Source organism: Leifsonia sp. P73 (assembly GCF_051059105.1).
GTDB lineage: Bacteria > Actinomycetota > Actinomycetes > Actinomycetales > Microbacteriaceae > Leifsonia.
Map to the genome: position 1 here is coordinate 1,292,708 of NZ_CP194931.1, position 55,157 is coordinate 1,347,864.

The 55,157-nt window shown below is 68.2% G+C and carries 55 protein-coding genes, 1 tRNA gene and 2 pseudogenes (2 of these 58 running past the window's edge); 22 read left to right on the forward strand and 36 right to left on the reverse strand.

All coding sequences use genetic code 11. From position 1 onward, the window contains the following. The 3 genes in view from ACQ86L_RS06545 to ACQ86L_RS06555 are tightly spaced (at most 4 nt apart) and all read right to left on the reverse strand, a layout consistent with a single transcriptional unit that may run on beyond the window. On the reverse strand, positions 1 to 1,357 hold the 5' portion of the coding sequence (locus tag ACQ86L_RS06545; protein WP_434318178.1) for a helicase-related protein. The gene continues 1,811 nt to the left of window position 1, outside the view; only the first 1,357 of its 3,168 coding nucleotides appear in the window; it begins with the start codon at positions 1,355 to 1,357; its stop codon lies beyond the left edge, outside the window. 4 nt (positions 1,358 to 1,361) lie between these two features. Continuing rightward, positions 1,362 to 2,870, reverse strand: a complete 1,509-nt coding sequence (locus ACQ86L_RS06550; protein ID WP_434318179.1) for an NERD domain-containing protein — start codon at positions 2,868 to 2,870, stop codon at positions 1,362 to 1,364. After that, positions 2,867 to 7,639 (reverse strand): sacsin N-terminal ATP-binding-like domain-containing protein, encoded by a 4,773-nt coding sequence (locus ACQ86L_RS06555; RefSeq protein ID WP_434318180.1) that lies wholly within the window; start codon positions 7,637 to 7,639, stop codon positions 2,867 to 2,869. The genes ACQ86L_RS06550 and ACQ86L_RS06555 overlap by 4 nt, the downstream gene beginning before the upstream one ends. Before the next feature lie 74 nt (positions 7,640 to 7,713). On the opposite strand from ACQ86L_RS06555, the gene ACQ86L_RS06560 reads away from it, so the two are divergent. Further along, positions 7,714 to 8,142 (forward strand): very short patch repair endonuclease, encoded by a 429-nt coding sequence (locus tag ACQ86L_RS06560; protein ID WP_434318181.1) that lies wholly within the window; start codon positions 7,714 to 7,716, stop codon positions 8,140 to 8,142. 554 nt (positions 8,143 to 8,696) lie between these two features. On the opposite strand, the gene ACQ86L_RS06565 is transcribed toward ACQ86L_RS06560, so the two are convergent. From ACQ86L_RS06565 to ACQ86L_RS06575, 3 genes and pseudogenes are all read right to left on the reverse strand, one after another. Then, positions 8,697 to 11,021, reverse strand: coding sequence for a class I SAM-dependent DNA methyltransferase (locus tag ACQ86L_RS06565; RefSeq protein ID WP_434318853.1), 2,325 nt, complete (start codon positions 11,019 to 11,021; stop codon positions 8,697 to 8,699). Further along, a pseudogene (locus ACQ86L_RS06570) lies at positions 11,004 to 11,348 on the reverse strand (type IIL restriction-modification enzyme MmeI); the annotation flags it as partial. The pseudogene ACQ86L_RS06570 and the gene ACQ86L_RS06565, both read right to left, overlap by 18 nt. After that, positions 11,318 to 11,512 carry a type IIL restriction-modification enzyme MmeI gene (locus ACQ86L_RS06575; protein ID WP_434318182.1) on the reverse strand — a complete coding sequence of 65 codons (195 nt, stop codon included), beginning with the start codon at positions 11,510 to 11,512 and terminating at the stop codon, positions 11,318 to 11,320. The gene ACQ86L_RS06575 and the pseudogene ACQ86L_RS06570, both read right to left, overlap by 31 nt. 791 nt (positions 11,513 to 12,303) lie before the next feature. Between ACQ86L_RS06575 and ACQ86L_RS06580 the strand changes: the two genes are divergently transcribed. After that, positions 12,304 to 12,576: a hypothetical protein gene (locus tag ACQ86L_RS06580; protein ID WP_434318183.1), complete on the forward strand. Its 273-nt coding sequence runs from the start codon at positions 12,304 to 12,306 to the stop codon at positions 12,574 to 12,576. A gap of 99 nt (positions 12,577 to 12,675) precedes the next feature. Here ACQ86L_RS06580 and ACQ86L_RS06585 read toward each other — a convergent pair whose 3' ends face one another. From ACQ86L_RS06585 to ACQ86L_RS06595, 3 genes are all read right to left on the reverse strand, one after another. Next, complete coding sequence (locus tag ACQ86L_RS06585; RefSeq protein ID WP_434318184.1) at positions 12,676 to 13,374, reverse strand: hypothetical protein; 699 nt, start codon at positions 13,372 to 13,374, stop codon at positions 12,676 to 12,678. A 152-nt stretch (positions 13,375 to 13,526) separates the two neighbouring features. After that, complete coding sequence (locus tag ACQ86L_RS06590) at positions 13,527 to 14,447, reverse strand: Ltp family lipoprotein (protein ID WP_434318185.1); 921 nt, start codon at positions 14,445 to 14,447, stop codon at positions 13,527 to 13,529. A gap of 508 nt (positions 14,448 to 14,955) precedes the next feature. After that, positions 14,956 to 15,609 (reverse strand): DUF4190 domain-containing protein, encoded by a 654-nt coding sequence (locus ACQ86L_RS06595; RefSeq protein WP_434318186.1) that lies wholly within the window; start codon positions 15,607 to 15,609, stop codon positions 14,956 to 14,958. Between the two features lie 44 nt (positions 15,610 to 15,653). Here ACQ86L_RS06595 and ACQ86L_RS06600 point away from each other — a divergent pair, with 44 nt between their 5' ends. Then, on the forward strand, positions 15,654 to 17,087 hold the full coding sequence (locus ACQ86L_RS06600; RefSeq protein ID WP_434318187.1) for a sensor histidine kinase: 1,434 nt from the start codon (positions 15,654 to 15,656) through the stop codon (positions 17,085 to 17,087). 9 nt (positions 17,088 to 17,096) lie between these two features. Beyond that, positions 17,097 to 17,765 (forward strand): response regulator, encoded by a 669-nt coding sequence (locus ACQ86L_RS06605; protein WP_434318188.1) that lies wholly within the window; start codon positions 17,097 to 17,099, stop codon positions 17,763 to 17,765. Between the two features lie 97 nt (positions 17,766 to 17,862). Here the strand turns inward: ACQ86L_RS06605 and ACQ86L_RS06610 are convergent, their stop codons facing one another. The 6 genes from ACQ86L_RS06610 to ACQ86L_RS06635 all read right to left on the reverse strand — a co-directional run bounded on the left by ACQ86L_RS06610 (position 17,863) and on the right by ACQ86L_RS06635 (position 22,203). Next, positions 17,863 to 18,117, reverse strand: a complete 255-nt coding sequence (locus tag ACQ86L_RS06610) for a hypothetical protein (RefSeq protein WP_434318189.1) — start codon at positions 18,115 to 18,117, stop codon at positions 17,863 to 17,865. After that, the gene (locus ACQ86L_RS06615; RefSeq protein ID WP_434318190.1) at positions 18,105 to 19,058 is read right to left on the reverse strand and encodes an NAD(P)-binding domain-containing protein; all 954 of its coding nucleotides are present in this window, start codon (positions 19,056 to 19,058) and stop codon (positions 18,105 to 18,107) included. Before ACQ86L_RS06615 ends, ACQ86L_RS06610 begins: the two co-directional genes overlap by 13 nt. Before the next feature lie 314 nt (positions 19,059 to 19,372). Continuing rightward, positions 19,373 to 19,444, reverse strand: a tRNA-Arg gene (locus ACQ86L_RS06620). A 39-nt stretch (positions 19,445 to 19,483) separates the two neighbouring features. After that, a complete protein-coding gene (locus tag ACQ86L_RS06625; RefSeq protein ID WP_434318191.1) occupies positions 19,484 to 19,981 on the reverse strand; it encodes an HNH endonuclease in 498 nt (165 codons plus the stop codon). Between the two features lie 380 nt (positions 19,982 to 20,361). Further along, on the reverse strand, positions 20,362 to 21,150 hold the full coding sequence (locus ACQ86L_RS06630; protein ID WP_434318192.1) for a C40 family peptidase: 789 nt from the start codon (positions 21,148 to 21,150) through the stop codon (positions 20,362 to 20,364). Positions 21,151 to 21,513: 363 nt separating this feature from the next. Further along, entirely contained in the window at positions 21,514 to 22,203 is a 690-nt protein-coding gene (locus ACQ86L_RS06635) for a metal-dependent transcriptional regulator (RefSeq protein ID WP_345834280.1), read from the reverse strand. A 136-nt stretch (positions 22,204 to 22,339) separates the two neighbouring features. Between ACQ86L_RS06635 and serC the strand changes: the two genes are divergently transcribed. Beyond that, positions 22,340 to 23,455, forward strand: a complete 1,116-nt coding sequence (gene serC / locus ACQ86L_RS06640) for a phosphoserine transaminase (RefSeq protein WP_434318193.1) — start codon at positions 22,340 to 22,342, stop codon at positions 23,453 to 23,455. A gap of 38 nt (positions 23,456 to 23,493) precedes the next feature. After that, positions 23,494 to 23,739, forward strand: a complete 246-nt coding sequence (locus ACQ86L_RS06645; protein ID WP_434318194.1) for a DUF2530 domain-containing protein — start codon at positions 23,494 to 23,496, stop codon at positions 23,737 to 23,739. Here ACQ86L_RS06645 and ACQ86L_RS06650 read toward each other — a convergent pair. Then, the gene (locus ACQ86L_RS06650) at positions 23,683 to 24,582 is read right to left on the reverse strand and encodes a DUF3027 domain-containing protein (protein ID WP_434318195.1); all 900 of its coding nucleotides are present in this window, start codon (positions 24,580 to 24,582) and stop codon (positions 23,683 to 23,685) included. The genes ACQ86L_RS06645 and ACQ86L_RS06650 overlap by 57 nt on opposite strands. Next, complete coding sequence (locus tag ACQ86L_RS06655) at positions 24,575 to 24,955, reverse strand: cold-shock protein (RefSeq protein WP_185276707.1); 381 nt, start codon at positions 24,953 to 24,955, stop codon at positions 24,575 to 24,577. Before ACQ86L_RS06655 ends, ACQ86L_RS06650 begins: the two co-directional genes overlap by 8 nt. A gap of 56 nt (positions 24,956 to 25,011) precedes the next feature. On the opposite strand from ACQ86L_RS06655, the gene ACQ86L_RS06660 reads away from it, so the two are divergent. From ACQ86L_RS06660 to ACQ86L_RS06675, 4 genes are read left to right on the forward strand one after another with little or no spacing between them, the layout of a single operon-like run. Then, a complete protein-coding gene (locus ACQ86L_RS06660) occupies positions 25,012 to 25,299 on the forward strand; it encodes a hypothetical protein (protein ID WP_434318196.1) in 288 nt (95 codons plus the stop codon). Positions 25,300 to 25,321: 22 nt separating this feature from the next. Then, the gene (locus ACQ86L_RS06665; RefSeq protein ID WP_434318197.1) at positions 25,322 to 25,543 is read left to right on the forward strand and encodes a hypothetical protein; all 222 of its coding nucleotides are present in this window, start codon (positions 25,322 to 25,324) and stop codon (positions 25,541 to 25,543) included. Next, complete coding sequence (locus ACQ86L_RS06670; protein ID WP_434318198.1) at positions 25,516 to 27,183, forward strand: helicase-associated domain-containing protein; 1,668 nt, start codon at positions 25,516 to 25,518, stop codon at positions 27,181 to 27,183. The genes ACQ86L_RS06665 and ACQ86L_RS06670 overlap by 28 nt, the downstream gene beginning before the upstream one ends. A 6-nt stretch (positions 27,184 to 27,189) precedes the next feature. Then, on the forward strand, positions 27,190 to 28,833 hold the full coding sequence (locus tag ACQ86L_RS06675; RefSeq protein WP_434318199.1) for a DNA repair helicase XPB: 1,644 nt from the start codon (positions 27,190 to 27,192) through the stop codon (positions 28,831 to 28,833). 81 nt (positions 28,834 to 28,914) lie between these two features. Here ACQ86L_RS06675 and ACQ86L_RS06680 read toward each other — a convergent pair whose 3' ends face one another. The 4 genes from ACQ86L_RS06680 to ACQ86L_RS06695 are packed head-to-tail and all read right to left on the reverse strand — an operon-like array spanning position 28,915 to position 32,662. After that, positions 28,915 to 29,787 carry an aminoglycoside phosphotransferase family protein gene (locus ACQ86L_RS06680; RefSeq protein ID WP_434318200.1) on the reverse strand — a complete coding sequence of 291 codons (873 nt, stop codon included), beginning with the start codon at positions 29,785 to 29,787 and terminating at the stop codon, positions 28,915 to 28,917. After that, a complete protein-coding gene (locus ACQ86L_RS06685; RefSeq protein WP_434318201.1) occupies positions 29,784 to 30,539 on the reverse strand; it encodes a pyrimidine reductase family protein in 756 nt (251 codons plus the stop codon). The genes ACQ86L_RS06680 and ACQ86L_RS06685 overlap by 4 nt, the downstream gene beginning before the upstream one ends. Next, complete coding sequence (gene folP / locus ACQ86L_RS06690; RefSeq protein WP_434318854.1) at positions 30,532 to 31,428, reverse strand: dihydropteroate synthase; 897 nt, start codon at positions 31,426 to 31,428, stop codon at positions 30,532 to 30,534. The genes ACQ86L_RS06685 and folP overlap by 8 nt, the downstream gene beginning before the upstream one ends. Before the next feature lie 13 nt (positions 31,429 to 31,441). Continuing rightward, a complete protein-coding gene (locus ACQ86L_RS06695; protein WP_434318202.1) occupies positions 31,442 to 32,662 on the reverse strand; it encodes an NAD(P)/FAD-dependent oxidoreductase in 1,221 nt (406 codons plus the stop codon). A 122-nt stretch (positions 32,663 to 32,784) separates the two neighbouring features. Between ACQ86L_RS06695 and ACQ86L_RS06700 the strand changes: the two genes are divergently transcribed. Both ACQ86L_RS06700 and ACQ86L_RS06705 read left to right on the forward strand, forming a co-directional pair. Next, positions 32,785 to 33,477: a response regulator transcription factor gene (locus tag ACQ86L_RS06700; RefSeq protein ID WP_179605211.1), complete on the forward strand. Its 693-nt coding sequence runs from the start codon at positions 32,785 to 32,787 to the stop codon at positions 33,475 to 33,477. 50 nt (positions 33,478 to 33,527) lie between these two features. Next, a complete protein-coding gene (locus ACQ86L_RS06705; protein WP_434318203.1) occupies positions 33,528 to 35,234 on the forward strand; it encodes an ATP-binding protein in 1,707 nt (568 codons plus the stop codon). A gap of 48 nt (positions 35,235 to 35,282) precedes the next feature. On the opposite strand, the gene ACQ86L_RS06710 is transcribed toward ACQ86L_RS06705, so the two are convergent. From ACQ86L_RS06710 to ACQ86L_RS06740, 7 genes are all read right to left on the reverse strand, one after another. Then, positions 35,283 to 36,380 (reverse strand): hypothetical protein, encoded by a 1,098-nt coding sequence (locus ACQ86L_RS06710; RefSeq protein WP_434318204.1) that lies wholly within the window; start codon positions 36,378 to 36,380, stop codon positions 35,283 to 35,285. Between the two features lie 78 nt (positions 36,381 to 36,458). Next, a complete protein-coding gene (locus ACQ86L_RS06715) occupies positions 36,459 to 37,568 on the reverse strand; it encodes a hypothetical protein (protein ID WP_434318205.1) in 1,110 nt (369 codons plus the stop codon). A gap of 133 nt (positions 37,569 to 37,701) precedes the next feature. Next, positions 37,702 to 38,775: a hypothetical protein gene (locus tag ACQ86L_RS06720; protein ID WP_434318206.1), complete on the reverse strand. Its 1,074-nt coding sequence runs from the start codon at positions 38,773 to 38,775 to the stop codon at positions 37,702 to 37,704. 181 nt (positions 38,776 to 38,956) lie between these two features. Continuing rightward, complete coding sequence (gene groL, locus ACQ86L_RS06725; protein WP_434318207.1) at positions 38,957 to 40,576, reverse strand: chaperonin GroEL; 1,620 nt, start codon at positions 40,574 to 40,576, stop codon at positions 38,957 to 38,959. Positions 40,577 to 40,771: 195 nt separating this feature from the next. Beyond that, the gene (locus tag ACQ86L_RS06730; RefSeq protein ID WP_055914585.1) at positions 40,772 to 40,975 is read right to left on the reverse strand and encodes a cold-shock protein; all 204 of its coding nucleotides are present in this window, start codon (positions 40,973 to 40,975) and stop codon (positions 40,772 to 40,774) included. Positions 40,976 to 41,156: 181 nt separating this feature from the next. After that, entirely contained in the window at positions 41,157 to 41,705 is a 549-nt protein-coding gene (locus ACQ86L_RS06735; protein WP_434318208.1) for a LytR C-terminal domain-containing protein, read from the reverse strand. A gap of 22 nt (positions 41,706 to 41,727) precedes the next feature. After that, positions 41,728 to 42,027: a DUF3263 domain-containing protein gene (locus ACQ86L_RS06740; RefSeq protein WP_179605206.1), complete on the reverse strand. Its 300-nt coding sequence runs from the start codon at positions 42,025 to 42,027 to the stop codon at positions 41,728 to 41,730. A gap of 170 nt (positions 42,028 to 42,197) precedes the next feature. On the opposite strand from ACQ86L_RS06740, the gene msrB reads away from it, so the two are divergent. Both msrB and ACQ86L_RS06750 read left to right on the forward strand, forming a co-directional pair. Then, positions 42,198 to 42,629: a peptide-methionine (R)-S-oxide reductase MsrB gene (gene msrB / locus ACQ86L_RS06745; RefSeq protein WP_434318209.1), complete on the forward strand. Its 432-nt coding sequence runs from the start codon at positions 42,198 to 42,200 to the stop codon at positions 42,627 to 42,629. After that, positions 42,629 to 43,180: a nitroreductase family protein gene (locus tag ACQ86L_RS06750; protein WP_434318210.1), complete on the forward strand. Its 552-nt coding sequence runs from the start codon at positions 42,629 to 42,631 to the stop codon at positions 43,178 to 43,180. The genes msrB and ACQ86L_RS06750 overlap by 1 nt, the downstream gene beginning before the upstream one ends. Positions 43,181 to 43,234: 54 nt before the next feature. Here the strand turns inward: ACQ86L_RS06750 and ACQ86L_RS06755 are convergent, their stop codons facing one another. The 6 genes from ACQ86L_RS06755 to pdhA are packed head-to-tail and all read right to left on the reverse strand — an operon-like array spanning position 43,235 to position 47,931. Then, positions 43,235 to 44,185, reverse strand: a complete 951-nt coding sequence (locus ACQ86L_RS06755; protein ID WP_434318211.1) for a DMT family transporter — start codon at positions 44,183 to 44,185, stop codon at positions 43,235 to 43,237. 30 nt (positions 44,186 to 44,215) lie between these two features. Then, positions 44,216 to 44,386, reverse strand: a complete 171-nt coding sequence (locus ACQ86L_RS06760) for a hypothetical protein (RefSeq protein WP_434318212.1) — start codon at positions 44,384 to 44,386, stop codon at positions 44,216 to 44,218. Then, a complete protein-coding gene (locus tag ACQ86L_RS06765) occupies positions 44,383 to 44,823 on the reverse strand; it encodes a 2-oxo acid dehydrogenase subunit E2 (protein WP_434318213.1) in 441 nt (146 codons plus the stop codon). Before ACQ86L_RS06765 ends, ACQ86L_RS06760 begins: the two co-directional genes overlap by 4 nt. Continuing rightward, positions 44,820 to 45,737: a biotin/lipoyl-containing protein gene (locus ACQ86L_RS06770; protein WP_434318214.1), complete on the reverse strand. Its 918-nt coding sequence runs from the start codon at positions 45,735 to 45,737 to the stop codon at positions 44,820 to 44,822. Before ACQ86L_RS06770 ends, ACQ86L_RS06765 begins: the two co-directional genes overlap by 4 nt. After that, entirely contained in the window at positions 45,734 to 46,819 is a 1,086-nt protein-coding gene (locus tag ACQ86L_RS06775; protein ID WP_434318215.1) for an alpha-ketoacid dehydrogenase subunit beta, read from the reverse strand. Before ACQ86L_RS06775 ends, ACQ86L_RS06770 begins: the two co-directional genes overlap by 4 nt. Beyond that, positions 46,816 to 47,931 (reverse strand): pyruvate dehydrogenase (acetyl-transferring) E1 component subunit alpha, encoded by a 1,116-nt coding sequence (pdhA, locus tag ACQ86L_RS06780; protein WP_434318216.1) that lies wholly within the window; start codon positions 47,929 to 47,931, stop codon positions 46,816 to 46,818. Before pdhA ends, ACQ86L_RS06775 begins: the two co-directional genes overlap by 4 nt. A 127-nt stretch (positions 47,932 to 48,058) precedes the next feature. Between pdhA and ACQ86L_RS06785 the strand changes: the two genes are divergently transcribed. From ACQ86L_RS06785 to ACQ86L_RS06795, 3 genes are all read left to right on the forward strand, one after another. Beyond that, positions 48,059 to 48,487, forward strand: a complete 429-nt coding sequence (locus tag ACQ86L_RS06785) for an Lrp/AsnC family transcriptional regulator (RefSeq protein WP_434318217.1) — start codon at positions 48,059 to 48,061, stop codon at positions 48,485 to 48,487. A gap of 105 nt (positions 48,488 to 48,592) precedes the next feature. Then, the gene (locus ACQ86L_RS06790; protein ID WP_434318218.1) at positions 48,593 to 48,988 is read left to right on the forward strand and encodes a hypothetical protein; all 396 of its coding nucleotides are present in this window, start codon (positions 48,593 to 48,595) and stop codon (positions 48,986 to 48,988) included. Continuing rightward, positions 48,985 to 49,224 carry a hypothetical protein gene (locus ACQ86L_RS06795; protein ID WP_434318219.1) on the forward strand — a complete coding sequence of 80 codons (240 nt, stop codon included), beginning with the start codon at positions 48,985 to 48,987 and terminating at the stop codon, positions 49,222 to 49,224. Before ACQ86L_RS06790 ends, ACQ86L_RS06795 begins: the two co-directional genes overlap by 4 nt. A gap of 318 nt (positions 49,225 to 49,542) precedes the next feature. Here ACQ86L_RS06795 and ACQ86L_RS06800 read toward each other — a convergent pair whose 3' ends face one another. After that, entirely contained in the window at positions 49,543 to 50,343 is an 801-nt protein-coding gene (locus ACQ86L_RS06800; protein WP_434318220.1) for a hypothetical protein, read from the reverse strand. Positions 50,344 to 50,447: 104 nt separating this feature from the next. Here ACQ86L_RS06800 and ACQ86L_RS06805 point away from each other — a divergent pair, with 104 nt between their 5' ends. The 4 genes and pseudogenes from ACQ86L_RS06805 to ACQ86L_RS06820 all read left to right on the forward strand — a co-directional run bounded on the left by ACQ86L_RS06805 (position 50,448) and on the right by ACQ86L_RS06820 (position 54,537). After that, positions 50,448 to 51,641: a low temperature requirement protein A gene (locus tag ACQ86L_RS06805; RefSeq protein WP_434318221.1), complete on the forward strand. Its 1,194-nt coding sequence runs from the start codon at positions 50,448 to 50,450 to the stop codon at positions 51,639 to 51,641. A gap of 40 nt (positions 51,642 to 51,681) precedes the next feature. Continuing rightward, entirely contained in the window at positions 51,682 to 52,878 is a 1,197-nt protein-coding gene (locus ACQ86L_RS06810; RefSeq protein WP_434318222.1) for a thiolase family protein, read from the forward strand. Further along, positions 52,878 to 53,621: an enoyl-CoA hydratase/isomerase family protein gene (locus tag ACQ86L_RS06815; protein ID WP_434318223.1), complete on the forward strand. Its 744-nt coding sequence runs from the start codon at positions 52,878 to 52,880 to the stop codon at positions 53,619 to 53,621. Before ACQ86L_RS06810 ends, ACQ86L_RS06815 begins: the two co-directional genes overlap by 1 nt. Then, positions 53,618 to 54,537: pseudogene (locus ACQ86L_RS06820) on the forward strand (3-hydroxyacyl-CoA dehydrogenase family protein). The gene ACQ86L_RS06815 and the pseudogene ACQ86L_RS06820 overlap by 4 nt, the downstream one beginning before the upstream one ends. Here ACQ86L_RS06820 and ACQ86L_RS06825 read toward each other — a convergent pair. After that, positions 54,509 to 54,913, reverse strand: coding sequence for a PaaI family thioesterase (locus ACQ86L_RS06825; RefSeq protein ID WP_345834250.1), 405 nt, complete (start codon positions 54,911 to 54,913; stop codon positions 54,509 to 54,511). The pseudogene ACQ86L_RS06820 and the gene ACQ86L_RS06825 sit on opposite strands and share 29 nt — an antisense overlap. Before the next feature lie 66 nt (positions 54,914 to 54,979). Here ACQ86L_RS06825 and paaZ point away from each other — a divergent pair, with 66 nt between their 5' ends. Beyond that, positions 54,980 to 55,157, forward strand: the start of a protein-coding gene (gene paaZ, locus ACQ86L_RS06830; RefSeq protein ID WP_434318224.1) for a phenylacetic acid degradation bifunctional protein PaaZ. It continues 1,874 nt past the right edge of the window; 178 of the gene's 2,052 nt are visible here — the first part of the coding sequence; the start codon lies at positions 54,980 to 54,982; its stop codon lies off the right edge, out of view.

The following is a 55,157-nucleotide window of genomic DNA, read 5'->3' on the forward strand; positions in this document are numbered from 1 at the left end:
ATCGGGTTATTACGGCAGTACCGGCGCCTTCCGCGCCATACATAAGGCGGCGAAGGAAGATCTGGATGGCCGCCAAGCCAAGGTATGCCTCGGTTTTGCCTCCACCTGTCGGAAACCAGATGAGGTCGACAAGTTCACGCTCGTCGTCGTTCTCGTCGATGGTTGAGGCGAGAGACACAAGCAGAAAACCGAGCTGAAATGGACGCCAAGCCGGCTGCGAAGAGTCACCTCGCGCCAAAGCTGCTTGACGCATCTGCATTCGCATCGAGGACATTGCGAGAGCGAATGCGGTACGCAGCTGGCCCCCTGCGGATGAGAACAAGAGGTCGACGCCGCGTCTCATCCTCTTTTCGGCCTTAGCGGACCTCCGAGCGACATTCCTTGCGTCATCTCCGAGAAGTTCCGACTTGTCGATTTCGCCTTTGACCCAGACACCGAAGCAATCGACGAAAGCGTTGAGCGATGCGGCGACGTCACCCGGATCGCTATCGACTCTTTCAAGGAACGACAGATCAAGAGCTTTGGCTGCGTCAGGGGTGAGAGATTTGCGGCCGGTCTGCTCGATCGCAGGAACCACGAATGCAGGAACGGGATCGAGAAAGACTCGTGTGCATCGGCCGGAGGCGTCAACGTCCCAGTCGGCAGCCATTCCATGGCCCACCGCGAACACTTTACGATCGCGGTAGCGGAGTCGCAGCTCTCGAGACTCCTCGTCGACATCGATCGCTTTACGAACGTCATACTCGAGGATGCTGCTATCGCCAGTTCTAACTGCAAGCGAAACTTGGAAGAGCATGAGCGGTATATCGGCACGATCATCGCCGGTTGACCTGCTCAACAAACGCGTGTGAACGGTTACTAGCCACCGATCCCCGTACGTGCGCCATCTGGATCCGAGTTGCACGTGGACGCCATCAAGGTCGACGACCCTGGGCGGTCCCATGCGCGTAAGAGCAATTCCGTCGAAGCTGCGTCCGTATCGCTGCCACCGGGCGGGCCCGTCGTCGAGCACCTGCGCGTACGTAGCTGCCGAGAAGTCGCACATCACGGAATCCGCGTCCGTGATAAACGAGATGGCCGCAGAGGACGGCCGCCAGTCTTCGGCCAGGGGGACTGACGCGGCCTGTTCCTCGACATCGCCTTCTTCGACGTCCGCGTCGACGAATTCGTGCGGGTCCTCCTCGCCGGCGGTCGCACTTCCGGCGACTGGGGTGGCATCGAGCGCAGGGAAAAGCATTCCAACGGCGTACTGAAGCGATGGTCGATTCGTCAGGACTTCGTTCTCGCCCTGCTCGGGTCCTACGTATGCTCGTCGGAGCTGTTCGAGGGCAATCGCCTGCGCTTGGGTGAGTGTCATTACGTCATCCTCGAGCTCGGACTAGCGCTTGGAGCCGTTTCTTATCGGCATGGGTTGCCACAATGTGCAGGGTGACCCGTGCTCGAGTCACTGCTACATAGAACGCCGCTATGGCAGCATCGTCGAAGATCGGGGGAAGATCACAGACAATCACATGGTCGGCTTCAAGTCCCTTTGCGATCCTCGGACTCACGACTCGGATGCCGTGATCCACCGAGTCAGCGTCAGGATTGCCCGCAACCGGGATGATCCAAATCGACGAAGCTGGCGTACCTGTCGCCTTCATTTCCTGTGCAAGCTTGTTCGCCTCGACGACGCCGTCGGCAGCTTCAACCCAATGCCACTGGATTCGTTCGCCGTTCACGATCCCGGGATCGCCAACGTCGGCGCCGAGATACTCCTGCACGACGTGCACGATGGCTTTTGTATTCCTTACGTTTGTATTAAGGCTGTAATCCATCGCCTCGCTACTCACGAGCTCAAGCACCTCCGGATCGAATCGGCCGTCGACCTGAGCCTGGTTATTGTGGTCCAGGAACATTCGCCAGCGTCCGCCGGCGATACCGCCCGACAAGGCCTGATCGAGACGATCCATCGCGTCGGCGGACATGAGATCCTGCGCCTCGTCAACGAGGAGGACGTCATACTTCTCCGCAACATCCAGCTCGTCGAACGACTTGACCGCGACCTTGCTGCCAGAGACTCGCGACTCGAACAACGACCGAAGGCCGGGTGAGCGGAAGGTAATGAGAACGGATCGCCCCTCTTCTGCTTCTTGTTTCGCTGCCTCCGCGAGAACAAGCGACTTTCCCGTGCCCGCGCCACCCCTCACCAAGATCCGCTGATTGCGGGATAGCCCCGAAAGCACCCGTGCTTGCCCGAACGTGGCCAGGTTCTGTTCATCGATGATGGCCCCTCGCTGCGCGTCGATCACGGGCAGCAATGCGAATTCGCCGAAGAGGGCATCGCGGACTTTCGCCAAGGGCTCGACCCTGGCGCCCGGCGGGGGCGGTCGCAAGTCAGCTTTGGCCGCGTCAAACCCGGTCGCAAGGCCGTCCCTGTTCATGGACTCTTTGGCCAACCATTGACTCCCCTTCCACTCAATCGATTCCGGCGGATGTTCGATATCGGGCGTGATGACCATCGCACCAAGGCGAACCCATCCCGCGTTCATCGAGCGCAGAATTTCCCGTAAGGCGTACGCGGCGGACAGAGCCTGGTCCATCGGGGACTCGCGGAGTGGGTGCCAGTCTCCGTGCCGATCGGACGAGTACCACCTGCCCTCGTACTTCTTGACTCCTCCTCCCTTCGCCTCGATGACGAGAACCACGCCCTTCCAAAGGATGACGAAATCAGCCTCGGACTGCTGCTTGGTCGGATGGGCACGGAGCTTCTTCGACCAGAATGCGACACAATCTGGTGCTGGAATCGCGCTAAGGATTCGGGCGATCTTCCGCTCTGCGTCGCTTTGAGCCGAGCGTTCGATGTCGGCAAGAGTGGGGCTGAGAATCACTGACGCTGCTCCTGCCACAGTTCCTCATAGCCGCGGAAGCCCAGCAGGCTGTTGATGTCCGAGCTTCCGAAGTTGTCTGCCATGTCGACGATGAGGCACTCCTCCTTGCCGCCGTTACGAGGACCCCGAAGTCCCCGACCCGCCATCTGGATGTACGCGTTAGGGCTGAAGGTCGGCCGGGCGATGTAGAGAGCTGTAACGCCGGGAGCGTCGAACCCCTGTGTGAGAAGGTCACAGTTCGCCAGGACTTGGATTTCACCGCGTTTGAACCCGTCGATCAGCTCACGGCGCTCCTGCCTCCCGGTCAAACCACTGACTGAGGCGGCAGGGACGTCTCGAAGTCGTAGGGTCGCGGCAAGCACTTGGGCTGAAAGAACGTTTGGTGTGAAAACCAGCACGGAGCGTCCGTACTCAGAGTCAAGTTTCAAGATGCTGTCGACTAGGACAGCCATTCGATCGTGGTCGCCTGCGACACGGTCGAGCACGGTCCCGCTGATTCGCTTCTGGCTTTTCGCCTCGTGTGCTTCTGCGTCGCTGAGTTTGACGTGTGCTCCGTCGAGGACCTGGTGTCGTACACGGGCGAGCACACCGAGGTCGACCAGTTCCGCGTAAGGGTCGTCCCCGAACGCCTGCAGCGGGTTGTTTCCGAACCGGGCGGCTAGCTGCCGGGTAGCCTCGATGGAGGTCCCTTTGAAAGGGGTTGCCGATAGCCCGACCAACGGTCTTGCCCAGTTGCGGCCATCTACTCCCAGCCATTGGAATATCCGGGTATAGCTCGTAGAGCCGCCAGCAACATGGCCCTCGTCGACGAACACTGCGGCTGGCTTTGCAAGCCAGTCATAGTCGGCATGGTTTGCCCGGTCCAGGATCGACCGAATCTTCGCGTCGGTGGCGACGACGACACTGAAATCGGTGTCAGGCTGGTGGACTTCGTTCGTGTCCCAGAGACGACCGATCGTTAGGGGACGTTGGTCGAGAAGCCCGCGCCAGACTTCGCTGAACGTTTGAACCGCCTGCTCACACAACTCCTGCGATTGTGCGATCCAGAGCACAGTTCCGTGCATCTGTCCGCTGATGAAAAGCTCGAGGATCGTCTGAGTTGCAACTCGTGTCTTGCCGGCTCCCGTCGGCAGGACGACCATCGCCTTGCCATGTCGGTCGCCTTGGTCGACAGTGACGAGGGTCCGACTCAGTCTTTCCTTGATGTCCTGCTGGTAGTCGTGCAGGTCCGGGAGGATCGTGGCGCCGGGAACCAGAAATTCGGCTTCTTGGTGCTGAGTGCGCCGTCCAGCGAACTCGGCGCCGAAGCCCATCTTCCGAAGCCATGAGATCGTGGCTGCTCCTCCCGCCCACCGATCGGGCACGTCGGGAAAGCCCTCACGGCGGAAGAGGTCGGCAAGCTCACGGAGCGAGTCTCTGCCGTATACCGACAGGAAGAGTTCAGCTACTGGGGTTCGATCCGTCACAAGGTTCTGCGCTTCAAGCCCCTGCCAAAGACCTTTGGGTAGCTTGTCGCGTAGATCATCATCCCCGAAGTAGACCTCAACGGTGTCGGCATCGGTGCTGGCCGATAGCGCTTCCTGCCGGAGAAGTTCGAGCCGGTGGTCCAGACCGACCTGGAGCACCCGCTCAATGTCGGCGTTCGAGAGCCCCAGTTCGAAAGCTTCACTGACTAGCGCAACCGTGCGGTGCGCGTCGAGTTCGACCTGCACGGACAGATGGCTTCCATCGCGGTACCAGTCCAACGACTGCGCCTCGACGCCGTCAGCGGTCGTAACCCATTTGGCGATCGAGACTGCGCGAGAGAACATCGCTCCTGTGAGGTCTTCGCGTGACGGCACCTGTCGCAGTCCGGGATAAACATCCAGGAGACGTTCGGGCTCTTGCTCGCCTTCGAGCCGAGTTGAGAAGGCGAAGCTGTCTTCGAACCTAAGACAGCCGAGATCATCGACGAGCTTTGATGCCTGCTGCTCTGTCGCGCGTAAGAAAGGACGCTGGTGCTGGACCAGGTACTCCTGCTGGTCGTCCAGCGTTGCAACATACACGCTCTTTGGCGGACGCGATTCAACGACGCGTCCAACTCGACAAGGGATACGCGGCGGGTGAGAGCCTGCGTACGCGATCTCGGAGGCTCGAGTGATGAAGCCCGCCAGCAACTCATCGTTGATGTTGGCAGGCAGGATGTCCACAGCCAGGGCGTCGCGGAGGACCTCCGCAGGGACCAGCCCTAATTCGTCCGGCAGCCGAAGGGCGTCGACGACGCTCCTCGGTCCATCGAAAAGGGGCAAGAGCTCGCGGTACTGGACCATCGACGGCGCTACCAGATCACCGATCGAGCGATACCCTCGACTGCTTCTGAGTATCCCGGCGCGGTCGGCCGCCCATCGGACTGGCGATGTAACCCGATAGGTCATTCCGGTCGCGCTGTCTTCACAATCCCACAGCGCGTCGCCGAACTCGAGGAGTCCTCGCGTCCACACTTCCCGAAGCTGATCGCTCGCACCAGCGTCCTTCAAGAGCAGCAGCACCGAGAACGGCCCCGGCGAGCTCCCCCGACTGGGATACAGAGTCACGCGTTCGATCGGACGATCACCCGGGGTCAGCGCCCGGTTGAGGTGCCCGATAACCCAATTCTCATATTCGTTCGCGGCGAACTCATCCTCGAAGTCGAACTCGCCGCGCGGAGCGTCAACGACCCCTAGCTTGTGGGCAATGCCCGGTATGCAACGTGCGCGGTCCAGGAGCAGGTTCCCACTCGCTCCGGACAGCTCCCCGTCTAGATCGACCACTTGTTGGGGGAACTGCCAGCCGCCATCACGCGTCGGCACGAGAATGGCTGCCGATGGATTGGCCCGAATCACGTCAAGAGCGTCGCGATAACTGACACTCAGTGCGGCGTCCCAGAACTTCTCCTGAAGCTCGGGGCCAGAAGACGGGCTGAGTCGGCTCAACCGAGCAGTAAGGATGGCGACCGGATCCAAATCGCGAAAACCCGCGCCTTTGAGGATCGACTCCATTTCGGGATAGGTGAGGAACTCAGCGCTGACGAAGACGGCTCCTTCGATCTCGACGTCTTCGGCCTGTTTCAGAAAGACGAACTTCTTTTCTGCGAGCGAACGTAAGCCATCGGTTGTCGGTATGACGAGAGCTTTGTCGGCATCGGGCATGCCTTGATTCGCAAGGACGACTTTCAAAGCATTGGCCGCCGACTCTATATCGGGGCCTTCTGCCCATTGCCGAAGCCACGACAGAATGCCCCTCTTCGGGACGGACTCGAGGGCCCGCTTCACATCGCGACCTTCTTCGTCGAAACGCAAAGGGTCCACTGCAACGGCGAACAACTGCCGAAGACGGGCTACCCGCTGCGACGAGCTGTAACAACGCCAGTGCGGGACGTCCTTCTCCGTGTTCGGTGACGCGATCCAGGCCTGATGCGCGACTTCCGGGATCTTCCATTCACACAAGAAGTCGAGCGGCCGGAGGCTGCTCAGGTGGCACAGACGCCCGCGGCCGTCGGGAACAAGCTCTGCCTCCACCGCAAGCGGCGGTACAAGGGCGCAAAGCACTTCGTCTCCGAAGAACGTAGCCTCACGGCCTCGGGCAGGCAGATAGTCAAGTAGCACTGCCGGGTCTTCTTGCGTGCTGACCCTAGGCAATAGCTCCACAAACATTGTGGCTAGCGTCCCTAGAATCTCGCGGTTGTATCCGTTGCGAAGGAGAGTGGTTCGATCGTCGTTCACGCTCCAAGGCGCGTTGAAGAACCCGGTTGCTGATGTTCGATCCTGGAGGGGGAAGTAGCTCCAGAATTGGCCGACCTGGGTGCCTTGGTCGCCGGACTCTGTGTTCGCGCGTCGGGGTTTCAACGGTACCGCTACGGTCACCTTGATCTCGTCGCGAGAGACTGCTTCCCCTACCTCGCGGCGGGAAGCCGGACTCGGGGAGTGCATGCGCTCAGAAACGAACCACTCATCGCCGGTCCCGTCCGGCCGTTCGATCTTGAAGCGACCCTGACCGAGATCGCGAGAAGTGTGGCTTGTGACGAAGCCGCCCTCGCCCAGGACACTCAGACGGACTTCGCGAACCGCGCTGACGAAGAGAAGAAACTCTGAGGAGAAGGTCTCCATCTCTGTGCGGAGCCGTTGCGTATTATCCACGCCCGGAAGTCGCACGATCGTGGTCGCCCAGGCGGCGAGTTCCGCAAGGATGGGGTCCTCGGCGATCGCCTTCGGTGCATCCATCAAGGTCGCCGTCCGCAATGCGGGAAGACGACGCGTGACTGCTCCCACATCCTTGAGTGCTTCCTGGGCCACAGCCGAGTTGAACTCGAACGAAACCGACCGACTGAGTACCTGCGGTGAATCCGTGAGCGCCAGGACAGACTTGAAACCAAGCCCGAATCTTCCGATCTCGTCGCCGCGCTTACCGCTGAGGTGGGCGTGAGTTATCGCGATGATTCCATTCTTTGAGAATGGCCTGCCCGAATTCGCGCAGTAAAGCGTTCTCGACCGCGGATCGAGAACGATCTCCACGCGGCCGATGTCCTCGGATGAACCTGCGGTGCCGCCAGCCATCGCGTCGGCGGCGTTCTGCACCAGCTCGAGAAGAGTCCGGTTTGCATATCCACCGGTTCGAATCGATTCTTCGTGATTGGCATGCTCAATCACCAAGGTAGGCTTCGCCCGATAGGCAGAGAGCGCACTCGCGAACTGCTCTTCAATCTCCCCCACTAGCGCCTGATCGGCCACCCAGTTCGCTGTTGCTTCGAGCACGCGTTACTCCCCCAAATCTCGTTGATTCACAATATCGATACGTCCCGCCCGTGCCCGCGAGGTAACCTCTCCCCATGTCGTGGGCCAGCAGTGATGGGTCGCGCCGCTCCATGCGCGCAAACCGCGGACGAGACACCCGACCGGAACTGGCTGTTCGTCGTTTGCTCCATGCCGCCGGCTTCAGATATCGCGTCGATTTCGCACCACTCGGTGGACGCCGCCGAGCCGACATCGTTTTTACCAAATACCGAGTAGCCGTCTTTATTGACGGCTGCTTCTGGCATGGCTGCCCCCAGCACGCCACGCTCCCCAAGAGGAATAGCGACTACTGGTTGCCCAAGCTTGAGCGAAACATCGCTCGAGATATCGAGACGAATAAAGCGCTTGCTGACGCAGGCTGGCGCGTCCTCCGATTCTGGGAACACGAATCGCCCGAGCAGGTAGCGCGTTCGATCGTCGGCGCGGTCAAAACGGGAGCGGTGGGCCCCCGCCCGCTCCCATAAGTAGCGGCCTGATTGGTGTTGGCGTGGTCTTACGCCCGATCTGCTGCTCCCCGCACGAGCACTCGCCGAGAAGTCCAGACGAGGAGTGAGCATCTCCTCAGAGTAGGAACACTTGCGATTCGCAAACATCCCCCCGAATGTGGGAATGCCCAAACGATGGACACGTGTTAAGGCGAACCGATTACGGAAAACTGCGACCACCCTTTGTGCCCCGTTGGGGAGGGCCCAAAATCCGCGGAATTCTGCGCCTTTTGACCTCATTGAGATGAATACGATCTCATAGGATCTCACCCGATTGTGGCAAATTATGGGCCAAAACGACATCCTCTGGACGCCTGAACTGCGTAACGTCTTCAGCAATTCGTGACAGTTCTGCCCAACGACATCTGTAGCGACTCGGGTCGCAGAGGCACCGCCCCAATCGTCGAAGGTGTCGAAGCACGGGCGCCGGGAATTGTCAGGGGTTAGCTGTCCGCCTGTTCAATCTCGGCTCGCGCTTCCACGTACCTCGACCATCCGGCCGTAGCCGTACGGCCAGATCCCCGGGAACACACTCAGTCAGCGATGGGGATGAAATCGTCGCCCATGAGTTGTCCACGTCGAACGTTCTGTCTTCCGCACTCGAGCTCACTGACCGCCTTATGGAGCCCGAGTAGATGCCTAAAGCGGTCCTCCAGTCCCTCAAATGGCTCTACTCGATACAGCTTCTCCACGAACTCGTCGACGGCCGCATGAGCTTTGCGCAGCGCGAGCGGCATGAGCACAGGGTCGTAGAGGTTGGCCATGGGCTCGAGCGGATGGAGTTTTCGAGCGTCGAGGATCTTTGATCCGAGCTCAGTGAGCTTTTGCTGGGCTTTCTCATCGATCGGCGGGAACACGAAATTGTTGTAAACAACATCCTTTGAGTAACGGAAGTCGCTCTTGATCCGACCGCCAACGACGCTCAGCCAGTCCATGTGCATACGTGACGTCAAAACTGCAAACTGCCAAATTGCTGCTTTAGGAACGACGAGGCATGCATTCGTGGCAATGGTGCCAGCATCGAAAAAGCCCATTGGGACGTATTCGCGCCGTGCAGAGCTGTGCGCAGGGATCAATAAGAACGCTTCGGTGGGATGCTGCGTGATTTGCGCGAAAAGATGCGGTACATCTGCAAGGTTTGGCCGGGCGGACCTCAGCCGCACGTCCTTAACTTTCCGGACCCGATCGAGAACAAGGGGCATCGCCTTGAGCTCGGATGGTGAAGTCTTTTCAAGCCAGAGGCAATACCGCGCGCCGTTGTTCAAGAACTCCCGGGACCCTAAGCACGGATAGATCCACTTCTCCGACTGAGGTTCCCGACTAATCAGATCGTGCATTTCTGGTTCACTCAACAGGAGATGACCTTCGTCAGCTGGCATATTGCCCCAGGCGATCTCCGCCTGACCAGATATCTGACGGTCGCGAGTTGCTACGACGTACTCGTCGCCCTCGATTAGGTATGGACTAATTGCATCAACGAGCTCCAAGACGGGTTCGCCACTCACCTCGGGGTAGTCGAAGAGTTGCTTCTGGCTCCGTTCACGACGTCCGAAGCCGACGATTACGCAGTGCACATGAGCCTCACCTGAAGCGCCGTTAGTCCAACGGAAGGTTCGGTGCGCGAAATTTATGTGATTTCCATGAGCGTAGAACGTCGGCCAAACGATCCCGGGCTGCTCCCCCTGAGCCACGGAATTGGTGGATACGAGCGCGACCTCTATCGCGGGATTATGATCCAGAAACCGATCAGCAAGGATGTACCACGCCGAAACGTAGTCCAGGAATCCAACGTTCTTGAAGCCCTTGGCAACTGCTTTGAGCTCAGCCTTCTGATTCTTGTCCATGGTTCGCGAGCCGTTGAAAGGCGGGTTTCCCATGATGAAGTCGATATTCTGCGGGTCAAACATCTCAGCCCACGCTGTCGTTAGAGCATTTGACCAATGAATATCCCCTCCCTCCGAAAGAGGAAGTCGCGTGTAGTGCGTGCCAAGTTGTGCACTCGCCTCGAGGTTCATCTGATGATCGGTAAGCCAGAGGGCAGTGCGCGCTACCAGCGCCGGGAACTCCTCGATCTCGATTCCGTGAAATTGTTCAACGCGAACGCGAAGGAGGTCACGCACGTCGACAAGGGTCGTTCCGTCAGACATGGCGGCAACCACCCGATGTTCGAGGCGCCGAAGTTCTCGATAGGCAATCACAAGGAAATTGCCACACCCGCAAGCGGGATCCAGGAAATCCAGGTTCGCGATCTTCTCGTGGAATTCATTGAGTCTTGCCAGGCGGCGCTTTCTCGTTGGGGCATCCTCTGGCCGCTCTTGCCGCGAGCGCGATCGACGGGCCGCGAGCGGCTCAAATTCGGCGTATAAATCATCGAGAAAGAGCGGCTTGATCACGCGGAGAATGTTCTCTTCGCTCGTATAGTGAGCGCCGACGTCGTGCCGCTTCTTCTCATCCATGACGCCCTGAAACATCGCGCCGAAGATCGCAGGAGAAACCTTCGACCAGTCCGGCCTGCAAGCCTGTAGAAGCGTCAAGCGAAGCGGAGCGTCAAAGTCAGCAGCTGGAGTCGTCTCTGAAAACAGTCCACCATTTATGTACGGAAACGCGGCTAGCTCTTCGTCGAGCATCGTTGAGCGCAGGTTGATGGGGGTATTTAAAACCTCGAAAAGCTTGTTCAACCGCGGACCAAGATCAGTGCCGTCGTCGTGAGTGCGATTGCGAATGAACTTTGCAAACTGTCCAAGCTCAAAGATCTGCGAATCCTCCGCGAACAGGCAGAAGACCAATCGGACGAGCAACAGCTCGAGTTTGTGGCCCGAATATCCCGAAGCAGCAAGAACATTGTGCAAAGCTGCCATCCGCTCAGCAGCTTCGCGGTTGACGGGATTCTGTTCCTCGTACTTCTGCGGCGCGTCGTCCACCAAGACCGCGAACAGATGGACGTGTTTCGGTAGGTCTGCCAGGGCGAAGGTAACTACTTCGCGGGTTTCAAGGACCAAAACCTGAAAATTGGCGAAGTCGCATGCGACGATGACGTCCGGAAGGTCGTAGTCAACCAGCCCATCTAGGTATCCGAGGGCTTGGCCTTGAGCGCTAGCGAGATCTCGACCGCCACTCTTCTGTTCCACCAACATCTTTCCCGGCATAAAGACGTCTATGAACCCGTACTTCTTGCCCGCGAGCTTGACCGCATACTCAAAGTAGCCCCCGCTCGCTTTCGATTTACACCAAAAACCTCGAGCAGTTCTGTCCAGAACGTCTGGGACTCGCCCTTTTCGTAAGTGGTGCCAGCCCATTCGACAGCGAATCGACCAGCCCGAGCCGTGATCTCATTCCAAGACAAATGCACGTTTGAACTCTATGAGATGTGTCGGGGGCCGACTGGCAACGCTCCGGCGACACGGCGACTCCCAACGGCGGCGTGCGTCAAGCGGAGGCCCGGCTCGGGCTTAGGGTGCGCACACCAGCAATTGCTCGGCAGCCAGTTTTTTTACTTGAGCCCTCATCGGGCCAACTCCCCACGATGGCCACTGCATTAGGAAGGCCCCTGAAAAGAGGCCGAAGGCCAATAGCGGACTGAATAGAAGTAGAGCTCAAACCCTACGAGGCGAAGTAAACAGAGCAAAGTAAACACAGAGCAAAGTAAACAGAGCAATGGACAGTTAACAGAGCAATGCACGTAGGCACTTAAGTGAACGGCGTCCGTCGACCCTGGTTTCACGGGGTCTCGCGTCAACTTGGTTGCGGTGATCCGACCGGCGTCTGGAGTGAAGCGATCCCTATTCCGCAGCTCCGATCCAGGTGGACAGCGGCGTCTACTTGCGACCGTTCTATGTGGCGATGCAGGGTGTCTGAGTACTGGCCCCGCGTCGTAACCCGAGACGATGACGGGGCCACATTCACGTCCACGCGTGCCATAGGTCTTGGCCGCCGCGCGGCGCAGTCCTTTCGGGTATGAGTGCCTTTCCGCCGCTCGACCGTAGCTCCCTCCCGGCGCTCCGTGCAGGGCTTTCGCGGCGTATCCTCACTACGCTGCGCTCCGCTCCGGTACTCCACGGTCCCAGCACTCCACACCTTCCACTCGCTCTCGATCACCCGCCGGAAAGGCGCTCAAAATGATCGACCTTGGGAGTGAGTGGGATGCGGGTATTCATCATCGACACCAGAAACATGGCACCGGAACTGCAAGGCGGCCTCATGGGCGTGGAAGGGACCTCGAACCCGACGGCCGCCGAGAAGCAAGAGTGCATTGAAACTATGAGCCATTACGCGACGGACGGGTGGGCGATCGCCGCCGACCCTTATACTCCGATCGGATTGTTGGCTGCACTCACCGCCGAGACCGCGTGCGTACCCTTCGTCAACCTCTCCAGGTTCGCCGACGACGTGAACCGCCGCGCACAGAATGTCTGATCTCGCGATACGCAAGACTGCACTTGAACGAGGCCCCATCACGCAAGCGGTCGGGGCGAAGGCGACGATTCCGGGTCTCTTGTAGCTCTTTCTATCTCGCTATTGGATCAACCCGTTCAATGCCAGAATGTCCGCGTGGGAGAACGTGCCCAACGACGATCCGTCACTGGCTGTGGTCACGATTGAATCCACCACAGGACGGATCCTATTGCCCGTGGAATCGTTAAAAGCGACCGGGGTAGCGGCAAAACTTGCCAGATTCGGAAAGTTATTGGCGCTGTCGAACTGATCTCTAGTCAGGTTTGCACGAGCAGGGTCGAATGTGACGCGCACGACGCCGTCGGAGAACGACACATCCGAAACGGTCTTGGCGATCACGACGCCATCAGCCGCGCGCTGCGCAAAGTAGTCCTTGAACGTGGACACTACTTCTGCATTCGAGACGGTCGACGATGCGGAGGTGGGTGCGGCCAATGGCGAGCTGGTCGGAAGCTTCGAGAGTTGGCTTGAGGCGGTCCCAGTTACTTCCGCGCTGGTCGGCGCTGTGTGTTTTTCCGAGATCGAACCAATAACGATGGCGGCTACGAGGATTACAGCCACAGCGCCGCCAGCAATGAAGACCCAGCGTGAGAGCTGCTTCTTAGGTCGACGGAACGAAAGCTTGGATCTGAGCATCGACACCTCCGTCTGCTCGACGAACTCCCAGCCGGCCTTCTCCCACTTTGCTCGAGTGCGACCCTCCATCCCACGGATCGATTGAACGGTCTTGAATTCGTAGCTGACGTCGTTATCGGTCATTAGGAGCCCCCTTTTCCATTACGCGAGCCTGTCATTTCGCGCAAACCAATCGAGCTTATTGGAGCGACGCAGCTCAACTGCCCAGCAACCGTGCCGGCTCAACGGGTACCGGATTTGCTGAAGCACCCAGACGCCGCCCGCCGACACTCGAGTTACTTCAAGCCCACCTGGTCGGCACCGTACTCAGCCTGCGCCTCGGTGAACTGGTTTCCAGCGGTGCTGGTCAGCTGATCGATGAGAGCCTGACGCGAGAAACCCATCCCCGAGTCCATGTAGCCCTTTGCCGCTTTAGCCGCTTGCGCATTCCAGTCAGCGCCGGCGTTACCGACGGCATATGCCGCCTGGTCCGCTGTGAACTGGTTCCCAGCGCTTGAGGTGAGTTGCGCGGTAAGCGAGGCCTGCGAGAACCCCACCCCGGCGGTCAAGTAGCCCTGTGCCGCCTCCAACGCCTGGGCGTTCCAGTCCGCTCCGGAGTTGTCGACCGCCCACTGAGCATCGGCCTGCGCAAATCCGTTTCCGGCGCTCGAGGTCAGCTGTGCAGCAAGCGACGCCTGCGAGAAGCCCATGCCTGAGGCGAGGTATCCCTGGGCCGCTGTGAGCGCCTGCAGTTGGGCGACGGTTCCGGTCGGAGCCGCGGGCTGCGGCGCGGAAGCCTGAGCCGTCGGTGTGGTTGCGGAGTCAGAGGGAGCCGTGGATGGGCTCGGGGACGAGATGTCCTTCGAAAGAGCGGCGGGCGCGGGCGCAACCTTGGCAGCGCCACCATACACACTCGAGAAGGTGATACCGAGGACGAGCGCAACCGCGCCGAGGATCGCGCCTGTCATCACACGTCGCCCCTGTTTGCGGATCAGGCCGATTCCCCCGAGAACCAAAGCAACGACGGCGAGGAAGATTGCGAAGCCGCCCGTACCCGGGAAGAAGGCGAAGAGGATGCCAAGAATGCCAAGGACCAGAGCCCAGGTCGCCAGGGTGGCCTTCCGCTTCTTCTCCGGTTTGGCCTCACCGTCAGGCGCGCCTGGCGTCACCGTCGATACAGGGTTGGTTGGCCCGTTAGGGGGCGTGGCATCGGTCATCGATCAAACTCCTGGGCTGGGGCATCCCGCTTGCGGACGGGGTGGAATGTACTGTTCACGCTAGTGGTCGACTCGCTGGACTCGGCGTCAAATAGCCGGATCCGAAGGCCCCCAAAACAGGCCACGATCGACGCCGAGTTCGGCACCCTGAACGGAGAAATCGGGCGGCGAAAAGGATGGCCGGAATGCCGAGCGTGGTGCAGCGATCCGGCGGGTCGACGCCGGATCGCTGCAGTCTCACTTCTTCTTCTCCGGCTTCTTCTGAGCCAGGTCGGTCGCTGCGACGCTTCTCCGCAGGGGTCGACTTCGGATTCGACAGAATCTTGCCGGCCTTGGATGCATCGGATTTGGACGTTGCCATGTTCTTCACCTCCTCTCCCGCCCGCGTCACGTCCTTGTCCTCCGTCTTCGGGTAATGGAGGGCCTGCGGTCCTCGACCGGATGCAGGTCACGTGGTCCTCTGTCGGCCGAGCCCCCCGCGGGCGCGTGGGCGGCCGTTGCGCGTCTGCTAGTTGGTTCCGCTGCAGGTCACGGCGGCGAAGCTGCCCGAGCTCGTCTGGCTGGAGATGGTCTTGCCGTCGACCGTGACCGTGCAGGAGATCGCGCCGGTGTCGTCGGCGCCATTCATCGCGGTCAGGTCGAACGAGTTGAAGGAGAGGCTGTCCTTCGATCCCTTGACGGTGATGGTCTTGGTGAATGGCAGCGGCGTGCTGCTGGACTGCTCGGTTCCCGATGTGCCGTTGGTGAATGTCGAGTAGGTCACGTTGGCATCCTGCGCAGCTCCGGTGACGCTGTAGACGACTGTGTGGGAGGTTGCCGCCGCCTTGTTTGTGTCGCTGACGGTCTTGGAGATGCCGAAGAAGAGGGCGGCGTACAGCGTCGTCATCACGATGGCGAGCACGAGCCCGATCACCCCGGTGATCAGGCCGGCGACCGATGTGCCGCGAGCGCGGAACTTTCTGGTCAGGCCGATGACGGCGAGTACCACGGCGATCGCCCCGGCGAAGATCGCCGCGTAGCTCATGAACGGCACGAAGGCGAAGACGAGCGAGAAGATGCCGAGGATCAGCGCGGCGACGCCGAAGCCGTTGCCCCTCCTTGCGGACGGTCCACCGTCGGGGTGGAGGCCTTCGGGTGCTTCGACGGGCTGGGTGTTGGACATTGGGAACCTCTTCTTGGTCTGATGAGTGCTGATCCGCGAATGGTGTGATCGGCTGGATTCAGCACACCAGGCGCGCCACCCGCTGGGCCACGTCGATCCGGTCCGGTGTTGGCGACCGAAAGTGCGGTCTGGCGCGGGCGACACCCGACCGAAAGATGGTGGTTGGTGAAACGGCACCGCCCTACGATCAACACATGACCGTCGCGCCCCCACCGCCCGCCAGCGGTTGGGATGCCCCGACGATCCCCGAGCCGTCGGCACCACCGCGATCACGCGCACGACGAGCGTGGGCGCTCACCGGGTCGATCACGCTTGCCGTGCTCTGCTCCCTTCTCGCGATCGCCGTCGCCGGGAACGACGGAACCGAGGGGACGACGTTCCCGCCGATCATCCGTGCTGTGGCCGGGTTCGGAGCGTTCCCGATGATCGCGGTCTCGGTCCTCCTCGTCTGGCGGCATCGCATGCCTGTCCTGGTCGCTTCTCTCGCGACAGGCGTCACGCTTCTTGTGCCGACCACTCCGCTGCCAGCTCTGATCGCGTTGGCGGCGCTAGCGGCGACACGTCGCGGCTGGCTGCTCTGGACGATGATCGCGGCGACCTATCTTGCGACTGCAGCGGCCTTTTGCTGGGACATCGCCTCCCCCACCTCTTCCCTCTCCGACTTCGTCGGCTCGCCGATCGCAGGGTCCGCAGCGCGGCTCAGCCTCCTCTGGTCAGTACCTGTTCTGGCCGCCTTCGCTGTCGCGCCGTTCGCAGCGTTCGGGATCGCGCGGCGCGTTCGGCTCGAACGAGACGCGGCCCGGCGCGGAACCGCCACCGCTTCACGGAACATGGCCGCACTGCATCAGGAGGTGTCGCTTGAACGGGAGCGGCAGGAACTCGCGCGCGAGATCCACGACACCCTTGCAGCACGCCTGAGTGCGGTGTCCTTGCAGGCCGGAGCCCTCGAGCTCACCGTCGGCGAAGAGAACGTCCAGGCCGCCGAGGCCGCGCGCGCTGTCCGGCAGTCCGCGCAGACGTCGCTGGAGGATCTGCGGAACGTGGTCCGGGTGCTCCGCAATCCCGCCGCCGCTTCGGCGTCGAGCACGGGGCTCAACGACCTGGGACAGTTGATCGACTCCTCCCTCCGCGAAGGAACGGACGTCCGAGCACAGATCCTGGTCACCGATCCAAGCTCCTGCGATCCCGATGTTGCTCATGCCTGCTACCGCGTGGTGCAGGAGTCCATCTCCAACGTGCGCCGGCACGCTCCGGGCGCGACGCTGTTCGTCGAAGTCCGCGGCGGCCCCGAAACGGGACTGACGATACGAGCCGTGAACTGGCTGATGCGCGATGCTCCCGGTGCGTCGTCATCGGGAGGTCACGGCCTCACCGGGATGAGTGAAAGAGCCGCACTTGTGGGCGGCACGTTCCAAGCCGGGCCAACCGCGGAAGGATCGTTCGGTGTCGTCGCGTGGCTGCCGTGGTCGCGTCGCTAAACTGACGCAGTGACCGACGCCCAGCATCCGATCCGGGTGCTCGTCGTCGATGACGATCCGATGGTGGTCACCGGCATCAGCACCATCCTCTCCACATCGGCGGATGTTGTGGTTGTCGGTCGATGCGCCGACGGAGACGAGGTCCCCCACGCGGTCGCCGCCCTGAATCCTGACGTCGTGCTCTGCGACGTCAACATGAAGAGGGTGAACGGCATCGAGGTCGCGGTAACGCTGGCGGCGATGCCCGACGGTCCGAAGGTGCTGATGATGACGGCACTGGACGACGATGGCCTCGCCCTCGATGCGATCACCGCCGGCGCGACCGGATTCCTGCTCAAGGAAGAAGACCCACAGCGCTTCATCGAGGCCGTGCACCAGGTGGCCAGAGGCGAAGTCACGTTCTCGCAGCGCGCAGCGCGGCAGCTGACCGACTGGGTCCGCAACTCCCAGACGGCCGAGGTGCGCCGAGCCGCTCAAAAGAGACTCGCGATGCTCACCGATCGCGAGCGGGAATTCGCTGTCGCGCTCATGAGCGGTGCATCGGATGCGGAACTCGCCGCCACCTTCTTCGTGGCGGAGACGACGGTCAAATCGGCGTTGACGTCGATCAAGAACAAATGGGGCATCCGGAATCGGACGCAGCTCGCGGTGGTCGTGGCACAAGCCGGAGTCGTCTGACGACAACGTTGCCCTTCACATCTCTGGCGAGGACTGGAGCGCGTATCTCCCTCCTACCAGGATGCCGCTCGCGCCTGGATTGGGAATCCGCCAGCGGTCATGCGGCGGCTTGCGCGACCTCCTGCGCCACGATCGCAGCATCCCGTCCGACTCCGAACATCAAGGCTGACCTTCGAGCCCGCATGAAGTGGACACCGCAGAAATACAGGCCGGGCATCATGAGGCTCGCGCCGTCCAGAGTCACGGGGAAGCCGAGCTCATCGCAGACCTCACCGTCGATCCAGCGGTAGTCAGGCCTGAACCCAGCTGCCAGTACGACCGCTCCGACGTCGCGCAGGCTCACCTCGTCCACCGGTTCGAATCGGAAGGGAGGGGGACGGGCATGTCGGGGATGCCGAAACCCTGGGCGGGAAGCTGCGCGCGCATGATGGCACGCATGTCGGCCCACCATTCGTCAGCGAAGGCTACCGAATCCGCCACGTCATCGACGAACATGATTCGTGTCCCGTCGCAGCCGGCGACATGCCCGGCGAGTCGGACCCCGAGCGCCTGAAGGGTCCGGAAGCCCAGGTCGTGCCCTCCCCCTGCTCCCGTGAGCTGCGGGTTGGCCAGGAACCTGGCCGCGGGGGACGGCAGGCTGGCGACCGTCGTATCGAAGAACGTCGTCCGATCGAGCCACGTGATAATGTCCGTGCCGTCGAGACGCCGCGGTGCCCAGGGCGCTCGCCCACACGCAAGCACCACATCCCGGCCCGAACGGATCAGCTCTTCGGCGATCTGGCACCCGGTCTGGCCGCTGCCGACGATCACGACCTCCCCCGCCGGGATCTGATCCGGATTCCGGTACTCGCTCGACGACAGGATCAGCGGATCAGGAACGGCACCGAGGACGGACGGGCGATGCTGTCTGGCGAACGAGCCTGTGCATACGACAACCGCATCCGCCGCCAGCTCACCGTCGTTGGTTTCGGCGAGCAGACTGCTGCCGTTGAGACTCAGCCTCGTGACCTCGACGCCCTCCACGATCGGCGACCTCACGGAGCGTGCGTAATCCTCGAGGTAGCCCACGATCACGTCGCGCGGTACATGGCCCTCCGGGTCCGATCCGGAATACAGGCTCCCAGGCAGCGCCAACGTCCAATTCGGTGTGACAAGAGTGAAACTGTCCCACCGGTCCCGCCATGCTTGACCGGGCTTCGCCCGCTCGAGCACGACATGGTCGACGCCCAGCGCCTCCAGTTCATGGCTGACGGAAAGACCGGCCTGTCCTGCACCTATCACGATGGCGGACATGACCAGATGATAGATCGGCGACGCAGGGGCGCGATAGGTACACGAGTTAGCTGCCTTGATAACGACAATGACTTCCATAGGTGCTTGGTCGTTACGCCGCCTCCGCGCCCCGTCCGCACCCACGACGGTCCCCTGCCCCAGAGCGAGGGCCGATGGGTCCAACCTGGCAAAACCTGTCGTTACGACGGCGTGCTTAGAGTTTCTTAGAGTCTTCCAGCGTCCCTGTGGGCAAATTGTGGGCAAAAACGAAAATCAGCGATTCCCATATCCACGGAAATCGCCTTTGACCAGCAACTTCACTGCACCCATTAAAGTGCCCCTGGAGGGACTCGAACCCCCAACCTTCTCCTTAGGACGGAGCAGCTCTTCCATTGAGCTACAGAGGCCAGTCCTTCCAGACTACCCGAGGCCGTAGTGGCGTCGCGTCACGCCGCCACGCCCAGGTAGTCCTGCCAGTCCGCCTGGCCGCCCTCCACGCCGCGGACCACCCAGGAGCTGTCGTGCGGGGCGCGCGGGGTGAGTTTCAGGGTCCAGCCCATCTCGGCCGGGGTGCGGTCGCCTTTGACGTTGTTGCAGCGGAGGCAGCAGGCGACCAGGTTCTCCCAGCTGTCGGCGCCGCCGCGGGAGCGTGGGAGGACGTGGTCGATCGTCGTCGCCGTCTTGCCGCAGTAGCCGCAGCGGTGGCTGTCTCGGCGCAGCACACCGCGACGCGAGACCGGCACCTGGCGGCCGTGCGGGATGCGCACGTACCGCGTCAGCAGGATCACCGACGGGCGGTCGTAGCGGCCGGAGATGCTCCAGACCGGGTGGGCCGCGTCGCTCGACAGCACCGTGGCCTTCTGATTCATCACCAGGACGATGGCGCGTTTGAAGGAGACGACCGCGAGGGGCTCGTAGCCGGCGTTGAGGACCAGGGTCTTCATCTGAGTCCTTTCGGGTGGACGGGGCGAACGGGTGCCAGGGAAACAAAAAGGGCACTGTCCGAACGGACAGCGCCCTGGAATACGGCGGCATGGTGGCGGCAGGCCACATGGTGGCGCTGGCAGGCCTCGAAATGGTGGCGGCAGGCGAGGAAGTCGCGGTGACGCGGCAGTAGGTCGCGCTCGGCGCTGAGGCCGCGACCCACCCCGGTGGTCACCCTCGGTGACCGCACGGTGGTCGACTCGGCCATCGGAAGCTCCGATCTGCACGGCTGCCTGGCAGTTGCGCCAGGGCATCAGAGTAACGCAGAAATGGCGCGCCACCTATTCGTGGCGCGCCATCGCTGGTGCATGACCCGCAGAGTTCACCGCGGGTTCGGCTGTCAGATACCGAGCCGGACGACGTAGTAGTCGCTGGTCCAGATCGGGCGGATGGAGATCGAGCGGCCCGAGTCCGGGGCGTCCATGATGTTGCCGTTGCCGGCGTAGAAGCCGATGTGGCCGGGCATCACGATCAGGTCGCCGGGCTGGGCGTCGTTGATCGAGATCTTGGTGCCGCGGGCGGCCTCCCCCGACACCGAGTGCGGGAGCGAGATGCCGAACTGGGCGTAGACGTACATGACGTAGCCCGAGCAGTCGAAGCCGTTCGGGCTGGCGCCGCCGTAGACGTACGGGGTGCCGATGTACTGCTTCGCCACCGAGAACACCTGCGCGAGGCTGAAGCTCGGGTACGGCGGGTTGGCCAGGAAGTCGGAGACGGACGGCCCGGAGTAGCTGGCGTAGTTCGCGAGCGAGACCGCGGCGCGCTGGCGGGCGGCCTCGGCGGCTGCGGTAGCGGCGGCTGCGGCCTTCTGCGAGTCGAGCTGCTGCTGGCTGGTCGCGATGGCGGCGTCGCGGCTGACGGTGGAGGCGGTGACGCCCTGGCCGACGGCGACGGACTGCGCCTGCGCCTTCTTCATGCTGTCGGCGGCGCTGGGGCCGAAGCTCGCGGAGTCCGCGCCGTTCGGGTTGAACGCGAAGGCGGGGAGCGACATGGTCGCGATGATGCCGGTCGCCACGGTCATGACGCCGACGTTGAGGATCCAGCCGCCCTTGCGCTTCGCTGCGGGCTTGCCGGAGTCCTTCGCGGCCGGGGCGGGCGCCTTCGTGACGGCCTTGGGGGCCGCTGCCACGGGCGCCTTCGCCGTGCGGAGCGACCGCCTGGAGACGAGGTGGGACCCGGGAGCGGACGTCGCCGACGTCGGTGAAGCAGTGGTTTCCGGGTCCTGAGGGGTCCGATCCTGGGCAGGATCGGGCGTACCAGAGTGTGCCAAAGTGCAACCTCCTGCGCTCCAGCAGCACTAGGGAGCTGCTCCCGTCCGATGCGATCGGCATTCGGTTCACCGGCCTGGGAGACGGGCTTCAGGGGGTTGGAGCGTCCCGGTCGGGGTCCTATTGGGCCGGCTTCTGGCCCGTTCGAACTCGTTAGAGACTACGGGACCACCCGGCGTTTGTCACTTCGTTTCGCGCACTTTTTAACGAAACGGTAACGGAGCTCAGGCGTCGACGAAGATGTGCGCCGCCAGTTCGTTCGGGAGTTCGAGGCCGGCCTCGAAGCCCTCGATCTGCACGGTGACGTACGAGCCGGCCGCAGCGAAAGTGCCGGTCGAGCCGGGAAACACCCCGGCCTGCTTGAGCTGGAGGAGCAGCTCGGGATCCACCTGCGCCGGTTCGCCCAGCCGGCGGATCCTGGCAGTCACCTCCGAATCGGGGCCTCGGACGGCGTCCACGAGGTTCACCAGGTTCTCGGTGGAGGCGGCGTCGGGCGCGCCCAGCTCGGCGAGCCCGGGGATGGGGTTGCCGTACGGTGACTCCGTCGGGTGGCCGAGCATGGTGATGAGCTTGCGCTCGACCTGCTCGCTCATGACGTGCTCCCAGCGGCACGCCTCCTCGTGGACGTACTCCCACTCCAGCTCGATCACGTCGCTGAGCAGGCGCTCGGCGAGGCGGTGCTTGCGCATGACGTGCACGGCCTTGCGGCGGCCGTCGTCGGTGAGCTCCAGGTGGCGGTCGCCGGAGACGACGACGAGCCCGTCGCGCTCCATCCGGCCCACGGTCTGCGAGACGGTCGGGCCCGAATGGCCGAGACGCTCGGAGATGCGCGCGCGCAGCGGGACGATGTTGTCCTCCTCCAGCTCCAGGATGGTGCGAAGGTACATCTCTGTCGTGTCGATCAGGTCGGTCATGAACCCCTCCGTGCAGGCCGCGCGATTCTGCGGATACGAGCCTACTTGCTGCAGGTGACGCCGAGGTGACGGCACCCCGGCGTCCGCCGCCGTCACAGACCCGTCCGACCCGTTCAACAGCCAATACACTTCAGTTATGCCGGACGTGACCATTCCCACCGACCTCCTGCCCGCCGACGGACGATTCGGCTGCGGCCCGTCCAAGGTCCGCCCGGAGCAGGTCGCCTACCTGGCCGGCCCCGGCGCGGAGCTGCTCGGCACCTCCCACCGCCAGGCGCCCGTGAAGGACCTGGTCGGCCGCGTGCGCTCCGGGCTCGGCGAGCTGTTCCGCCTCCCGGACGGCTACGAGGTCGTCCTCGGCAACGGCGGATCCAGCGCGTTCTGGGACGCCGCGGCGTTCTCGCTCATCGAGGAGCGCAGCCAGAACCTGGTCTTCGGCGAGTTCGGCGGCAAGTTCGCCAAGGCGGCGACGACCCCGTGGCTGCAGGCGCCGCACGTGATCGAGGCTCCTGCCGGCTCCCGGGCGGAGGCGGAGGCCGTCGAAGGCGTCGACGTCTACGCGTGGACGCACAACGAGACGTCGACGGGCGTGATGGCGCCGGTGAAGCGCGTGCTCGGCGACGACGGCGCGCTGACCGTGATCGACGCGACCAGCGCGGCGGGCGGCGCCGACTTCGACGTCACGGAGACGGACGTCTACTACTTCGCGCCGCAGAAGAACTTCGCGTCGGACGGCGGCCTCTGGCTCGCGCTGTTCTCCCCCGCCGCCATCGAGCGGGTCGAGCGGATCGCCGCCAGCGGCCGCTACATCCCGGAGTTCCTCAGCATCAAGAACGCGATCGACAACTCGCGCCTCAACCAGACGCTGAACACCCCGGCGGTCGCGACGCTCGCACTGCTGGAGAACCAGCTCCAGTGGATGAACGGCAACGGCGGCCTCGCCTGGGCCGACGCCCGCACGAAGGAGTCGTCCAGCGCGCTCTACACGTGGGCGGAGGGCGTCGAGTACGCGACCCCGTTCGTCGCCGACCCGGCGCACCGCTCGCAGGTGGTCGTCACGATCGACTTCGACGACCGGATCGACGCGGCGGCGGTCGCCAAGACGCTCCGCGCGAACGGCGTCGTGGACACCGAGCCGTACCGCAAGCTGGGCCGCAACCAGCTCCGCGTCGCGACGTTCACGGCCATCGAGCCGGACGACGTGCGCGCGCTGATCGGCTGCGTCGAGTACGTGGTCGAGCGGCTGGGCTGAGCCGGACGCAGTACCGAGGAAGAAGGGACGGACCGATCGTGCGACTGTGGCTGCGCGACGACGAGCGCCGTCCCGACCCGGTGCCCGTGCCGACGGACGACCGCCGGGCGGTGCTCGTCGGCATCGGGCTCTGGGTGCTCGCGCTGATCCCGACGCTCGTCTTCGCCGGACCGATCACGGAGGCAGGGGGCGGGTGGTGGATCTGGACGGTGGTCGTCGGGATCGCGCTAGGCCTGCTCGGGTTCGCCTACCTCAGCGTCACCCGCGCCCGCAGGCGCCGGTGAGTCGCTGACGGGTTCGGTCTCGTCCTCGTCGTCTTCGGCGTCGTCGGATTCGGCGCTGTCGTCGGCGAGCGCCGCGGCCTCCTCCGTCGCGAGGTCGAGCTCCGTGTCGACGTCGGTGTCCTCGTCGAAGGCCACATCGACCGAGTCGATGTCGACCCCGTCGAGGTCGTCGTCGGCGTGGAGGTCGTGGACGTCGCGGTCGTCGTCCGCGTCCTCGTCGGCGTCGGACTCGTCGTCGTACTCGTCCTCGTCCTCGTAGTCGTCGGCGTCGTCCTCCGCCTGGGCGTCGTCGCCCTCGGCTCCCGCCGCCTCGGCTTCGGCGGCCAGCGCCTCCTGGGCGGCCTGGTACTCGGCGAGACGCTCCGACCACGGCACCCAGTCGGGCGCGAGGAGGGCGTTCTCGCCGGGCATCAGCTCGGCCTCCAGCACGGTCGGCTCGGTGTCGCCGTCGGCCCGGCCGACCGTGACGGTCCAGTGCCAGCCCGGGTAGCCGGCGAGCACCGCGGCGAACAGGAGCGAGACTGCGCCCGTGGGCTCCACGATGTGTCCGATGGGCTCGCCGATCGTGCTCTCCGGGGTGATCTCGGCGAGGCCGGCCCGGGCGAGCGGGAGCGCGGACAGGAGGTCGGCGACCTCGGCCTCGCTCAGCTCGACGACCGTCGGCTCGGGGACCTCCGCGTCGGACTCGGCCGGCTCGGACCCGGCCGGCTCGGCGTCGACCGGCTCGGCGTCGGTCGGCTCGACGGCGACCTCATCCTCGCCCGTCGTCGGCTCCTGCGTCGTCGGCTCCTCGGTGCTCTGGTCCTCGGTGCTCCGGTCCTCTGCGCTCCGGTCGTCAGGCATCCAGGTCGTCCGCAACCCGGCGCAGCACCGCCGCGATCTTGGCGCCGTGCGCCTTGTCGGGGTACTTGCCGCGGCGCAGGTTGGCGCCGATGCCGTCGAGCAGCTTCACGAGGTCCTCGACGATGATCGCCATGTCGTCGGCCGACTTGCGCTTCATCTTGACCAGGCTCGGAGGGGCCTCCAGCACGCGCACCGACAGGGCCTGCGCGCCGCGCTTGCCGTCGGCGATGCCGAACTCGAGCCGCGACCCCGCCTTCACGACGGCGCCGGCGGGCAGCGCCGAGGCGTGCAGGAAGACCTCCTGGCCGTCATCGGTGGCGATGAAGCCGAAGCCCTTCTCCTCGTCGTAGAACTTGACCTTGCCGGTTGGCATGGGAACCTCACTTCACATGGGGGATCGAATGACCAACCTCAATTATCCTTGATTTCGTGACCCAGCAGACCCCACCGCCCGCATCGCGGCTCCAGCGCGTCCTCTCCTACATCGTGGCAGCGCTCGTCGTCGTGTCGCTGGTGTGCATCGCGGCCATCCTCGTGGGGTCCGCCCTGGGCGGGATGCCGCAGCAGGGATCGGGCCAGGGACTGTGGCCGGCGGTCTTCCTCTTCCCCCTGATCGCGCTGCCGATCGCGTTCGTCCTGCTGATCACGCTCATCATCGTCACCGGCCGCCAGCGCAGCCGTGCAGCGAAGGCCTCCGGGCCCAAGGACCGACGCTGACCTCCCGCTCCGGACCGCCGCGATGACGACGACGCTCGCTCTGGCGGCGCGACTCCGCGCGCTTCCGGACGACAAGCTCACCTCGCTGCTGCGGGCGCGTCCGGTGCGCCGCGCGGGTGTCTCCGACTTCTTCGACCTGGCCGAGGCGCTGCTCGACCCGGAGTCCGTGCAGCGAGCGCTCGCCCCCTCGACCGGCCGCGGCTGGCCACCCTCGCGGTGCTCGGCGAGGTGGACGGCGCCCTGACCGTCGAGGGGATCGCCACCCGGCTCGGCCGGCATCCCGCGACGGCCGGCACGACGACGGAGGCCGTCCGGGTCGCCGTCGACGCGCTCACGGCTCTCGCCCTCCTGCACCCCACGGACGACGGCGCCGCCGCCTACGACGCCGTCACCGCGCGGCTCGCCGCCTGGCCTGCGCTCGGCCTCCCCCGGCCGGCGGCGCTGCTCGACACCGCCCCTCCCGCCGTCCCCGAGCCGCTCACGCCCGCCCAGCTGGCCGCGTCCGACCGGCTCGCCGCCGAGCGCGCGTTCGAGGCGGTCGCCGGCGTCTCCGAGCTGCTGACCGAGCTCGGCCGGGAGGGTGCGCGAGAGCTCCAGAAGGGCGGCCTCGCCCTGCCTGCCGCCAAGCGCCTCGCGGATGCCCTGGCGGTCGACGCCGCCGCCGTCCCCGTCGCGCTCTCCGTCGCCGCGCGCGCCGGGCTGGCCGCCGTCGCGGACGGGCTCTGGCTGCCGACCGCCGAGGTCGCCGCCTGGCAGCACGCCACGACGGCGGACCGCTGGAGGGACCTCTCCGGAGCGTGGCTCGACGGCCTCCCCGGCGACGTCCGCGCGCTGCTCACGGCGCGCAGCCGGATGCCGTGGGGCGAGTCCCTGCGCGCCCACCTCGCCTGGCTTCACCCGGCGGCGGTCGCCGAGACCGAGCAGCGCGTCGACCAGTACGTCCGGGAGGCCGAGTGGCTGGGCGTCACCGCCGGCCGGTCGCCGTCCGGCGCGGGAGCCCTGCTCCTGGAGGCCGGCCCCGCGGCGGCGACCGCCGCGATGGTCGCGCACTTCCCCGCCGAGGTGTCCCAGGTCTACCTGCAGCACGACCTGACCGTCATCTCGCCCGGGCCGCTCGCGCCCGACGTTGAGGCGCGGCTGCGCACGATGGCGGACCTGGAGAGCAGGGCGCTGGCGTCCACCTTCCGGTTCTCGGCGGCCTCCATCGACCGCGCGGTGACCGCGGGCGAGACGGCCGCCAGCATCCACGACTTCCTCGCAGCGGTCTCGCTCACCGGGGTGCCGCAGCCGCTGGACTACCTGATCGCCGACGCCGTCGAGCGCCACGGCCGGGTGCGGGTGCGCGACGCCGCGTCGGGTACGGAGGGCAAGGCGGAGGTGCGGTCCGAGGACGCCACGCTGCTCGGCACGATCGCGGTCGACCAGTCGCTGTCGTCGCTTCGGCTGCTGCGGGCCGACGAGCGGACGCTGGTCAGCCGGTTCCCGCGCGACGTCGTGTACTGGGCCCTCAGCGACGCGCGCTACCCGGTGGTCGCCGAGGACGCCTCCGGCACGCTGGTGACCCCGCCGCGCAGGAGGATCGCGGAGCGGACGGCGGTCGCGGCGACGCGCGATCCGGCGGCCGAGCTCGTCGCCCGGCTGCGCTCGGCGGACGCCGCCGAGGAGGACACCGGTGAGCAGTGGCTCGCCCGCCAGCTCGACCAGGCGGTCCGAGCGCGGCAGACCGTGGTCGTGCAGGTCGCGATGCCGGACGGCCGGCTGGTCGACTACCTCCTGGAGCCGACCGGGATCGGCGGAGGACGCCTGCGCGGGCGCGACCGGGCCGCCGACATCGAGCGGACCCTGCCGCTCTCCAGCGTCAAGGGGCTGCGCAGCGTAGACTGAGCGGTCATGTCCGATGGCCCCCTGATCGTCCAGAGCGACCGCACCGTCCTCCTCGAAGTCGCGCATCCCGCGGCCGAGGACGCCCGGCACGACCTCGCCGTCTTCGCCGAGCTGGAGCGCGCGCCCGAGCACATCCACACCTACCGCATCACGCGGCTCGGCCTGTGGAACGCCCGCGCCGCCGGGCACACCGCCGAGGACATGCTCGGGACGCTGGAGAAGTACTCCAAGTTCCCGATCCCGCAGACGGTGACCGTGGACGTCTCCGAGACCGTCGCCCGCTACGGCCGGCTGGTCATCGAGCGCGACGACGAGGGCGCCCTGGTGCTGCGCTCCTCCGACCGGGCCGTGCTGCTGGAGGTCGCGACCGCCAAGCGCATCGCCCCGCTGCTGCTGGAGCGCCGCGACGAGACGACGTTCGCCGTCGAGGCCTGGGCGCGCGGCCAGCTCAAGCAGGAGCTGGTCAAGCTGGGCTGGCCGGCGGAGGACCTGGCCGGTTACACCCCGGGCACCCCGCACCCGATCGACCTGGACGAGAGCGACTGGGCGCTGCGCGACTACCAGCGCAAGGCCGTCAGCAACTTCTTCGACGGCGGCTCGGGAGTCGTCGTGCTCCCCTGCGGCGCGGGCAAGACCCTGGTCGGCGCCGGCGCGATGGCCACCGCCAAGACCACCACGCTCATCCTCGTGACCAACACCGTGTCGGCGCGGCAGTGGCGGGACGAGCTGATCAAGCGCACCTCCCTCACCGCGGAGGAGATCGGCGAGTACTCGGGCCAGGTCAAGGAGGTCAAGCCGGTCACGATCGCGACCTACCAGATCCTCACCGCCAAGCGGAAAGGCGAGTACGCCCACCTGGCGCTGCTCGACGCCCTGGACTGGGGCCTGGTCGTCTACGACGAGGTGCACCTTCTCCCCGCGCCGGTGTTCAAGCTGACGGCCGAGCTGCAGGCGCGCCGCCGCCTGGGCCTGACCGCGACGTTGGTGCGCGAGGACGGCCGGGAGGGCGACGTGTTCAGCCTGATCGGCCCGAAGCGCTTCGACGCGCCGTGGAAGGAGATCGAGTCGCAAGGCTTCATCTCCCCCGCCGCATGCTTCGAGGTGCGGATCGACCTGCCGGCGTCCGACCGGCTGAGCTACGCCGCGGCGGCGGACGACGAGCGCTACCGCCTCGCGGCGACGGCCCCGGCGAAGCTGGACGTGGTCCGGCAGCTCGTCGACAGGCACGCCGGCGAGCGCATCCTCGTGATCGGGCAGTACCTCGACCAGATCGACGAGCTGGCTGAGGCGCTCGGCGCGCCGCAGCTGACGGGCGCGACGCCCGTGGACGAGCGCGAGCGGCTGTACCAGGAGTTCCGCGAGGGGACGACGCCGGTGCTCGTGGTCAGCAAGGTCGCGAACTTCTCGGTCGACCTCCCGGAGGCGACGGTCGCCATCCAGGTCTCCGGCTCGTACGGGTCGCGCCAGGAGGAGGCGCAGCGCCTCGGCCGGCTACTGCGCCCGAAGCAGTCGGGGCTGTCGGCGAACTTCTACACGCTCGTCTCGCGGGACACCGTGGACCAGGACTTCGCGCAGAACCGGCAGCGGTTCCTCGCGGAGCAGGGCTACTCGTACACGATCCTCGACGCGCACGCCCTCGCGGCGGCCTAACGTCGCCGAGGGGCACGTAAACGCCCCTAAAAGCGCGTTTTAGGGGCGTTTACGTGCCCTTCGGCGGGTGGGAGGGGGCGATCAGACCCCGGGGTCGGCCGCGAGGCGGGCGAGGGTGCGGCGGGAGGGGGCATCGTCGGGGGTGTCGCGCACGGTGATGAGCGCCTTCCAGAGCGCCCAGGCGCGCGCCCGCTGCTCGGTCGCCGTGTCCAGGCCGATCGCGTCGAGGAAGGCGCGCCGGGCGTCGCCGTCGAACATCGTCCAGGCCGGGACGAGGTCGCAGGCCGGGTCGCCGACCCCGGAGGTGCCGAAGTCGATGACGGCGGAGATCCGCCCGTTCCGGACCAGGAGGTTACCGGGGGCCACGTCGCCGTGCAGCCACACGCCCGGCCGCTCCCACTCCGACGCCTCGGCGGCGTCCCAGATCCGTCGCGCCAGCCGCGGGTCCAGGTCCGGTGCGCCGGCGGACATCGCAGCGAGCGCCTCCTCCCGGTAGGCCCCAGGCGGGGCGCCGCGGTGGAAGTTGTGGCTCCCCGCCGCCGGGCCGCCGGTCGGGTCCACACTCCGGAGCGCCGTGAGGAAGGCGCCGAGCTCGGCCGCCAGCGCGACCGCGTCCACGTCGTCCGCCAGTCCGAGCGGCGTGCCCGGCAGCCACCGGTAGATCGACCAGGCGAACGGATAGCCGTCGGCCGGCGCCCCCTGCGCGACCGGCTGCGGGATCGGGAGCGGAAGCAGCGGCGCGAGGCGCGGCAGCCACTCGCGCTCCTTCGCGACCTGCTCGACGTAGCCGCGCGCGCTGGGGAGGCGAACGCTGAGCTCCTCGCCGAGCCGGAACGTGCGGTTGTCCCAGCCGCTCAGCTCCACGTCCCGCACCGGCAGCGAGCGGTAGGCCGGGAACTGGGCGTCGACCAGCCGCCGGACCAGCGCCGCGTCCACGTGCACGCGATCGGTCACGCGCGCTTCACGTACCGCAGCAGCAGCGTGTCGCCCGACCGCAGCACGTGGGCGAGCCGCATCCGCGCCGGGAGGATGGGCGACGCGCCGGCCGAGATGCGGGAGGCGACCCCGGCCTCCAGCGACGCGGCGACGGTCAGGCATAGCTCGTCCACGACCCCGGCCGCGATGAGGTCGCCGAACAGGTGCGGTCCGCCCTCGCAGTGGATGCGACTCAGCCCGCGCTCGACCAGCCCCTTCACCAGCAGGGCGGGCTCGACGCGCTCCTCGCCGCAGACCACGACGTCGGCCGCCTCGGTGAGCGCCTCCCGGGTGTCGCGCCGGGCGAGCTCCGTCGTGACGACGATCGGCCGCTCCGGCGCGTCCCGGAAGATCGGGCTCGCCGGGTCGAGGTCGAGGCTCGCGGAGACGATCGCGAAGACCGGGTGCGCGGTCATCCCGGCGTCGCGGCGCGCCCGCTGGGAGACCTCGTCCACGCGCATCGGGCCGTAGCCCTCGGCGCGCACGGTGCCCGCGCCGACCAGCACCACGTCGCAGAGCCGGCGCAGGATGTCGAACACCCGGTGGTCGGCGTCGTCCGAGAGCCCGCCGGAGAGGCCCTGCCGGGTGGCGGCGCCGTCGATGCTGGACACGAAGTTCACGCGCAGCCACGGGTTCCCCGCGCCCTCGGAGTACAGCTCCGCGATGCGCTGGTCGCCGATCCCCTCCTCCGCCGGGAGCGGGGAGATCCGGTCGATCGCGACCTCACTCATTGACGTCCCCCCGGTTGTGCTTCAGGTAGGCCGGCTCGCGCAGTCCCAGGATGGCCTCCGTCATCCGCGCCGCGGCCACCGACCCCGCGACGTCGTGCATCCGGATGATGCGCGCTCCGTTGACGATCGCGACGACCGCGGCGGCGATCGAGCCGTCCCGGCGCTCCGAGCGCGGGGCGTCGAGCGTCTCGCCGATGAAGTCCTTGTTCGAGACCGCGGCAAGGGTGGGATAGCCGAGGTCCGCGATCTCGGAGAGCCGGCGGGTGAGCTCCAGCGAGTGCAGCGTGTTCTTGTTGAGGTCGTGCCCCGGGTCGAGGATGATGCGCTCCTCCGGGACCCCGGCCGCGGCCGCGCGGTCGATGCGCTCCAGGAGGAAATCCGCGACCTCCCGCGCGATGTCTCCGTACGCCGGCCGCGCGTAGACGGTGCGCGGCGCTGCGAGGCTGTGGGTGAGCACGAGGGTCGCCTCGCTGTCCGCGACGACGCGCGCGAGGTCGGGATCGCTGAGCCCGGTGGTGTCGTTGACGACCGTCGCGCCGGCCGCGATCGCCCTGGCCGCCACCGACGCGTGGAAGGTGTCGACCGAGATCACGACGTCCGACCCGGCGCGCAGCTCCGCGACGACGGGCACGACCCGGTCGGCCTCCTCGTCGGGCGGGATCGCCGCGCCCGGCGCGAACGGAGCGCCGCCGATGTCCACCCAGTCGGCCCCGGCCGCGACGGCGTCGAAGGAGGCGGCGACCGCGGCGTCGAGTGCGAACGTGCGGCCCTGGTCGAAGAAGGAGTCCGGCGTGCGGTTCACCACGGCCATCACGGCGACGCGGCGGGAGAAGTCGAAGGTGCGCGCGCCGATGGTGCGCACGGGGACGCGGAGCGGGGGCAGGTACATCGCGGTGCGGGTCTCAGAGCTCTGCAAGGTCCACGCTCTCGTCGGTCAGCCGGCCGGGGTCGACGGCCTCCCGGCCGCGGATCAGGCGCTGGATGTGCTCCTGCACGTCCCACACGTTCACGTTCATCCCGGCGACCACGCGGTCCTCACGCAGCCAGAAGGCGATGAACTCGCGCGCCGCCACGTCGCCGCGGAAGACGACGCGCGCGCCGGAGGCCAGAGGTGCGTAGCCGGAGTACTCCATGCCCAGATCGTATTGGTCGGAGTAGAAGTACGGGATGTCGTCGTAGCTTGCGTCCTCCCCCGCGATGGCCTTCGCCGCGACGGTCCCGCCGGCGATGGCGTTGGCCCAGTGCTCGTTGCGGAGCCGCTGCCCGATCGCCGGCAGCAGCGGGTTCGCCACGTCCCCGACGGCGTACACGTCCTCCACCGCGGTGCGCATCGCCTCGTCGGTTGGGACGCCGTTGTCGAGCGCGACGCCGGACTGCTCGGCCACCTGCGTGTTCGGAGCGGCCCCGACGCCGGCGACCACCACGTCGGCCGGGATGCGCTCCCCTGTCGCCAGGACGACCACCTGCTCGTCGCCGCCCTCCACGGCGGACACCTGCGCCGCGTTGCGGAAGACCACGCCGTGGTCGCGGTGCAGCCGCTCGAACACCCCGCCGAGTTCCGGCCCGATCGCGGGAGCGAGCGGCACGTGCGCGCGACCGACCACCGTCACGTCGTTGCCGTAGCCGCGGGCCGCGGCGGCGACCTCCATGCCGATCCAGCCGGAGCCCACGACGACGACGCGCCGGGAGCCGACCTCCAGGGCCGCCCGGAGCCACTGCGAGTCCTCGATGGTTCTCAGAGAGAAGACGGCGCCGTGGCCGCTGCCGGGGACGCCGAGCGGGCGGGCGTGCGAACCGGTCGCCAGCACCAGGCTGTCGTAGGTGATCCGGGCGCCGCCGGCGACGAACAGCTCGTGCGCCACCGGGTCGAACGACCCGGCCGTGGTCCCCGGGAGGAACTCCACGTCGTTCTCCGCGTACCAGTCCGCGGGCTGCACGTACGCGTCGTCCAGGGCGGAGTCGCCCTTCAGGTACTCCTTGGAGAGCGGCGGGCGGATGTAGGGATGGTGCTCCTCCGCGCCGAGCAGCATGATGCGGCCCGCGAAGCCCCGGGAGCGCAGCTCGGCGGCGGTCGTCGCCCCGGCGAGACCGGCTCCGACGATGACCACAGTGGGATTGGACATAGTGCTCCGATCGCTGGTCTCCTCAGCATCCACTGTTCACACTGCCTGCGCCAGCCCCTTACACTCACCGCGCACCGTCTGCTCACAGGCAGAATTCAGCGGACGCGCAGATACTGTTTCGCATGAACGCAGGACCCCGCATTCTCATCGTCGACGACGAGCCGAACATCCGCGATCTCCTCACCACCAGCCTCCGTTTCGCCGGCTTCGCCGTGCGCGCGGTCGGCAACGGAGCCCAGGCGATCTCCGCGGTCCTCGAAGAGGAGCCAGACCTCATCATCCTCGACGTCATGCTCCCGGACATGAACGGGTTCGGCGTCACCAAGCGGCTCCGCGGCGCCGGCTACACCGCGCCCATCCTGTTCCTCACCGCCAAGGACGACACCGAGGACAAGATCACCGGCCTCACGGTCGGCGGCGACGACTACGTCACCAAGCCGTTCAGCCTCGACGAGATCGTCGCCCGCATCAAGGCCATCCTGCGCCGCACGATGCAGGCCGACGAGGACGCCGTCATCCGCGCCGGCGAGCTCACGATGGACCAGGACACCCACGAGGTCTACGTGGGCGACACCCCGATCGAGCTCAGCCCGACCGAGTTCAAGCTGCTGCGCTACCTGATGCTCAACCCCAACCGCGTGCTGTCGAAGGCGCAGATCCTCGACCACGTCTGGGAGTACGACTTCAATGGCGACGCGGGCATCGTGGAGTCGTACATCTCCTACCTGCGCCGCAAGGTGGACGCGCACTCCAGCGAGCCGCTCATCCAGACCAAGCGCGGCTTCGGGTACATGCTCAAGGCCGCGAAGGCGTGACCGGCGCTCACATCCTCGGCTCAGCACCGTCTGCATAGACTGGCGGCCTGATGCACTCACGCCTGCTCGACCGCTGGAACGCGATCTCCCTCCGGACCAAGATCACCGGGGTGACCGTGCTCATGCTGACGCTCGGGCTGCTGGTGACCGGCATCGGGACGATGTCGATGCTGAAGCCGGTGCTGATCGACCAGCTCGACGCACAGCTGTCGGCCGCGTCGGGGGCCACGTACGTCAACACGTACCTGTTCGGCTCGTCGTCGGACAAGGACAAGATCGCGACCGACTCCAGCCCGTCCGACTACTTCGCGGCGCTGTACGACGCCAGCGGCAACCTGGTGAAGACGAACTGGAGCAACATCCCGTTCGCCCACCGGCCGGCCATCCCCGAGAAGCTCAGCCTGACGGACGCCAAGGCCCTGGGGCCCGGCGGGGTCACCATCCTCAGCAACGACGGGCACACGGCCTACCGCGCGCTCGTGACGACGCAGACGTTCGCCCAGACCGGTGAGCTCGCGACCGCGATCGTCGCCACCACGACGAGCCAGATCGACACCGTGATGGCGAGCTTCCTCGCGATCTTCCTGGGCTTCGGCGTCATCGTCATCATCGTCGGCGCCGGCCTCACCCGGATGCTGGTGACGACGACGTTCTCCCCGCTACGGGAGGTCGAGCAGACGGCCGCAGCCATCGCCGACGGCGACTTCAGCCAGCGCCTCGGCGGCGCGACCCCGAACACCGAGGTCGGCCGGCTCAACCGCTCGCTCAACACGATGCTGAACCGCATCGACCGGGCCTTCAACGACCGCGCGCGCACGATCGACCAGATGCGCCGGTTCGTCGGCGACGCCTCCCACGAGCTCCGCACGCCACTGGTGTCGGTGCGCGGCTACGCCGAGCTGTACCGGATGGGCGCGCTGCAGACGCCGGAGGACGTCGCCCAGGCTATGGAGCGCATCGAGAAGGAGGCCATCCGCATGGGCCTCCTGGTCGAAGACCTCCTGGAGCTGGCGCGTCTCGACGAGACGAAGCCCCTCGACCTCCACCCGGTCGACCTCGTGCGCATCGCGCAGGACGCCGCGATGGACGCGATGGCCGGCGCCCCCGGCCGCCGGGTGACGGTGCTGACGCCCGCGCCGGTTCCGGCACCGGTGGAGAGCGACCCGGCCGAGCCCGGACTGGACACCGTGCCGATGGCCCTCCCGGACGACCTGTCCCGGCCGCCGGGCGCCACCGGCCCGATCGCCTTCGCCGGCTCGGCGCTGGCCCGGCTGCGCCGCAGCGGCCGCGGACGCCGGGGCAGCACGGGGCCGATCGCGGTCACGACCGCCGAGAAGGTCGTCCTCGCGGCTCCCCCGGCCGAGCCCGCGATCGTGATGGCGGAGGAGAACAAGCTCCGCCAGGTCGTCACCAACCTGATGGGCAACGCCCTCCGCTACACCCCGGAGGACAGCCCGATCGAGATCGCGGTGCAGGTCGACCACCGTGCCGACCGCGCGGTGCTCGAAGTGCGCGACCACGGAGACGGCATCCCGCCGCAGATCCGCGACAAGATCTTCCAGCGCTTCTGGCGCGCCGACACCTCCCGCGCGCGCGAGACCGGCGGCAGCGGCCTGGGCCTGGCGATCGTCTCCTCGATCGTGGCGGCGCACCACGGCACCGTGGAGGTCGTGGAGACCGACGGCGGCGGCGCGACCTTCCGGGTGTCGCTGCCGCTGGCGCCGGCCGGCGCTCTGCCGCTGCGGACGGGCGCCTGACGGCGCAGCCGCCTCAGCCGAGCAGGCCGCTCGCTTCCCGCGCTGCCGTCAGATCCTGCCGGCCAGCCAGGCCATCATCGCCACGGCGCCGTCGTCGTCCGGATCGACCGTACGGTATTGGAGCCACGTTCCGTCGATGAGCGCGTCGGCGGTCGTCAGCGGGGTGATGTCGAAGGTGCGGTGCCAGAGGAGCACCGGGATGGAGCGGCCCCCGACCGTGATCGTGCGAGTGGTCGCCGCGGGATCGGCCGCGCGGGCCGCTGTGGTGTGCGCCTCGAAGACGCTCGACGCACGCCGGAGCACGGACGTGTCGCTGAACCAGCCTCCCGAGCCGTCGGCGCTCGGCTGGAACTGGCAGAGGCCGGTCGCTCCGGCCCGGAGGACGGCCGCCTCGATCCGGAATGTCTCCTCCACGCCCATGTTCGTGATGGCGGGACGGCCGAAGGCCTGCTCCTGCTGCCGTCGCAGGTCCTCGGCGCCGCAGGCCGGCACGCGCCCGGTCGCCGCCGCGGGAGCGGAGGCCGCGGGAGCGGAGGCCGTCGGCAGCATCCGCTGGACGGCATCGTGGAACGACGCCTCGGTCGCACCCTGGGCGCTCACCGAGGACACCTCGACGGCGAGCCACGCCTCGCCGACCAGGACGCTGGTGTGACAGGACATCCCACCACCCTCGGAGACGACGCAGTCACCGCCGCGGGACTCACCGCCCGTGTAGGCGGCTCCCGGCGTTGCCGCCTGCGCGTAGTCGTCGGCGAGTGCCGCCCACGAGTCCGCTGCGTGCGGGAGCACCCGGACGGTCAGCCGGCTGTCGCCGTGCGTCCACAGGCATTCCGCGCCTCCGACGGCGATCAGTGCCAACGGCCCGCGCGCAGCGGCTCTGTCGAGGTCGACCAGCGCCGCGAGCCCCTGCTCCGAGGTCGAGCCGGATGCGGTCGCCTCCGGGCCGAGCAGACCGGCGAGGTCCGCCGGTGCGATCAGCCGATCGCAGTCGAGGGCCATCGACCCGGCGGGCGTGGGCGCGGGCGAGGTGATCGGGCGATCCTGCGATACCTCTCCGCGGGAGCCCGGCCCCGCGCACCCCGACAGCGCGGCCGTGACGGTCACGATCGCGGCGCACACGCACACGACGCGCTGAATGATGCCCACAGGCGTTCCCCCATACCGAACCGGCCTCAACCTGAGCGCCTTCACATGAAGATAGCATCCAACTCGGGCCGGCCCGCGTCAGAGCCGGCCGGCCACCCACTGCACGACCGAGGCCGCCTGGTCGTCGGAGCCCGTCACCGCGGCGAACTGGATCCAGGCGTCTCCGACGAGGGCGTCGATCACCGTCTCGGCAGGCGCCGACCCGGACGCGTCGGTGTGGCGGACGAGCGTGGCGAGCTCGGTGCTGCCGAGCTGGATCGTGCCGCCGCTGGCGTCCGGATCCCGGCTGACCACGAGGCCGTGATAGGTCGCGTACGCGGCGGACGCGCCGCGGAGGATGGAGACGGTGCCGATCAGGGTCGAGTCTCCCGAGGCCGCGCGGTACGCGCAGACCGCCACGCGCGGATCCCCGACGAGCGCGTTCGGTAGTCCGAAGGTCGGGGCGGGGGCGAGGACGGCGACCGAGGTCGGCCCGTAGACGCCGGCGACGGCCTTCAGCCAGGCGGCGTCGCCGCAGGGCAGCGGCTTCACCGGAGCGGGCGTGGTGGCGCGCGCGTCGATCGCGGCGGCGGTCGGAACGAAGGACTGGACGAGCGCGTGGAACGCCTTCTCGTCGATGGCCGAGGTGCTGCTCACGGCGTCGACCGCCAGCCAGGAGCCGCCGACCAGCACATTCGTGTGGCAGGTGCTCCCCGCCCCTGACGCCGCCCGGCCGCAGTCGCCGCCGCGGGACTCGCCGCCGTCGTAGTGCGCGCCCGTCGCCGCGGTCTGGGCGTACTGCTGGGCCTGCCACTGCCAGCTCGCCGTCGCGCGCGGCAGGAGCTGCACGGAGAGCAGGTGCACCGGCGCCGCAGTGGCCGCGGGAGACGCGGCGGGGTCGTCGCCCCAGCGGCACCAGCCGCCTCCCGCCGCCTGGGCGCCGAACGGCCCGCGTCCGGCCGGCGTCGCGAGCGCGTCCGCCGGGGTCGTCGCCAGCGGTGCGGCGGCGCCGAGCAGGGCTTCCACGGCCGGCGTCGCGGTGAAGGCGGCGCAGTCGAGCGGTGGCGCGACGTCGGCGGGCGCGGAGGTCGGGTGCGGGGTCGTCGGCGCTGCGCCGGGCAGACCGAGCGCCTGGCATCCCGAGAGGCAGAGCAGCGCGGCAGTCAGGCCGGCGACCGCCGCCGCCCGGGACCACCGTTTCGCCGCCATGCTCTGCCTCCGCCTCGATCGTGACGACGATAACAGCGAAGCGGGCGCCTCCCGCGAACGGGAGACGCCCGCTCCCGCGTGTCGGGCGCGCTCAGGTTTCCGGCGGGCAGACGCCGCCCGACCTCGCGGCGGCTCAGCCGATCCAGCCGCTCGCGATCAGCTTCGCGGCGAACGACCTCACCGCGGCCGTGTCGTTCGTCTGGTACGTAGAGACCTGCAGCCACGTCTTCCCGTCCAGGACATCCACGACGATCCGCGTCGAGTCCGCGGTCGGCTCGATGAGGCCCGTCGCCGTGCCCGGCAGCCCGGACACGTCGATGGGTGTCGCCTCGGGCTGGTCGACGGCCTGGCGGTAGAGCGCGAACAAGCCAGGATCGACTTCGTCCAGCACCGCGACCGTGCCACCGAGCCTGCGGACGTTCTGCGGGTCGTCGAAGCCGCAGGACGTCGACAGACCGGCGCCGCTCAACGCCAGGCCGAGATCGAATGCCGCCCGCCCCTGATCCATCGGTGCTGCGCTCCCGAACGAACCGGTCAGGGCCTGTGCGAGCCGAGGCTCGGTGCAGGCGCGCAGCGCGTGCGTCGCGACCGGCGTCGGGGCGGGGACCGCGAGATAGCGGGTCACGACCCCTTGCACGAAGTCGTGGAACGCCTGCTCGGTGAACGACGCACGGCCGAGGGCCCGTGCGTCCACCGAGAGCCACGCACCTCGGACGAGGACGTTCGTCGAGCAGTAGCCGGAGCGGCACGACCCGCCGAGGGAGACGCCCCCGTCGTAATGGCTGCCGGCCGACGGGGCGGTCGTCGAGGCGAGCGCCGCCCACTCGGTACCCAGACCGGGAACGATCTGGAGGAAGACCTGAGGGTCGCCCTGGTGATCCGCCGTCAGGACGCTCATGCCGCCCCACCCGCACACGGTGCCGTTCGCGTTGACGATCCCGAACGGAGAGCCGGCGGGCGAGAAGCCCGGTTGCAGATGGGCGAGGGGCTGGAGCGTCCCCTCCCCGCCGACGAGCGCGGCGACGGTCTCGGGCCGCGCGAGATCCGCGCAGGCGACCGGTCCCGTTCGCACTGGGGCCGGTGTCGCTGCGGCGACCGGGCGGTCGGTCGTCGCAGCGGGCACGGATGTGTGCGACGCCGGGGGCTGCGTGCAGCCGGCGAGAAGCAGGACGGCGAGGGCACTGACGACAGCGGCTCGACGGACCATCATCACAAGCGTTCCCTCACGACGGAATCGGTCTCCAGCTGAGAACCGTCGCATGAATATAACATCCAGGCCGCGCATTCCCGTCGCTCGGCGAGGAGCCGCGCGTCGACCACCCCGCGAACAGCGAAGAGGGCGCCTCCCGCGAACGGGAGACGCCCTCTCTACTGCGTGTCGGACGGACTCAGAAGTCCATGCCGGCGCCCGGGTCGCCGACCGGGGCGGCGTTCTTCTCGGGCTTGTCGGCGACGACGGCCTCGGTGGTGAGGAACAGGCCCGCGATGGACGCGGCGTTCTGCAGCGCCGAGCGGGTGACCTTCACCGGGTCGTTGATGCCGGAGGCCAGCATGTCGACGTACTCGCCGGTCGCGGCGTTGAGGCCGTGACCCACGGGGAGCTCGCGCACCTTGGCCACCACGACGCCGGCCTCGAGGCCCGCGTTGATGGCGATCTGCTTCAGCGGCGCCTCGATGGCGACGCGGACGATGTTCGCACCGGTCGCCTCGTCGCCCGTGAGCGACAGCTTCTCGAAGGCGGTCTTGCCGGCCTGGATGAGGGCCACGCCACCACCGGCGACGATGCCCTCCTCGACGGCGGCCTTCGCGTTGCGGACGGCGTCCTCGATGCGGTGCTTGCGCTCCTTGAGCTCGACCTCGGTGGCCGCGCCCGCCTTGATGACGGCGACGCCGCCGGCGAGCTTCGCGAGACGCTCCTGGAGCTTCTCACGGTCGTAGTCCGAGTCGGTGTTCTCGATCTCGCCGCGGATCTGGGCCACACGGCCGGCGATGGCGTCGGGGTCGCCCGCGCCCTCGACGATGGTGGTCTCGTCCTTGGTGATGACGACCTTGCGGGCCTGGCCGAGCAGGTCGAGGGTGACGTTCTCGAGCTTGAGGCCGACCTCCTCGGAGATGACCTGGCCACCGGTGAGGATCGCGATGTCCTGCAGCATGGCCTTGCGACGGTCGCCGAAGCCCGGGGCCTTGACGGCGACGGACTTGAAGATGCCGCGGATCTTGTTGACGATCAGGGTGGCCAGGGCCTCCCCGTCGACGTCCTCGGCGATGATGACGAGCTGCTTGTTGGCCTGGATCACCTTGTCGACGATCGGGAGCAGGTCCTTGATCGAGGAGATCTTCTGGTTGGCGATGAGGATGTAGGTGTCCTCGAACACCGCCTCCTGGCGGTCCTGGTCGGTGACGAAGTACTGCGACAGGAAGCCCTTGTCGAAGCGCATGCCCTCGGTCAGCTCGAGCTCGGTGCCGAAGGTGTTCGACTCCTCGACGGTGACGACGCCCTCCTTGCCGACCTTGTCGATGGCCTCGGCGATGATCTCGCCGATGGTGGTGTCGCCGGCGGAGATGGACGCGGTCGCGGCGATCTCGGCCTTGGTCTCGACCTCCTTGGCGCTGGAGATGAGCTCCTCGGTCACGGCCGCGACGGCCTTCTCGATGCCGCGCTTCAGAGTGATGGGGTCGGCGCCGGCGGCCACGTTGCGGAGGCCCTCCTTGACGAGCGCCTGAGCGAGCACGGTCGCGGTGGTGGTGCCGTCGCCCGCGACGTCGTCGGTCTTCTTGGCGACCTCCTTGACGAGCTCCGCGCCGATCTTCTCGTACGGGTCGTCGAGCTCGATCTCCTTCGCGATGGAGACGCCGTCGTTCGTGATGGTGGGAGCGCCCCACTTCTTCTCGAGGACGACGTTGCGACCGCGCGGGCCCAGCGTCACCTTGACGGTGTCGGCCAGGATGTTGAGGCCGCGCTCGAGGCCGCGACGGGCTTCCTCGTCGAAAGCAATGATCTTTGCCATGTGTTTCTCGTCCCTCCCGGACGTCTGCGAAAGATTCGGTGTGTTAGCACTCGATCAGGCGGAGTGCTAAAGCGATTCTGGCACTCGCGCCACGGGAGTGCAAGGCGACCTGTGCGCCGACGGCGGACACAGACAAAGGAGCGCCGCCCCGAAGGGCGGCGCTCCTCTTATATGGTCTTTGCCGATCGCTGCGTACTACAGCGGACGCACCGACTCGGCCTGCGGGCCCTTGTTGCCCGAGCCGACCTCGAACTGCACCTGCTGGCCCTCTTCGAGAACCTTGTAGCCGTTCATGTCGATCGCGGAGTAATGAACGAAAACGTCCTGTCCCCCACCCTCGACGGTGATGAATCCGTAGCCCTTTTCAGCGTTGAACCACTTCACGGTCCCGTTCGCCATGCATTACTCCCATTGCTGTGTCGCTCGCGTGGTCCAGCGCCGCGCGTTGACTCCCGATCCTAATGCTTGCAATAGCCGTTTCCGCCAGTCTTTTGGCCAATCCGTTACCAAATCGGCCGAAAGTTAAACACGCGTGAAACAAAGGGATGAGCGCGCGTACACGCGCGGAACGACGCCGGTGTCAGCCCGTGTAGTCGCTGCCGACGACCACGGTCAGGTCGGCGCCGCTCGCCGCGAAGTCCTGCGTGAGCGCGATGGTCGCGCCGGGCAGCGACTGCGCCACCCCGAGCGCCGCAGCCTGGTTCTTGGCGTCGGAGTAGTACACGATCGTCTGCGTGAGGTCCTGCTTGTCGGCGTTCGCGACGGCGCCGACCTTCCAGCCCGCCTTGGTCAGGGTGTCGCCGACCTTGCCGCCGAGGCCCGAGGTCGTGGTGCCGTTCAGCACGTTCACCGTCAGCGACGGGTCGACGGTCGGGACGATCGTCGGCGTGGGCGTCGCGGTCGGCGTCGGGGTCCCGGTCGGGGAGTTCGTGGAGCCGTGGAAGGAGATAGAGCCGCTCACCAGTGAGAGCCCGAAGATACCCGCTGCCACGAGGACGACGACGGCGAGCGCGGCCCAGCCGACCGCGATCCAGCCGCGGCCCTTCGGACGGGGAGCCCGGTGCGCACCGACGCGCTGCAGACCGTCCGGGATGTCGTCGAACCGGTCTCTCGGGTACTTCTCTGCCATCTACAGGTATTTCCTCGCGGTGTCAGTCGCCGGACGGGAGTGTCCGGGATCGCCGTGCTGCCAGCCGGGTCTCGCGCAGCCGGAGCAGGCGCTTGACGAGCATCGGGTCGTGCTTGAGCGCCTCCGGCCGGTCGATCAGCGCTCCGAGGAGTTGATAGTACCGGGCGGCGGAGAGACCGAACTCCTCGCGGATGGCCTGCTCCTTGGCGCCGGCATGCCGCCACCACTGACGCTCGAACGCGAGGATGGCCGCCTCACGGTCGGTCAGGCCGGTCGCGTCCGGCGCGGGGATCCGGTGGTCCGCAGCCTCCGCCACGTGCACCGCCTCCCCTCACCGTCTTCGAGTCAGCCCTTCCCCGCGCTCGCGCCTCATCCTAGGGGCGCTGTCCTGTGCGTTACCCGTTTTTGCCCGGCACGTCGCAGGCCGGAACAGGGAACAGGCGCACAGGCGACGCCGTTTAGGCTGGGGACGGACGACGAAAGGAACGCACGATGAGCGCATCGCACGACGAGACCGCGCAGGGCACGTACGGAGTCGAGAAGACCGACGAGGAGTGGCGCCGCGAGCTCAGCCCGGAGCAGTACTCGGTGCTGCGCGAGGCGGGCACGGAGCGGCCGTGGACCGGTGAGCTGCTGGACGAGGGCCGCGCGGGCCTCTACACCTGCGCCGCCTGCGGAGCCGAGCTGTTCAAGTCGGGCACCAAGTTCGACAGCGGCTGCGGCTGGCCCAGCTTCTACGAGTCGATCCGGCCGGAGGCCGTGCAGCTTCTGGAGGACGACAGCCTGGGCATGGTGCGCACCGAGGTGCGCTGCGCGAACTGCGGCTCGCACCTGGGCCATGTGTTCCCGGACGGCTTCGGCACCCCGACCGGCGACCGTTACTGCATGAACTCGATCTCGCTGAACTTCTCGCCAGAGGCCTGATGTCCGAGCTGGTCGAGCGGGTCGCCGCGCGCCGGTCGTACTCGCGTGTGACCCCGGCGGCGCCGACGCACGAGGAGTTGCTGCCGCTCGTGGCCGCCGCGGGCCGCGTCGCCGACCACTCGGCGCTGCACCCGTGGCGGATCATCGAGCTGCGCGGCGACGCGCGCGTCCGGCTGGGCCGCGCGTTCGTCAAGGACGCCACGGCGACGGGCGAGGAGGCCGAGAAGCTGGCGGCCAAACCGCTGCGCTCGTCGCTGCTGCTCGCGATCGTCGCGGTGCGCACGAAGAGCGAGAAGGTGCCGGGCTGGGAGCAGGACGCGGTCGCCGCGGGCGTCGCGCACCTCCTGAGCCTGCTGCTCGACGACGCGGGCTGGGGCGTGATGTGGCGCACCGGCCACCACACCCGGTCGAAGGCTGTGCGCCGGATGCACGGCCTCGCGAAGAACGAGCGGCTCCTCGGCTGGCTCTACGTCGGCGGAGTGCCCGACGACGGCCGGGAGGGCCACCGCACCTCCATCGACCCCGAGCGCTTCCTCACGACGCTCGACTGACGAACTACCTGACAGGACATGCCGCCTCGCACACGTGCCGGGCGGCGTGTTCTGTCAGTTCGGTTGCGGCCGGCGTCCCCAACGGATGCTCGCCACGGCGACCGCGACGAGGGCGAGCAGCGTTCCGGCGACCGTGGAGAACGCCACCGGCGCGGGCGAGCTCGGCGCGAGCACGTCGAGCAGGAGCGCGGTCACCAGCTGACCGGCGACGGTGGCGAGGCCGAGCAGCAGCACGCCCGTGATCCGGACGAGCAGCGCGGCGGCCGCGATGAACACGCAGCCGATAGCGCCGCCGAGGTACAGCCACGGCTCGGACGGCAGCGGCTTCGGGAGGCCGCGCAGGCTCCAGTCGACGGCCATGACCACCAGGAGCACGGTCGTCCCGACCACGAAGTTGATGAAGGTCGCGGTCAGGGCGCTGTCGGCGACCACCCGCACCTGGCCGTTGACGGCCTGCTGCCAGCCGAGACCGAGGCCCGCGATCAGCGGCAGCAGCATCAGCCAGATCGGCACGGGGCCGCCGAGCTGCGCGGACACCGCCCAGGTCACCGCCCCGAGGGCGATCAGGGCGCCCGCGAGCCGCGCCGGCGTGATCGGGCGGCGGCCTCCCGGGCCGAGGCCGATGCGGTCGAGGACCAGGCCGCTGACGGTCTGACCGGCCACGACCGCGACCGTGAACAGCGCGACGCCGAGCACCGCGGCGGCGACACCCTGCGACAGCACCAGGAACGCGCCCGCGCAGCCCCCGGCGACGTACCACCAGGCCAGCTCGCGCGTGCGCAGTGCGGCGACGACCCGGCCGAAGCCTCGGCGCCCGGCGGAGGCGACGGCCATCGCGACGAGGAGGATCACGAGCCCGGAGCCGAAGGAGATGACGGCGGCGGTGACCCCGTCGCCCAGTCGCTGCCCCAGCTCGCCGTTGATGCGCGACTGCAGGGCCACGCCGGCCCCGCAGAAGATCGCGCAGACGAGCGCGAGCCAGAGGGGGAAGGAGCGGGACGTCACTCCCCCAAGCCTAGGGGGCCGAAAAGAGGCTCAGGGCGCGGGCGCCTCGCCGTCGGAGGGCGAGGGGTGCGGGAGCCAGGGGATGTTCTCCTCCGGCGCGACGTCCTTCTCGAATTCGAGGTCGTAGTCGTCGCCCTGCTCCACGACGTCCGGCTTGTCTGCGTCGTCGGGCTGTTCGGCCTCGTTCTGCTTGTCGGTCATTCCCTCACCGTACCCGGCGCCTCGTCGGCGAGGAAGGCGATCGGCGACTCGATGGCGTCGGCGATCTCGCGCAGGAACCGGGCGGCCACTCCGCCGTCGGTGACGCGGTGGTCGAAGACCAGGCTGAGCTGCACGATCCGGCGGGCGACGACGGCGCCGTCGACCACCCACGGGCGCTCGATGACGCGGCCGATGCCGAGGATGGCGACCTCCGGGTGGTTGATGATCGCGGCGCTGCCGTCGACGCCGAGACTGCCGTAGTTGTTCACGGTGAAGGTGGAGCCGGTCAGGTCCGCGGGCGGCAGCACGCCGTCGCGCGCGGCGGCGGACAGGCGGCCGAGCTCGGCGTCGAGCTCGCGCACGCTCGACCGGTCGGCGCGGCGGATCACCGGGACCAGCAGGCCGCGCGGGGTGTCGGCGGCGAAGCCGAGGTTCACCCCGTGAACATCTCGATGCCGTCGCCGTCGACGGTGACCCGGCCGGCCAGCTCGGGATGCCGCGTGAGCGCGCTGAGCGCGAACCGCGAGATGAAGGCGAGCAGCGACGGCGGCTTGCCCGACTTGCCGAGGGTCTGCCTGACCTCCCACAGCTCGGTGGCGTCGACGTCGACCCAGACGGTCGCCTCCGGGATCTCGGAGCGGCTGCGCGTCATGGTCTCGGCGACCGTGCGGCGCAGGCGGGAGAACGGGGTGACGGAGGCGATGCCGAGGCCGGTGCGGGGGTCGGTCCCCGGCTCGGCGGCAGCGGGCGTCGGTCGGGTGACAGGTGTCGGAGTTGCGGGCGCTGTGGCCTTGGCAGCGGCGAGCGCCGCCTCCACATCCCGGCGGGTGACCACCCCGCCCATGCCGCTCGGAGTGAGCGAGGCGAGGTCGATCCCATGCGTGTGCGCGAGCGCGCGGACGATCGGTGACAACACCGGGACGATGCGGCTCGGCGCGCCGGCGGCCACGCCCGGGCCGCGCTGGGCGGCGCGTCCGCGGCGGCGCGCGGTGGCGTGGTCGGTGGTGCCGTAACCGACGAGGACGGCGCCGGAGCCGGCCGCGACGGGTTCGGGCTCCCGCTCGGGCTCGGCTGCCTCCGCGGCGGCAGCGGACTCCACGGTCGACTCCACCTCGGCGTCCTCCCGCACCTCCAGCAGCGGCGAACCCACCATGATGGTCTCGCCCTCCTCGCCATGGCAGGCGGCGACGACCCCGGCGTACGGCGACGGCACCTCGACGACCGACTTGGCGGTCTCCACCTCGGCGATCGGCTGGTCCACGGTCACCGTGTCGCCGACCGCGACCAGCCAGCGCACCAGTTCGGCGTCGGCCAGTCCCTCGCCCAGGTCGGGAAGCTCGAAGACCTTCATGCGTCCTCCCACTGCAGGCTGTCGACGGCGTCGAGCACGCGGTCGACGCCCGGCAGGTAGAAACGCTCCAGCTTCGGCGGCGCGAACGGGGTGTCGAATCCGGTCACCCGGCGCACCGGCGCCTCCAGATAGTGGAAGCAGCGCTCGGAGACGCGGGCGGCGATCTCGGAGGCGACGCTGGCGAAGCCCGGCGCCTCCGCCACGACCACGGCGCGGCCGGTCGCCCGGACGGCGGCGCAGACGGTCTCGTCGTCGAACGGGGTCAGGGTCCGCACGTCGATCACGGCCAGGCTGCGGCCCTCCTCGGCGGCGGCCTCCGCGGCGGCGAGCGCCACCGGGACCGTCGGGCCGTAGGCGATCAGGGTCGCGTCGGTGCCCTCCCGCGCGACGCGGGCACGGCCCAGCTCGGGCAGCGGCGCGGTCGTGTCGACCTCGCCGGTCGACCAGTACAGCTTCTTCGGCTCCATGAAGACCACGGGGTTCGGGGAGGCGATCGCGGCGCGGAGCAGCCCGTAGGCGTCCTGTGGCGTCGCCGGCGACACCACGGTCAGGCCGGGGGTGTGCACGTAGTAGGCCTCCGACGAGTCGGAGTGGTGCTCGACGCCGCCGATCCCACCCGCGAACGGGATGCGGATGACCATCGGCAGCCGGACCTTCCCGCGGGTGCGGTTGCCCATCTTGGCGACGTGGTCCACGATCTGCTCGAACGCCGGGTAGGCGAATGCGTCGAACTGCATCTCGACGACCGGGCGCATCCCGTTCATCGCCATCCCGACCGCGGTGCCGACGATGCCGGACTCAGCCAGCGGGGTGTCGAAGCAGCGCTGCTCGCCGAAGCGCTTGGTCAGGCCGTCGGTGATGCGGAAGACGCCGCCCAGGGTGCCGACGTCCTCGCCGAAGACGAGGACGGCCGGGTCCTCCGCGAGGGAGTCGGCGAGGGCGCGGTTGAGGGCCTGCGCCATCGTCATGGTGGCGACGGCGGGCGCGGGAGGCTGCTCGGGCTGCCGCTCGTCGGGCTGCCGGTCGTCCGGCTGACGGTCGTCCGGCTGACGGTCGGCGGGGGCGTCGTGCATGATCGTCATCGGGCGACCTCCTCGGTGCGGGACTGCGCTGCCCGGGTCTCGGCGGCGAGCTCGGCCGCGAGCAGCGCGGACTGCTCGCGGAGCTGCGGCGTCGGCTCGGCGTAGACGTACTCGAACAGGTCCAGCGGCTGCGGCTCGGCGTCCGCCATGATCCGGGTGCGGAGGTCGACGGCGACGCGCTCGGCGTGCGCGCGGAACTCCGCGTCGTCGTCGTCGGTCAGCGCGCCTTCGGCCGTCAGCCAGGTGCGCAGGCGCAGCAGCGGGTCGCGGGCGATCCACGGCTCCACCTCCGCGGCGGTGCGGTAGCGGGTGGCGTCGTCGGCGTTCGTGTGCGACTTCATCCGGTAGGTGAGCGCCTCCACCAGCGTGGGGCCGCCGCCCTCCCGGGCCTCGGTGACGGCCTCCCCCAGCACCGCGAGCAGCGCGGCGAGGTCGTTGCCGTCGACCAGGCGCCCGCGCATCCCGTAGCCGACGCCCTTGTGCGCCAGGCTCGGCGCGGCGGTCTGCCGGCTGAGCGGCACGGAGATCGCGTAGCCGTTGTTCTGGACCAGGAAGACGACGGGGAGGTGGAACACGGCCGCGAAGTTGAGCGCCTCGTGGAAGTCGCCCTCGCTGGTGGCGCCGTCGCCGCACAGCGCGACGACCACGGTGTCCTCGCCGCGCATCCTGGCCGCGTGGGCGAAGCCGACCGCGTGCAGGAGTTGGGTGGCGAGCGGGGTCGCCTGCGGCGCGACGCGGTACTCGTTCGGGTCGTAGCCGGAGTGCCAGTCACCGCGCAGCAGCAGGAACGCCTCGAACGGGTCGACGCCCCGGGAGACGACAGCGACCGAGTCCCGGTAGGTGGGGAACAGCCAGTCCTGCTCGCCGAGCACCATCGCCGCGGCGACCTCGCAGGCCTCCTGGCCGTGGGAGGACGGGTACACTGCCAGCTTGCCCTGGCGCACCAGGGCGTCGGCCTGGTCGTTGAGCCGCCTGCCCAGCACGAGGCGGCCGTAGCCGTCACGCAGCTGCTCGGTGGTCGGGAACGCGTAGTGCTCGTGCGGGTGGCCCGAGCCCTGCTCGTCGATGAGCCGCAACGGGGTGTCGCCCGGCATCAGATCGTCGGCGTGCATCTGTTCTCCTTCGAAAGACGTCGCTGATCATCAGGATGACTTCGCTGGACCCGCTTTGCCACGTGTAGGGAACTTTCGAGACGAACGGGTGCGCAACGGCCGAATGGATGTCAAACTGTCTCCCATCATGGACGACATCGACACCCGCATCGTGGACGCGCTGCGCGCCGACGGCCGCGCCTCCATCACCGCCGTCGCGGAGGCGGCGCACGTCTCGCGCGCCAACGCCTACGCCCGCGTCTCCCGACTGGTCGAGGAGGGCGTCATCACGGGCTTCACGGCGAAGGTTGACCCGCGCCGCTCGGGCCGCGCGTCGTCGGCCTACGTGACGATGCGCGTGGAGCAGGCGGCCTGGCACGACCTCCGCGCCCGGCTGCGCGCCATCCCGGAGGTGGAGCACTTCGCGCTGGTCGGCGGCGACTTCGACGTCATCCTGCTGGTGAGGGCGCGCGACAACGAGGACCTGCGCCGGGTCGTGCTGGAGGAGCTGACCAGCATCCCGTCGGTGCGGGACACCAAGACGTCGCTGGTGTTCGAGGACCACGACCTCCGCTGACCGGACATTCGTGCCGAATGTCGCGAAAGCGGCGGCGAGACGCGACATTCGTGCGGAATGTCGGCGCTGGTGCGTGGTGCGGCGGGAGTCGATACGCTCGGGGGCATGGCGGGAGGGATCGCGTCGGAGTTGACGGTCGGGGACCTGATGGCCCTCGCGCGGCTGGACGACCGCGCGGCGGTGGACGGGCTCACGGTGGCGCTCACCTGGCGCTACGAGCACACGCTGACGCTGGCGAAGGCGCTGGCCGCGGCGGGGTCCGGGGTGATCCTGTCGCTCGTGGTGCCGGTGTTGCAGTCGAACCCGGCGGTGAATCCGGTGCCGGTCGCCGCGTGGCTGTGGGTGCTCGTCGCCGGGACGGTCACGATGGCCAGCGGGGGCGTGTTCTACCTGCTCGCCCGGCGGGCGCAGCGGACGTTCGTGCTCGCGCAGGGGCTCCTCGCCGAACTGCTCGCGCTTAGCACCCCGCCCGCGCCGCCCGCGCCGGGAGGCCCGCGATGAGCACCACCATCGTCGTCGTCCTCGCCTCCATCGTCGTGGTGCTGGCCGTCGCGCTCGCCGTCGCGGCGCTCCTCGTGCGGGCGAACCGCCTCCGCGCCGATCGAGACCGGGCCGCCGCGCTCGGCACCCAGGCCGCCTGGAGCGCGCTCGACGGGATCACGCTCAGCGGATACGCCGACGACGAGCGCGTGCGGGCGGCGGTCGACGGCTTCCTCGCGGCCGGCCGGCGCGGATGAGCGGCCGGATCCCGCGGGTGGCGTCGGAGGAGCTGACCACCATGCCGTCAGTCAGCCTCGACTGTCCCGTGACCGCCGGCGGCGGGCGAGTCGGAGGAGCTGACCACCATGCCGTCAGTCAGCCTCGACTGTCCCGTGACCGCCGGCGGCGGGCGAGACCGATGACCAGGGCCACCGTCATGAGGACGAGACCGCCAAGCCAGAAGACGGCCGCCATCGATGCCAGAGCAGGCGCTTGCCCGACGGCAAGCATGCCCGCGGCCAGCACGCAGAGCACCGCCACGGGAACGGATCCCGATGCTCGGCGTGGCGAGCGCCTCACGAGTTCAGATTCGCGGTGGTGATGCAGAAGCTCACCGTTCCGCTGAATCCCGCGGATGCCGCGCCCAGGCAGGCGATGCAGCCGAGCCCGGCGGTCACCACGCACACGGCGGCGCAGGCGAGCGAAATGCCCGTGATCACCCAGGCTGCAATCCCGGCGTTCGAGAGACACTGGTTGAAATTGCCCCACCAGTCTCCCTTTTTGTAGGCCCGGTTCCGCAACTGATCGGGAGTGGGCTCCGGGTCGGTCTGGGCGACGACGACCTGATCGACGCTCGGGACCCCGTCGATCCAGGACTGGACACGGCCCGAGCGGTCGTCCACAGGCGTGAACGTCATCTGCGTGAATCCGACCACGTCACCGGCCGGATTGAACATGACGGACACCGAGGACTGCTCCGTCACTCCCTCGCCTGCCGCAGCCGGCACCCGCAGAATGCGCGTGGATTCGTCGGCCTGCCACGCGATTGCGCGATCAGGGTCGAGTCGAAGGCCGCCCATGACCGTCACCGGACCCGCGAAGGCGTCCGAGAGAAGCGTGCCGGCCTGCTCGGCGCCGAGCGCCTCCCACGTTTGCGCCTCGGCGTGAAGGTCCACCAGCGTCGCCCGCGAAGCGTCGGCGGACTTCTCCACCACGGGAACAACGACGTGCGTGGCATCGGCCGTGGCCGGCAGCGACGTGGTGATGCTCATCAGCACCGCCACCCCGATGGCTCCGGTGCTCATGATGACGCGCGACTTCACGCGAGTTGCAAATGGCATCTGCTCTCCCCTTCGAGTCAGGTGATCGGCGATCACGCGATTCCATGAGATCAATTTGCAATTCCAGATGTCAATGCTTGCATTAGTGGAACGCGCCTCGGCCACTGACGCGCGACGCCGCCCGGCGCTACGCTCGCGCTATGGCCGCCTCCCTCCCGCGCCTCCCCGTCGCCGGGGACCGGGACCCGTCGCGGGCGCACTGGATGGAGCTGTTCTTCGATCTCGTGTTCGTCGCGCTGGTCGGGCAGCTCGCGCACGGGCTCCACACCGCGCCGTCGTTCGGGACGCTCGCCATCTTCGTCGCCCTGTTCGCGTCGGTCTGGTGGTCGTGGGTCAACCTGACCTTCGTCGTGGACGTGTCGCCGCAGCTGAGCGCCCGGCGGCTGTCGGTCGTCATGCTGATCGCGATGTTCGCCGTCGGGGCGCTCGCGGTCGCGGCGCCGGAGGCGGTCGGCGACCGGGCGTGGCTGTTCGCGGCCGGCAACGCGCTGCTTCGGGTGCTGCTGCTGGTGGTGTGGATCGGCTTCTCCTGGTCGAACGGGACGGCCTCGCGAGTGCGCATCCTCGTCTACAACGGGCTGACCGCCGCGCTCTGGCTGGTGTCGATCTCCCTCCCCGCCCCGGCGGACTACGCGCTGTGGGCGGTCGCGATCGTCCTGGAGGTCGTGCTGCTGACCGCGACCTCCGGCAGCTGGGCGGCGATCGCACTCGACCGGCTGAACGTCGAGCACCTGTCCGAGCGGTTCGGGCTGCTCGTCATCATCGTGCTGGGCGAGTCGGTGCTGAGCATCGTGGACGCGGTGTCCGGCGCCTGGACGCTCGCCGCCGGGCTCGTCGGCGTGCTCGGGCTGCTGCTGACCGCCGGGCTGGCGTGGTCGTTCTTCCTCTACGGCGTCGACGTGATGGCGAGCGGGCTGCAGCGACTGCTGGAGGCGGGCGACGTGCGCACGATCCGGGACACGGTCGCGTTCCTGCCGTTCCTGCTGCTGGCCGGGGTCACGGCGCTGTCCGGCGCGCTCGCCGAGGGGATCGCGCACCCGGGCGAGCCGCTGCCGCCGGCGCTGGCGGTGTCGCTCGGCGGCGGGATCGCGCTGTTCTACCTGACGAACGCGGTCATAGCGCGCCGCTACGGCGACCCGTGGCGGGTCGTGCTGCGCTGGGCGACGCCGGCGGTCGGACTGTCCGCGGCCCTCGCGGTCGCGGCACTGTGGCTGCCGGCGGCGGCCGCGATCGGCGGCGCGGTGGTGATTCTGGGGGTGGTCGTGTCGTCGGCGGAGCTCGCCTCGCGTTCGCGGCGGTTGCTCGCGGGTCGGGGTTCTGCGACTATTTACTAGCTGAACGTTCGTTCGGTAATTCGCATTCGAAGGAGCTGCGATGGCGGAGGCCTACCTCGTCGGCGGTGTGCGCACTGCGGTCGGACGCTATGGCGGAGCGTTGGCGGGCATCCGGCCCGACGACCTCGCCGCCCTGGTCGTGGGCGAGGCCGTGCGCCGCGCGGGAGTGGACGGCTCGGCACTCGACGACGTCATGCTCGGCGCCGCGAACCAGGCGGGCGAGGACAACCGGAACGTGGCCCGCATGGCCGCGCTGCTGGCCGGCCTTCCCGACAGCGTCCCCGGCGTCACCGTCAACCGCCTGTGCGCGTCCGGCCTCAGCGCCGTCACCCTCGCCGGTCAGGCGATCCGCGCGGGCGACGCCGACCTGATCGTGGCGGGCGGCGTCGAGTCGATGACGCGGGCGCCCTGGGTGCAGGCCAAGCCGGCGCGGCCGTGGGCGAAGCCGGGTGAGCAGTTCGACACCTCCATCGGCTGGCGGTTCACCAACCCGCGGTTCCTGGAGCGCGACAAGGCGACCTACTCGATGCCGGAGACCGCGGAGGAGGTCGCGCGCCTCGACGGGATCAGCCGGGAGGAGGCCGACGCGTTCGCGCTGGAGAGCCACCGGCGCGCCGCGGCGGCCACCGACGCGGGGCGCTTCGCCGACGAGATCATCCCGGTCTCGACCGCCGCGGGAGAGGTCACGGCCGATGAGAGCATCCGCCGCGACACCGATGCCGCCGCCCTCGCGGCGCTGCGGCCGGTCGTCGCGGGAGGAGAGGTCGTCACGGCGGGCAACTCCTCGCCGCTGAACGACGGCGCGTCCGCGATCGTGGTCGCCAGCGGCGACGCCGTGCAGCGCTACGGCCTCCGCCCGCGCGCCCGCATCGTCGCGTCGGCGAGCGCCGGCGTCGCGCCCGAGGTGATGGGACTCGGCCCGGTCCCCGCGACCAACCGCGCGCTCGACCGCGCCGGCCTGGAGCTCGGCGACATCGGCAGCATCGAGCTCAACGAGGCGTTCGCGGCGCAGGCGATCGCGTGCCTGCGCCGGTTGGGACTGGACGACGACAGCGGCCGGGCGCGGGTGAACGCCGACGGCGGAGCGATCGCGCTCGGGCACGCGCTGGGGTCGAGCGGCGCGCGCATCCTGGTGACGCTGCTCGGCCGGATGGAGCGCGAGCGGTCCCGGTACGGGCTGGCGACGATGTGCGTCGGCGTCGGCCAGGGCGCGGCCCTGATCGTGGAGGCGCTGTGATGACGGCGCCGACGACTCTGCTGATCGCCGAGAGCGCCGACCGCGTGGTCGCGACGCTCAACCGTCCCGAGGTCCGCAACGCGATCGACCAGCGGATGGTGGACGAGCTGCACGCGCTCTGCGAGGACCTGGAGCGCGACCCGCGCATCCTCATCCTCACCGGGTCGGAGGGCGTGTTCGCCTCCGGCGCCGACATCGCCGAGCTGCGGGAGCGCACCGCGGCCGACGCGCGCCGCGCGATCAACGCGACGATCTTCGTCCGCATCGCCGAGCTGCCCATGCCGGTGATCGCCGCGCTCGACGGCTACGCGCTGGGCGGCGGCGCCGAGCTCGCCTACGCGGCGGACTTCCGGCTCGGCACCCCGCGGCTGCGGATCGGCAACCCGGAGACCTCGCTCGGGATCATCGCCGCGGCCGGCGCGCTCTGGCGGCTGCCGCAGCTCGTCGGCGAGCCGCTCGCCGCCGAGATCACGATGGCCGGGCGCGTGCTGAACGGCGAGGAGGCGCTGGCCGCCGGGCTCGTGAGCGACCTGTTCTCGCCGGGCGAGCTGCTCGCCGGCGCGCACGCCCTCGCCGACCGGATCGCGAAGAACGACCCGCTGGCGACCCAGTACACCAAGCGGGTCCTGCGCGCGCCGCTCGGCGACCATCCCCGGGCCGAGCGGGAGGCGCAGGCCGTGCTGTTCGAGTCGCCGGAGAAGCAGCGCAGGATGACCGAGTTCCTGGAGCGGAGGCGGCGATGAGCGACGCGAGCAACGGCATCCCCGAGCACGTCGCCATCCCGGAGAAGGTCGCAGTCATCGGCGGCGGCCGGATGGGCGCGGGCATCGCGCACGCGTTCCTGATGGCGGGCGCACACGTCGCGGTCGTCGAGCGCGACGCTGCGTCGGCGGCCTCCGCTCGCGAGCGCGTGGAGGCCGCGATCGACGGCAGCGTGCGCCGCGGCGCCGCAGCCCCAGCGCCCGAGCGGCTGATCGCCACGACCTCCTGGGACGCGCTGCGCGGGGCCGCCCTCGTCGTGGAGGCCGTGCCCGAGCTCCCCGAGCTCAAGCACGACACGCTCCGCCGCGCCGAGGAGCTTCTGGAGCCCGACGCCGTGCTGGCGAGCAACACCTCCTCGCTGTCCATCGACGGCCTCGCCGAGGTGCTGAAGCGGCCGGGCGGCTTCCTCGGCATGCACTTCTTCAACCCCGTCCCGGCCTCCGCTCTGGTGGAGGTCGTGGCCGGTCAGGCGACCGCGCCGAGCGCCGTCGACCTCGCGACCGGCTGGGTGGAGGCCCTCGGCAAGACGCCGATCGTGGTCCGCGACTCCCCGGCTTCGCGTCCTCCCGCCTCGGCGTGCTGCTCGGGCTGGAGGCCGTGCGAATGGTCGAGGAGGGCGTCGCCTCTCCCGAGGCGATCGACACCGCGATGACCCTCGGCTACAAGCATCCGGTCGGGCCGCTGCGGCTCACCGACATCGTCGGGCTGGACGTGCGGCTCGACATCGCGGAGTACCTCGCGAGCGAGCTGGGGCCGCGGTTCGAGCCTCCCGCGCTGCTGCGCCGCATGGTGGCGGACGGCCTGCTCGGCCGAAAGTCCGGGCGCGGGTTCTATGTGTGGGACGGCGACGCCGCGGGCGCAGCACCGCTCACGCGCGCTCCGGAGCCTCCACGATGAGGTTCGTGATGCGCACGGTGCAGAGCCGGTTGCCCTCCTCGTCGGTCAGGACGACCTCGTGCGAGGTGACCTTCCTGCCCAGCCGGATCGCGGTCGCGACCCCGGTCACCAGGCCGCTGCGCGCGGATCGGTGGTGGGTCGCGTTGATGTCGAGTCCGACCGCGCTGCGGCCGGGGCCGGCGTGGATCACGGCCGCCCACGAGCCGAGCGCCTCCGCGAACGCCACAGACGCGCCGCCGTGCAGCAGCCCGAACGACTGGCGGTTGCCCGCCACCGGCATCGTCGCGACGACGCGCTCCGCGGATTGCTCCAGGATGCGCACGCCCATCTTCTCGTCGAGCTCGCCGAGCTCGATCGTCCAGTCTCCATCGGCCACGGCACCAGCCTATGTCCGAACCAGCGGAGCGCCGTCGCTCCAGACCCTCCCGGGAGGAACCGAATCATGAGCCTGCCCAGCTACCTGCGCGATCAGTGGTGGAGCCCGGCGTCCGACGAGGGCGCCGCGGAGGTGCGCGACGCCTCCACCGGCGAGCTCGTCGCCCTCGTCAGCGCGGAGGGCGCCGACCTCGCGGGCGCGCTCGAGTACGCGCGCACGGTCGGTCAGGCCTCGCTCGGCGAGC

What these genes read in the sequence shown, in the direction of transcription:
- ACQ86L_RS06750 (WP_434318210.1), top strand. Translation starts at nt 42,629, where the DNA reads ATGTCCGAGCTGGTCGAGCGGGTCGCCGCGCGCCGGTCGTACTCGCGT.
- ACQ86L_RS06715 (WP_434318205.1), bottom strand. Translation starts at nt 37,568, where the DNA reads ATGGCGGCGAAACGGTGGTCCCGGGCGGCGGCGGTCGCCGGCCTGACT.
- ACQ86L_RS06560 (WP_434318181.1), top strand. Translation starts at nt 7,714, where the DNA reads ATGTCGTGGGCCAGCAGTGATGGGTCGCGCCGCTCCATGCGCGCAAAC.
- ACQ86L_RS06580 (WP_434318183.1), top strand. Translation starts at nt 12,304, where the DNA reads ATGCGGGTATTCATCATCGACACCAGAAACATGGCACCGGAACTGCAA.
- ACQ86L_RS06775 (WP_434318215.1), bottom strand. Translation starts at nt 46,819, where the DNA reads ATGACGATCATGCACGACGCCCCCGCCGACCGTCAGCCGGACGACCGT.
- ACQ86L_RS06675 (WP_434318199.1), top strand. Translation starts at nt 27,190, where the DNA reads ATGTCCGATGGCCCCCTGATCGTCCAGAGCGACCGCACCGTCCTCCTC.
- ACQ86L_RS06685 (WP_434318201.1), bottom strand. Translation starts at nt 30,539, where the DNA reads ATGAGTGAGGTCGCGATCGACCGGATCTCCCCGCTCCCGGCGGAGGAG.
- pdhA (WP_434318216.1), bottom strand. Translation starts at nt 47,931, where the DNA reads ATGCACGCCGACGATCTGATGCCGGGCGACACCCCGTTGCGGCTCATC.
- msrB (WP_434318209.1), top strand. Translation starts at nt 42,198, where the DNA reads ATGAGCGCATCGCACGACGAGACCGCGCAGGGCACGTACGGAGTCGAG.
- ACQ86L_RS06695 (WP_434318202.1), bottom strand. Translation starts at nt 32,662, where the DNA reads ATGTCCAATCCCACTGTGGTCATCGTCGGAGCCGGTCTCGCCGGGGCG.
- ACQ86L_RS06785 (WP_434318217.1), top strand. Translation starts at nt 48,059, where the DNA reads ATGGACGACATCGACACCCGCATCGTGGACGCGCTGCGCGCCGACGGC.
- ACQ86L_RS06665 (WP_434318197.1), top strand. Translation starts at nt 25,322, where the DNA reads ATGACGACGACGCTCGCTCTGGCGGCGCGACTCCGCGCGCTTCCGGAC.
- ACQ86L_RS06705 (WP_434318203.1), top strand. Translation starts at nt 33,528, where the DNA reads ATGCACTCACGCCTGCTCGACCGCTGGAACGCGATCTCCCTCCGGACC.
- ACQ86L_RS06585 (WP_434318184.1), bottom strand. Translation starts at nt 13,374, where the DNA reads ATGACCGATAACGACGTCAGCTACGAATTCAAGACCGTTCAATCGATC.
- ACQ86L_RS06590 (WP_434318185.1), bottom strand. Translation starts at nt 14,447, where the DNA reads ATGACCGATGCCACGCCCCCTAACGGGCCAACCAACCCTGTATCGACG.
- ACQ86L_RS06595 (WP_434318186.1), bottom strand. Translation starts at nt 15,609, where the DNA reads ATGTCCAACACCCAGCCCGTCGAAGCACCCGAAGGCCTCCACCCCGAC.
- ACQ86L_RS06805 (WP_434318221.1), top strand. Translation starts at nt 50,448, where the DNA reads ATGGCCGCCTCCCTCCCGCGCCTCCCCGTCGCCGGGGACCGGGACCCG.
- ACQ86L_RS06815 (WP_434318223.1), top strand. Translation starts at nt 52,878, where the DNA reads ATGACGGCGCCGACGACTCTGCTGATCGCCGAGAGCGCCGACCGCGTG.
- ACQ86L_RS06735 (WP_434318208.1), bottom strand. Translation starts at nt 41,705, where the DNA reads ATGGCAGAGAAGTACCCGAGAGACCGGTTCGACGACATCCCGGACGGT.
- ACQ86L_RS06790 (WP_434318218.1), top strand. Translation starts at nt 48,593, where the DNA reads ATGGCGGGAGGGATCGCGTCGGAGTTGACGGTCGGGGACCTGATGGCC.
- ACQ86L_RS06625 (WP_434318191.1), bottom strand. Translation starts at nt 19,981, where the DNA reads ATGAAGACCCTGGTCCTCAACGCCGGCTACGAGCCCCTCGCGGTCGTC.
- ACQ86L_RS06615 (WP_434318190.1), bottom strand. Translation starts at nt 19,058, where the DNA reads ATGTCCGCCATCGTGATAGGTGCAGGACAGGCCGGTCTTTCCGTCAGC.
- ACQ86L_RS06635 (WP_345834280.1), bottom strand. Translation starts at nt 22,203, where the DNA reads ATGACCGACCTGATCGACACGACAGAGATGTACCTTCGCACCATCCTG.
- ACQ86L_RS06655 (WP_185276707.1), bottom strand. Translation starts at nt 24,955, where the DNA reads ATGCCAACCGGCAAGGTCAAGTTCTACGACGAGGAGAAGGGCTTCGGC.
- serC (WP_434318193.1), top strand. Translation starts at nt 22,340, where the DNA reads ATGCCGGACGTGACCATTCCCACCGACCTCCTGCCCGCCGACGGACGA.
- ACQ86L_RS06650 (WP_434318195.1), bottom strand. Translation starts at nt 24,582, where the DNA reads ATGCCTGACGACCGGAGCGCAGAGGACCGGAGCACCGAGGACCAGAGC.
- ACQ86L_RS06770 (WP_434318214.1), bottom strand. Translation starts at nt 45,737, where the DNA reads ATGAAGGTCTTCGAGCTTCCCGACCTGGGCGAGGGACTGGCCGACGCC.
- ACQ86L_RS06720 (WP_434318206.1), bottom strand. Translation starts at nt 38,775, where the DNA reads ATGGTCCGTCGAGCCGCTGTCGTCAGTGCCCTCGCCGTCCTGCTTCTC.
- ACQ86L_RS06700 (WP_179605211.1), top strand. Translation starts at nt 32,785, where the DNA reads ATGAACGCAGGACCCCGCATTCTCATCGTCGACGACGAGCCGAACATC.
- ACQ86L_RS06795 (WP_434318219.1), top strand. Translation starts at nt 48,985, where the DNA reads ATGAGCACCACCATCGTCGTCGTCCTCGCCTCCATCGTCGTGGTGCTG.
- ACQ86L_RS06810 (WP_434318222.1), top strand. Translation starts at nt 51,682, where the DNA reads ATGGCGGAGGCCTACCTCGTCGGCGGTGTGCGCACTGCGGTCGGACGC.
- folP (WP_434318854.1), bottom strand. Translation starts at nt 31,428, where the DNA reads ATGTACCTGCCCCCGCTCCGCGTCCCCGTGCGCACCATCGGCGCGCGC.
- ACQ86L_RS06760 (WP_434318212.1), bottom strand. Translation starts at nt 44,386, where the DNA reads ATGACCGACAAGCAGAACGAGGCCGAACAGCCCGACGACGCAGACAAG.
- ACQ86L_RS06565 (WP_434318853.1), bottom strand. Translation starts at nt 11,021, where the DNA reads ATGGCAGCTTTGCACAATGTTCTTGCTGCTTCGGGATATTCGGGCCAC.
- ACQ86L_RS06730 (WP_055914585.1), bottom strand. Translation starts at nt 40,975, where the DNA reads ATGGCGAACGGGACCGTGAAGTGGTTCAACGCTGAAAAGGGCTACGGA.
- groL (WP_434318207.1), bottom strand. Translation starts at nt 40,576, where the DNA reads ATGGCAAAGATCATTGCTTTCGACGAGGAAGCCCGTCGCGGCCTCGAG.